Consider the following 51,255-nt stretch of genomic DNA (forward strand, 5'->3'; position numbering starts at 1 on the left):
CGCGATGGCGGCATGTCAGGCAACATCAATGCTGAATGTGCCGGCCTCTTCGCTGGCAAGCCAGCTCCCACAGTTTTTTGTGGTGACGCCGGCATTGCGAGTATCCCCAATCCCTTGTGGGAGCGGGCTTGCTCGCGAAGGCGGCGTGTCAGGCAACATTGATGTTGGATGTGCCGACAGCCATATCCGGATTCTGCGTGCGGCCGGTTTCGTAGTAGGCCTTGAGGTTCTCGGCTATCTGCTTCACCACCTTGTTGAAGGCATTGGCCAACAACCATTCTGCCAACCTGCCACCGCGCAGGCGGTAACTCATTTGCAGGGTGATGCGGGTCGCGTTGCCTTCAGCTTGCAAGGCATAACTGAAACTCGCCCCGCGAAACGGAAAGGGCGAGTCATTGCCGCCCTTGTGCAGCCGCAGCACGAACCCCGTGCCTTCCTGCCACTGCACCACGCTTTCATCCAGATACTGACCGCCCTTGCGCAGCACCCGGCGACTGGCGCCGACGCCTTCCTGTGCGCCGGGATGAAACTGGCAACCGGTCAGGCCCGGCACATAGTGCGGGGCGAGGCTCAGGTCACACAGTTTGGTCCAGGCGGCTTGTGGCGTGAGGTTCAGCAAAACACTGTGGCTGGCTACGGGCATGTCGAAAGTCCTCTTATGAATGGGATTGGGCCGCATCAAGAAACGCCGGGCGTTCACCTGCGCCATGCACCGCTATGTCCGCGCCGCTGACATAGCGGGCCAGCTTCGAGGCCAGGTACAGACAGGCATCGCCAATATCTTCCGGGTTTGCCAGGCGTTGCAGCGGAATGGTCGCCGCCACCCGGGCAATGCCCGCGTCGTCACCATAATGCATGGCCGCCTGCTCGGTGAGAATCAGCCCGGCGGTCACGGCGTTGACCCGCACCTTGGGCGCCCACTCCACCGCCAGCGAGGTGGTCAGGTTCAGCAGGCCGGCCTTGGCCGCGCCATAGGCGGCCGTGCCGGGGGAAGGGCGGGTGGCGCTGACGCTGCAGATGTTGATGATCGCTCCTCCGTCGGCCTGGGCCTGCATCACCTGGTTGGCTTGTTGGCACAGGTTCAGTGGCGCGATCAGGTTCAGGCGGATGATCGCTTCGCTGAAACGCGGCGAGGCCGTTGCGGCGTCGGCATTCGGTGAGCCACCGGCGTTGTTGACCAGCACATCGAGGCGGCCGAAGCGCTCGACGATCTGCGCGATCAGGCCTGCCGATTGCTCGACGTCGCGCAGGTCACAGGCCACGAACAACGCCTCGCGCCCGCCGCAGGCAGGCAAGGTTGGCGGGGCTTCGCGCCCGCAGATCACCACGTCGGCGCCGCACTCGAGGAAGCGCTGGCTGATGCCGCGCCCGACACCTTTGCCGCCGCCGGTGACCAGTACCACTTTGCCGCGAAAGTCCATTGGATCAAGCATGGGGGGCCTCGTTCAGTCGCTCGGGAATTTGACCGATGCTAGGTCTGCCGACCCCGTCGGCCAACGTCCGATGAGACTAGAGATTGTCTGCTGTAGGAGCGAGCTGGCTCGCGATGGGCCTGAGAACACCGCGGGGTGTCAGGCATCCAGCGTCATCGTTGACGACCATCGCGAGCGAGCTCGCTCCTACAGTGCAGGCAGTACAGGCGCGTAGTCCTGTCGGACGATGTTGATTGTCCGGGCCCTCGGAATAATCCGGCGACAACAACAGGCCGGGAGGACACCTTATGGGCGCTTCAGCGCAAGGGCACTTCGTTACGCTGCCGGATGGTTTGCAGCTGCACTACAAAGACACCGGCAACGGCGAGCCGGTGATTTTCATCCATGGCAGCGGGCCGGGCGCCAGCGGTCACAGCAACTTCAAGCAGAACTACCCGGTGTTCGCCGAAGCCGGCTATCGGGTGATCGTCCCGGATTTGCCAGGTTACGGCGCTTCGGACAAACCCGACACCCTCTACACCCTGGACTTCTTCGTTGCCGCACTGAGCGGTCTGCTCGACGCCCTGGATATCCAGCGTTGCGTGCTGGTCGGCAACTCCCTGGGTGGCGCGATCGCAATCAAACTGGCCCTCGACCAACCGCAGCGCGTCAGTCGCCTGGTGCTGATGGCGCCCGGTGGCCTGATGGAAAAGGAACAGTATTACCTGCAGATGGAAGGCATCCAGAAAATGGGCGCGGCCTTCGCCAAGGGTGAGCTGAACGATGCGGCGGGCATGCGTCGCCTGTTGGCCCTGCAACTGTTCGATGAAAGCCTGATCAGTGACGAGACGGTCAACGAGCGGGTGGCTGTGGTGCAGCAGCAACCGGTGTGCGTGCTGTCGACCATGCAGGTGCCGAACATGACCGCGCGCCTGGGCGAGCTGCAGTGCCCGATCCTCGGTTTCTGGGGCATGAACGACAAGTTCTGCCCGTCCTCCGGTGCCCAGACCATGCTGGAAAACTGCTCCGGCATCCGTTTCGTGATGCTCAGCGAATGCGGGCATTGGGTGCAGGTCGAGCATCGTGATCTGTTCAACCGCCAGTGCCTGGCCTTTCTTCAGGAGGCCCGCCGATGAGCGTGCAATTGCGCCGTGAGTTCGGCGAAGAGCTTTATCAGGCGCTGCTCAGCGGCTCCACCCTGGCGCCGCTGACCGAGCGTTGGCCGGCGATCAGCATTGAGGACGCCTATCACATTTCCCTGTACGCCATTGAGCGTCGGGTAGCGGCCGGTGACCAGATCGTCGGCAAGAAGATCGGCGTGACCTCGGCGGCGGTCCAGCAGATGCTCAACGTGCATCAGCCGGATTTCGGTTTCATCACGCGGCAGATGGCGTTCGATGACGACGCGCGGATTTCCCTGGCTGCCAACAAGCTGATCCAGCCCCGCGCCGAGGGCGAGATCGCCTTCAAGCTCAAGCGTGATCTGGTTGGCCCGGGTATCACCGAAGCCGACGTGCTGGACGCCACTGAATACGTGATGCCGTGCTTCGAGATCGTCGACTCGCGGATTCACGACTGGCGCATCCGCATTCAGGACACCGTGGCCGACAACGCCTCCTGCGGCGTGTTTGTGCTGGGCGATAGCAAGGTCGATCCGCGAGAGCTGGACTTGCCCAACCTGCGCATGCGCGTGTTCAAGAATGGCCAGCCCCTGAGTGAAGGGTTGGGCTCGGCGGTGCAGGGCAATCCACTGACCGCCGTGGCCTGGCTGGCCAACACCCTGGGCGCCTTCGGCATTCCGTTCACGGCCGGGGAAATCATCCTGTCGGGCTCACTGGTACCGCTGGAACCGGCCCGTGCCGGCGACCGTTTTGAATTGACCATCGATGGCCTGGGCAGTGCCCGGGTGTCTTTCTGCGCCTGACTTTTGGAGTTTGACCCCATGAGCAAAAAACTCAGAGCGGCCATTATCGGCCCGGGCAATATCGGCACTGACCTGCTGATGAAAATGTGCCGGTCGGAGTGGATCGAGCCGGTATGGATGGTCGGCGTCGACCCGCAATCGGAGGGCCTCAAGCGCGCCCGCGAGATGGGCGTGAAGACCACCGCTGATGGCGTCGACGGGCTGCTGCCCCACGTCCTCGACGATGACATTCGCATTGCCTTCGATGCCACTTCGGCCTACGTGCATGCGGAAAACAGCCGCAAGCTCAACGAGCTCGGAGTGATCATGATCGACCTCACGCCGGCGGCCATTGGCCCGTACTGCGTACCGCCGGTCAACCTCAAGGAACATGCGTCGAGCCTGGCGATGAACGTCAACATGGTCACTTGCGGCGGCCAGGCGACCATCCCGATGGTGGCGGCGGTATCGCGGGTGCAGCCGGTGAGCTACGGCGAAATCGTCGCCACGGTGTCCTCAGGTTCAGTGGGCCCGGGCACGCGGCAGAATATCGACGAATTCACCCGCACCACGGCCGGCGCGGTGGAGAAGATCGGCGGCGCCCGACGCGGCAAGGCGATCATCGTGATCAACCCGGCCGAGCCGCCGCTGATGATGCGCGACACCATCCACTGCCTGACTGATGACGAGCCGAACCAGGATGCAATCCGCACCTCGGTGCTGGAGATGGTCCGCGAAGTGCAGCGCTATGTGCCCGGCTACAAGCTGATCAACGGGCCGGTGTTCGACGGGCGCAAGGTGTCGATCTTCATCGAGGTCGAAGGCCTCGGCGATTTCCTGCCCAAGTCCGCCGGCAACCTCGACATCATGACCGCCGCCGGTTTGCGCACGGCCGAGATGTTCGCCGAAGAAGCCCACAAGGGCACCCTGCAACTGCCCGTCCGTTGAGTGGAGAACTGCCATGAACTTGCAAGGTAAGAGCGTGCGCCTGCACGACATGAGTCTGCGCGACGGCATGCATGCCAAACAGCATCAGATCAGTATCGAACAAATGGTCTCGGTGGCCACCGGCCTCGATGCCGCGGGTGTGCCGCTGATCGAAATCACCCACGGCGACGGCCTGGGCGGTGCGTCGCTGAACTACGGTTTCCCGGCCCACAGCGACGAGGAGTATTTCGCCGCGGTGATCCCGCAGTTGAAACAGGCCAAGGTGTCGGCGTTGCTGCTGCCGGGCATCGGCACCCTCGACCATCTGAGAATGGCCCACGAGCACGGCGTATCGACCATTCGCGTGGCCACTCACTGCACCGAAGCGGACGTGTCCGGCCAGCACATCGGCATGTCGGCGAAAATGGGCCTGGACACCGTCGGCTTCCTGATGATGGCGCACATGGTCAGCCCGGAGAAGCTGCTGGAGCAGGCGCGGTTGATGGAAAGCTACGGCGCCAATTGCATTTATTGCACCGATTCGGCCGGCTACATGCTGCCGGATGAAGTAACGCAAAAAATCGCTGCCCTGCGTGCCGGACTGAACACCGGGACCGAAGTCGGTTTCCACGGCCACCACAACATGGGCATGGCCATCGCCAACTCCCTGGCCGCCATCGAGGCCGGTGCTGCGCGGATCGACGGATCGGTTGCCGGCCTTGGCGCTGGAGCGGGCAATACGCCGCTGGAAGTGTTCGTCGCGGTGCTGGAGCGCATGGGCGTCAACAGTGGTGTGGACCTTTACAAGATCATGGACGTGGCCGAAGACCTGGTGGTGCCGATGATGGACCAGCCGATCCGCCTCGACCGCGATGCACTGACCCTGGGTTACGCCGGCGTCTACAGCTCGTTCCTGCTGTTCGCCAAGCGTGCCGAGCAGAAGTACGGCATCGCTGCTCGTGAGCTGCTGGTGGAGCTGGGGCGACGTGGCACGGTGGGCGGTCAGGAAGACATGATCGAAGACCTGGCGCTGACGCTGTCGCGGGCCAGGGGCGTGTTGCCGACCTGATCCCGGAGAAACAAAAAAACCACCGATGATTCGGTGGTTTTTTTATGGCAGTTGCAAACCGCGCTCAAGGCAGCAGGTTGCGCACCACCGGCGGATAACAGTTGATGGCCGCGCTCGAACAGCTGAAGTAGGCCGTGGTTGGTCGGTAGGCTTCATTCTTGAACAGTTGGCACAGGCTGGTGGAAGTACCCGCACAGAGGATGATGAACAGAGCACAAGTAGATTTGCGCATGATGGGTCTCGACACGGTTTTATTGTTGTAGAGGTACGTTATTGCGATTGGTTAAACCCGTCTTCGTCCGAATGGACTAGCCGATGACTTGAAACCTCCATGGTCCCTTGTGGGAGCGGGCTTGCCCGCGATGAGGCCGGCACAGCCAGCATCCATGTTGCCTGACCCATCGCCATCGCGGGCAAGCCCGCTCCCACAAGGTAATTGGGTGTTTTCGGGATTTGTGCGGTGTCAGTCGCGTTGGGCGAGGGCGCCTATTGCCATGAACAGCGCGGCAATGGCCCGGGCTTCATGGAGTTCGCCGCGGGCCACCAGTTCGGGGATATGGGCCAGGGGCACTCGCAGGCATTCCAGGGGTTCGGGTTCGTCGCCTTGCAGTTGGCAGGGGCTCAGTTGTTCGGCCAGTACCACCTTGTAGCGATGGCACAGGTGTCCCGGTGCCAGTGTCAGTTCGCCCAGTTCGGTGAGGCGTTCGGCGCGCATGCCGACTTCTTCGCTCAGCTCGCGCTGCGCCGCCTGCAAATAGTCTTCATCGGGCTCGGCGCCGCCCTTGGGCAGGCCAAGTATGGTTTTTTCCACACCGACCGCGTATTCGCGCACCAGCAACACATGTTGCGGATCGGGCATCGCCACCAGCATCACCGAGCGATAACCGGTGCCGCGCAGGCGTTCGTAGACCCGCTGCTGGCCGTTGCTGAATTGCAGGTGCAGGGCTTCGATCTGAAAGTGGCCGCTTTGCGCCAGCAGTTCAGTCTTGAGGATGGTTGGGCAGTTGCGCATGGGGCAGTCCCCTGTTTGGGATACAGACACTGTGCGCTGTACAACGCAGGCCGCCATCGTCCGAGCGGACGAGGGCGGCAAGGGCCGCTAGCCGAGGGTCGCCACGCTGCGCAGGATCAGGCGCACCAGCATGGTCTGGCGGGTCACGCCGGTCTTGGAGAAGGTCGAGCGCAAGTGCGCCCGCGAGGTGTTGCGGCTGATGCCCAGTTCTTCCGACGCTTCGTCGAGGGTCAGGCCGTTGGCCAGCAGCATCGCCAGCTGGGTTTCCGCCGGGGTGAAGTCGAACAGCGCGCGAACGATTTCCTGCGGCGCAGTGGACTGTTGCTCCGGGTCGCTGATGAAAATCACCACGGTCGGGCACTGCTTGCCCTCGCTCCAGTCGGTCAATGGCACCGAGCGCACGATGATCCCCAGGTCCGCCTTCCCGGACGGCCGCTGCACACGCAGGGCCTCGACCACCGACGGGTTGCTGCTTTTCTGCGACAGCAGTGACTGCTTGACCAGTCGGCGGAACTCCTGGGTATCCCGGGCCGTACCGACCTGCAGGCCATCGTTGACCAGTTTGATGCCGTCCTTTTCCTGGATCAGCCGGTCGGCGACCTGGTTGGTCTGCAGCACCTTGCCGGACTCGTCGAGGATGATCGTGCCGACCGCCATCTGGTTCACCGCGCCAGCGTACAGGTTGCGCTCGGCCTCGATGCGGTTGAGCTGCATATGGATCTTGATCGAGCGCTCCAGATGCGGAATGAAATGCGTGAGCATGGCCTTTTCTTCATTGCCGAAGGGCTTGTCGTCACGCCCGCGGCTGATGCGGATGCGGCACTGGGCGCCATCGACCGTGTTGATGTCGGCACCGAGGATGTGGAACACGTCCACCGGCTCGAGGAAATTCTTGTAGAACTCGGAGTTCTGCCAGTCGTCGTTGGAGACGAACTCGGCGAGGGTCACGACCTGGCGGTTGGGCAGGTCGACAAACGGGTCGAGGCTGAAAAAGTGTTTGTTATAGGACGCGGTCGCCTCGGTCGAGGTGCCGGTGGTGTTGACCATCAAGCCGTCCACGTGGGCGCTGGGCGGACGCAGGATGAAGGTCACGTATTTGCTGTTCAGGTGCACGTTGAGTTGATTGAGAAAGGTGGCCCAGGGAATGTTTTCCAGCGGACCCTGATAGAGGTTGCCGATCAAATCACTGAACGTATCGAGGCTGAGGCTCTGCTGCATGGGGAAAAACCGTTTTTATTATTAGCGTTGGCGGTGGCCGAGAATAAGCGCCGGAATCGGCTCCTTGCAACGCTCGGGCTCAGGGCCTGACCGGCGGCTGTCGGTCAGGCCCGGGGCGGGCGAAAAGCCGCTTGAGTCAGACCCGTTCGCTGGCGCGCACGACAAACTTCTTGTGTTCGGCAACGTCCGCCGACAGCGCCTGGACATCGGTGTAGAACTGCTCGTACCAGCGGCGCAACTGATAGACCGGACCGTCGCCGTCACACAGCAGCGGATTGTCGACGCGGGTCTTGCTGTGCCAGATGGCCACGTCTTCGTAGAAGGCCGCCTGAGCCTGCGCCACGTATGCCTTGGCCATCGCCTGGTTCTGCTCTTCGCTCAAGCCCGGGATCTTTTTCACCAGCACGCCATAACGCAGGGTGAAGCTGTCGAGGTCGATCGGTACGTGGCAGTTGAGCAGGATCGAGTGGATCGGCTGGCCGTTCATCGCGCCGTTCATCTCGGTGATCTGATAGGCCGGGCCGAAATAGGTGGCTTCGGTGGTCAACACGCTGTCGCCGGACAGGCGCTCACTGCGCGCGCGCATGATCTGGGTGGCCAGGTGGCCTTCGAAAACGTTGATGAACTCTTCGACCGGCGCACCATGCACGGTGCCGAAGTGCGCCATGTCGGCGATGTTGTCGATCAGTTCGCGGCAGTTGGTGCCAATCTGCAATTCGGCGACTTCCCAGGCGGCCCATTCGTCGCTGTAGCAGGCGTCGATGCGCGGAATGCGTTGTTCGGGCAGCGGCGGGTTGCCTTCGGGGTCATTCCAGACGAACAGCAACTGGTTTTCTTCCATGATCGGCCAGCTTTTGATTTTGGCCCGTGGCGGAATGCGCTTGGCATAGGGGATGTCATCGCACACGCCATCGGCGCCCCAGCGCCAGGCGTGGAACGGGCAGCGGATCGAGTTGCCTTCAACGCAACCGGTGCTCAGGTCGGCGCCCATGTGCGGGCAGTAGCCATCGAGGATATGCAGCTCGCCGTCTTCACCCTGGAACGCCACCAGACGCGTGCCGAACACCTCCAGGCGATGGGCCTTGCCGTCGCGGTATTGCGCGGCCAGGCCCAGGCAATGCCAGCCGCGGGCGTAGCGGTCTTCCAGCAGTTTGGCTTCGATGCGGTGCAGGGTACTCATCTTGTTATTCTCCCAAGGGATCACGGGGTTGGCGCATGTAAGGGATTCTGCCGGCCCTGTAAAAGCGGGCATCGTCTGAATGGACGATGGCTGCTTTATGCAGGCCCGCTCTACTGGCGCCATTGGACCCATGGCAGGAGTTGGCGATGAATGATGAACAAGGGCCGGTAGCGGTGATTACCGGTGCCGCCAGTGGTATCGGCCGTGGCCTGGCCGAACACGCGGTGACGCTGGGCATGCGCCTGGTGCTGGCGGATCGGGATGCAGCGCGGCTGCAAGCCCTGTGCGACGAATTGACGGCCGGCGGTGCGCAAGCGATTGCCTGCGTCACCGATGTCGGCGATGTGCAGCAGGTCGAGCGCTTGCGTGACCTTGCTGTCGAGCATTTTGGCGGGGTCGACCTGCTGTTCAACAACGCCGGCGTGATGCAGACCGGCTTCAGCTGGGAGATCACCGAGGCGCAATGGCAGCGCATGCTGAGCGTCAACCTCAATGGCGTGATCAATGGCATTCGCAGCTTTGTGCCGCTGTTGCTCAGTCAGGGCCGTGCCGCCCATGTGATCAACACTGCGTCCCTTGCCGGGCTGGTCAGCAGTCCGTTGATGGCGCCGTACAACGTGACCAAGCAGGCGGTGGTCGCGCTCTCGGAAACCCTGCATTACGAACTCGCCATGCTCGGTGCGCCGGTGTCGGTTTCGGTGCTGTGCCCGGGGCCGGTGGCCAGTGAAATCATGGCGTCGAACCAGGTGGTGGACACCGCCGGTTCCGATTTCAGCCAACTGCTCGACAGCACCATTCGCCAGGGCATGACCCCGGCTGAACTGGCCGCGCAAGTGTTCGCCGCCATCGCGCAAAAACGCTTCTGGATCCTGCCCCACAAGGGCTTCAAGGCGGCCCTTGAGCGCCGGGTACAAAGCATCCTGGGCGAGACCAATCCGCAGTTTCAAATGGCCGACGTAGAGGACGATGCCCATGCCGCTCGATAAGCAGATCGCTGGCGTACTCCAGCAGTTTCGCGACATCCCGGAACCCGATTTCAGCCAGGTCGATGCCGTTCAGTACCGGCAGTTCTCCGACAACCTGCTACCGGCCATCCCCGGCGATCCGATGAGCGAGGTGCGCGACCTGCGGGTGGCCGGCGCGGAGGGTGAGCTGGATGCAAGGCTGTATCGGCCCTCGGAGACGCCCAACCTGCCGTTGCTGGTGTTCTTCCATGGTGGCGGTTTTGTCATGGGCAACCTCGACACCCACGATAACCTGTGCCGTTCGCTGGCCCGCCAGTCCGAGGCCGTGGTGGTGTCGGTGGCCTATCGACTGGCGCCGGAACACAAGTTCCCGGCAGCACCGCTCGATTGTTATGCGGCCACTTGCTGGCTGGTCGAACATGCGCCCGAGCTTGGTTTCGATGGCAGCCGTCTGGCCGTGGCCGGCGACAGTGCCGGGGGCAACCTGGCGCTGGCGGTCAGTCAGTTGGCGGCGCAACGCAAGGGACCGAAGGTCAGCTATCAGTGCCTGTTCTACCCGGTCACCGATGCGGGTTGCGACAGTCAGTCCTTCGAGGAGTTTGCCGATAGTTATTTGCTGTCGGCGAAGGCGATGCGCTGGTTCTGGGCGCAGTACCTGCAAGACCCGGTGCAGGCCGATGACCCACTGGCCTCGCCATTGCTTGCCGAGAACCTGGCGGGCTTGCCGCCGACCACGTTGATCACTGCCGGGTTCGACCCGTTGCGGGACGAGGGCGAGGCGTTGGCCGAGTGCCTGCGCGAGGCTGAAGTAGCGGTGCGAGTGCAGCGTTGCGAAGGCATGATCCACGGTTTCATCAGCATGGCGCCGTTTGTCGAAGCCGCCGCGCAAGTGTTGTCAGACGCCTGCGTCGATCTGCGTGGAGCCCTCAAATGAACAGCCTGACTTTCCATACCGTGCCGCAACTGATCGAGGCCATCGGCGCAGGTCAGATGGTGGTCATCACCGACGACGAACACAACGGCGAAGGCTCCTTGCTGATGGCCGCCGAACAGGCCGACGCCGAGGCTGTCACCTTTATGGCAGTGCAGGCCCGCGGGCTGATTTGCCTGGCCCTGACCGAACAGCGCTGCCGGGCGCTGGGCCTGGATTTGATGGTGCCTAACTCCCGGGCGCAGCACGGCGTGGGGTTTACCCGCTCGATCGAGGCGGCCACCGGGGTGTCCACCGGCATTTCGGCGGCGGACCGGGCGCGCTCGATCCAGGTGGCGGTCGACCCGGCCAGCAGTCCGGCGGACCTGGTGCAACCGGGGCATATCTTCCCGGTGCAGGCCTTGCCCGGTGGCGTGATGCAGCGGGCCGGGCACGTCGAGGCCGCCTGCGACCTGACGCGTCTGGCGGGCCTGCAACCGGCGGCAACCCTGGTGGGGATTCTCAACGAGGACGGCGAACTGGCCCGTGGTGTCGAGTTGCATGAATTCGCCCAACGGCATGGCTTGCGGATCGGCACCATCGCCGACCTGATTCACTACCGCATCCTGCATGAAGGCACGATCGAACGCGGTGGCGAGTACCCGTTGCATACCCGCCACGGCGAGTTCCAGGTGACGACCTATCAGGACACCTACCAGGGCTCGCTGCACCTGGCGCTGGTCAAGGGCCGGATCGACAGCTCCCAGCCAGTGTTGGTGCGGGTGCAAGGCATCGAGACGTTGCGTGATGTGCTGGGGTGTGAAAGCGAGAGCGGGGCGCAACAGTGGACCCTGGAACGTTCGCTGGCGAGCATCGCTGCTGCCGATTGCGGCGTACTGGTGTTGCTGGCACAAAAGGAAACCGCTGACGGCGTGCTCGAACAATTGCGCCAGCGCAGCGGCGGCAAACTGCGTACACCGCAATTTCCGCAGCGGACCCTGGGTATTGGCGCACAGATCCTGCGCGACCAGAACGTGCGAAAAATGCGCCTGATGAGTTCACCGGTGCCGTACAAGGCGGTGTCCGGGTTCGATCTGGAAGTGACCGAGTTTGTGCCGTTTCAACCCGCATCCTGAGTCGAACGCAATACCTGTGGGAGCGGGCTTGCCCGCGAAGACGGTGTGTCAGGCGAAGTAGATGCCGGATGTGCCGGCCTCTTCGCGGGCAAGCCCGCTCCCACAGTAGTTTTTGGGTGACCACAGGTTTTGTGCGGTGTCAGGGTTTAATGCCTTGCAACATCTTTTTCGCCTGATCCTGCACCTCCTCCGGTGCGGTCATGTTGCCGTCGATCACGGTGATCACCGCGTGGCCTTGCCACAGTTGATAGGCATCGGCCTGTTGCTGGGCTTCGGTCGGTGTCGACGGCGGGGCCAGGTTGACGTGGACCACGCCGTCAGCACCGCGCTGTGAGGTGAAGTTCACCCGGTCCCAGTTGCCAATGGGAGCAAAGCTCACGCCCTTGACCTCATCGGGTTTGAGCGGCGGGTAGTTGAGGTTCAGGCCGCTGACGCCCGGCAGGCCGAGCACGTTCAAATCACACTGATGTTTGTTCCTGGCACAGGCCTGTTTGGCTTCTGTACCGGCCAGGCTTGCCTGTTCAATGACCTTCACCGCGAACCGCGCCGTGTCGTCCATGGCGCCAAGGGTCTTGCGGAAGCCGGCCTGCTGGTCGCGGATGATCAGGTCCATGTCGATGCCTGTCGAAACTGCCACCGCCGGAATTCCCTTGAACATCGCGCGCACCGCAGCGTTCAGTGTGCCGGACATCTGCGTCAGCGGGCCGACGTTTTCGCCGAAGTTGCTGCCCGACACCACCAGGTCCGGCGGCGAATCCTTGAGGATCACGTCGAGGCCGACGTTGACCGCATCCACCGGCGTGCCGATGGCAGAGGTCTTGCCGGCAGGCGGGGTGTAGCCTTGCGGCGGGCCGACGCAAAACCGGCCCGGCGCCAGCTCGGTCACCGCCAGGGCCTGGCCCGGCACGACCACGCTGGCGGCGCCGATGCCGCTGCTGTCGTTCAACGGGCCGACCAGGGTGACCTTGTGCCCGGCGGCGGTCAGGGCGCGGTACATCGCATCGATGCCCGGCGCGCGGCAGCCATCGTCGTTGGTCAGCAGGATGTTCAGGGCGTTGGCTTGCATCGACAGGCCAACGCTGGCCATGGCGATGATGCAGGTGAGGAGATTGTTCATGGGCAGTATTCCGTGGGCGGCGCGGATTTCACAAAGCAAAACGCCCCGACCGAATGAATCGGTCGGGGCGTTCAGGTTTTAGCGGGTGCCGAGTTTGCGCAGGTTGCCAGGGGTGAATTCGTCTTCGGTGAAGGCGGTGGCGTTGAGCTTGGCCGGTTTCTGATCGACCAGCATGCGGTCAACCAGGTAGGAGCCGGCGATCAGGTCGTGGTAGATGCCGAGGCGGGCGTGGTAGCGCTGCATCTCGTAGGCGTAGATCGAGGTCTGCATGTTGGTGCGCCACAACTGGCCACGGCTGTCGTAGTTGTCGGCCATGGTCGCGGACCAGGTGTCCTCGTCCAGGTACAGCACGCGCTTGGCGTACACGTGGCGGGCACCTTCCTTGAGGTTGGCCTGCAACACCCAGACTCGATGTTTCTCGTAGCGCATGTACTGTGGATCGATGTGACCGGTGGTGGACAGGATCTGGTCGGCCGTTACGCTCGGGTCGTCGATCTTGTAGTTGTGGTACGGAATGTAGATTTCCTTTTTGCCGACGATGGTCCAGTTGTAGCGGTCCGGCGCTCCGTTGAACAAGCGGTCTTCGTCATACACGCGGAAACCGCCGGCGCCGGTCGGCGAATCGTAGCCCACGGTCGGCGCGCGACGTACCCGGCGTTGCCCCGGACTGTATTGCCAGGCCTGGCGCGGCGAAGCGGTCGGATTGATGAACTCGTGACCGACCACTATCTCGCCTTTCTTGCGCACCGGTTCCAGGGTGGTGAGCAGGAAGTGTGTGAATACACCGTTCGCGGCCTCCGGGGTTTTGTCCGGGCTCGACCAGATCGAGAAAATCTTGTAGTTGACCTCTTCCAGCACCTTTTCCTTGTTGGCGTACACCACCGCCTGTTCGTAATTGGCCTCTTCAGTGCTGGCGCGCCCCTGCAAGGTATGGTTGAACATCAACTCGCTGCCGTTCTTCGGGATCGGGAACGGCGAGGCACCCCAGGCGTTTTTCGTGTCGTTGTTGTCATTGTCGAGTTCGGCAGTGACGGCGTTTTTCTTGATCTGGTCTTCCAGGCGCTGATCGAGGCGGAAGTCGCGGTGGCTCGGGTAGACCGGGATCTTGAAGGTATCCGGGTAGCGCTTGAACAGCGCTTTCTGGCCATCGGTCAGGTTGTCGGCGTACTTGTCCATGTTCTTCGAATCGATCACGAACAGCGGTTTTTCCGCGGCGTACGGGTCCGGGTACGGCGTGCCGGGGCCGGCGTATTTGAGTCCTGGTGGCAGACCGCGCCATTTGCCCGACCAGGCCGGGATGCTGCCATCGGCGTTGCCGGCCTTTTCGGCACCCATCGGGGTCAGGTCCTGGCCCAGGCGGGCGGCTTCTTCGGGGCTGACCTTGGCGTAGGCCAGGCCACTGCCGAGCAAGCCGACGGTCAATGCCGTGCTCAATAATGTTTGGGTGAATCTGGACATGCTGTGCTCCTCCGATTGGGGAATCAGAACCGGTACTTGAAGTTGAGCGCGACGTTGTCGCGGTCGGCCAACGGGCTGTTGTTGGCGTTGCCGAGGTAGGCGTTGTAGCGAGCCTCGACGGTGAAGTTGCCGAGGTAGCGCCACGAGCTGCCGATGCTGGCGCGGTTATCGTTCTGGCCGGCGTTGATCGAGCCGACCATCGAGCTGTCACCGTGGGCGGCGGCGCTGAAGGTGACAGGCACCGACATGTCCCAGCCGCTGAACACGTCGTTGTAGTCAAAGTTCGCCTGCACCGTGTAGCCCCAGGCATCGCGGTCATAGACCAGGCTGTCGGTGCCCGGCAGCGAGAAGCCCGGTGCCAGGGCCACCGGCTGCGACTTGTCGTTGCTGATCACGGTGTTGTAGACCAGCTCACCGGTCAGGGTGGTGTTGTCTGCCCAGGACGTCGGGCCGAGCACGTAGATCATCGACGTCTGCGCTTGCATGGTCTTGCCACGCACAGGGCTTGAGAAGCCGTTGTTGACCATTACCGGCGTACCGTCGCGGTAGCTGACTTCACCGGCCCAGCTGACGTCGCCCAGCACGGTGGCGAAGCTCGCACCGAACAGGTCGATGTTGTCGAAGTAGCGCACCTGGTAGCGTCCCAGGGTCGAGGCGAAGTCCAGCGACGGGGTCTTGTCGTGGTAACGCGAGTAGTAGATGCCGAACTCGGTGTTGTTCAGCGACTCGGCGGCGTAGGTGAAGGCCAGACCGTACTGGCCGCTGTCGCTCGGTTTGTCGTCCTTCAGACGGGTGACAAAACCGGAAGCGTCGTTGAAGCCACCCTCATCGATGAAGTCGGTGGTGGAGAAGTAGCTACCCACGCCGAACAGCTCGGTCTTTTCCCACTTGTATTGGTAGTAGGCCTGGATACCCAGGCTTTCGGTCAGGGCGAACTGGGTGAACAGTTGGCCGACCGGCAGCAGGATTTCCTTGACCTCGACACCCGGGGTGGTCGCCTTGGTCGCGTCCACCGGGCTTTGGGCTGCGGAAATGCCCGGGTAGAACAGGCTCTCGCCCCAGCTCACCACCTGGTTACCCAGGCGCGCGTTGAGGGCGTGGCCGCTCACGTCCCAGGTGCCATAGGCGTAGTAATCGAGCATGCGCAATTCATTGCGATGCTGGTCGATGGTGTCCTGGGAGAAACGGTCGGGCTGGCTGCAATGACCGCCGGCAAAGCAGTTGGAAGTACCGGTGGTGTTGTCGTTGTCATGATCGTAGACGTTGTCGTAGAAGCCTGTCGCCCGGACGAACACGCCGTAATCGTCTTGCCACTTGATGTTGGCTTCGGTGAGAAAGCCGCTGCGGTTGTTGATCAGGCTGCCTTTGTCGAACGCGTTGTCGCCGTCGTTGCCGTTGGCATTGGCCGTCAGTTTGTGATCGCGAGACTCGGTCCGCCAGGCGAGGCTGTAGGTCAGTGTGGTGTCCCAGTCGATGCTCAAGTCTTCGCTTGGCTGAAAGCTCATGGCGTTAACGTGAGCGCTTAGTCCGCCAGCCAGCAACAGCAAGGCCAGCTGTACGCGAGGGTGCTGTGTTGGTGGGGCGATTATTGTTTTTATCATGTCGTCCTCATGGCCCAGGTCAGACCTGCCCGACCTGCATTTCAGGGGGGTGATTGGTGCTGTGGGCGACTATGGAGTCACGACTTGCGCGCAACATCGTCCAAGCGGACTACGCGATTTGCAGGGGGTGGTTGCGCTGTTCGCCTTAGTCCCATCGGACGATGAACACCCGGCGCGTGCGGCGAACAATCCCGAGACCGACTGCACCGGGCGAAGATCCGGCGGTGGCGGTTTCTGCCTGATGGGCGCTGAACAAAGGTGATCGCATGAACGCTGCCGGGATCAAATGGGACGAGTGCTGTGATGTGTTGGTGATTGGCTCGGGGGCCGGGGGCATGACCGCTGCGCTGCGCGCCCACGACCTGGGCCTGAATGCGCTGCTGATCGAAAAGAGCGGCGAGTACGGCGGCACGTCGGCGGTCTCCGGTGGCGGTATCTGGATCCCCAACAACCACCGGATCAATGCGATCGGCGGCAGTGATTCGGCGGCCGAAGCGATCGCCTATATCCGTGCGGTGACCCACGGCGAGATCGACGACGGGCGCATCGAAGCCTATGTCGAGCACGGTCGGGAGATGGTCGAATACCTGGAGCGACAGACCCGCGTGCGCTTCGAGGCGCAGCCGCGCTACGCCGATTACTACCCGGAAGTCGAAGGCGGCAAGCCGGGCTATCGCTCGATGGATCCGCAACCGTTCGACGCCGCTGAACTGGGCGAAGAATTTTTGCGCATGCGTGCGCCGTCCCCCGGCACCCTGATGATGGGGCGCATGGCGATGACCATGAAAGAGGCGCAAGTGCTGCTGTGCCGTGGCCCCGGCTGGCTGCGCCTGACCCTGCGGGTGATGTGGCGCTACTGGCGTGACCGCGAGGGCCGGCGCTTGTCCCGCCGCGACCGCTTTCTGACCCTGGGCAATGCCTTGATCGGGGCCTTGCGCTGTTCGTTGCAGGATCGCGGCAAATCGCTGTGGCTCAACTGTGCACTCGAAGAGCTGTTGCTGGTCGGCGACCGGGTCGGTGGGGCGCGGGTCAATCGCAACGGCCAGTTGCTCAACGTCAAGGCGCGCTACGGCGTGATCATCGCCGCCGGTGGTTTCGAGCGCAATCAGGCGATGCGCGAGCAGTACTTGCCACAGCCGTCCCAGGCCAACTGGAGTGCCACGCCGCCCAACAATACCGGCGATGGCATTCGTGCCGGCCAGGCCATCGGCGCGCGGACCGCGTTGATGGAGCACAGCTGGTGGGCACCGACCACTTACGTCAAGGGCGAAGAAAAGCAGCGTGCGCTGTTCGTTGAGCGAACCTTGCCCGGGTGCGTGATGGTCAACGCGGCGGGGGAGCGTTTCGTCAACGAAGCCGCGCCCTATACCGATATCGTTTATGCGATGTACGCCAACAACCGCGAAGGCGCCGCGAGCGTGCCGTGCTGGATGGTGTTCGACGCCGAATTCCGGCGCAAGTACCCGTGCGGCGCCTTGCTGCCGGGTTATGCCCAGCGCGATTGGCAATTGCCCGAGCACCTGCGCGACTACTTCCACAAGGCGTCGAGCCTGGAAGAGCTGGCGACGAAAATCGGCGTCGACAGTGCCGGGCTGGTGCGCACGGTGCAGCGCTTCAACGGCATGGCCGTGCAGGGCGTCGATGAGGATTTCCACAAGGGTGAGTCACTGTTCGACCGCTATTACGGCGACCCGAACGTGCAACCCAATCCGTGCCTGGCACCGTTGCTCAAGGGGCCGTTCTACGCCGTGCGCATCGACGCCGGCGACATCGGCACCAAGGGGGGCCTGCTGACCGACGTGCACGCCCGCGTGTTGCACGAGGACGGGCAACCGATCAACGGCCTGTACGCCATCGGCAACAGCGCCGCCTCGATGATGGGCCGCACCTATCCGGGTGCCGGTTCGACCATAGGCCCAGCCATGACCTTCGGTTACCTGGCGGCCAATCACATCAAGCGCCAGAGCGAAACCGCTTCAGCGAAAACCTTGTTCGGGAGTGTCGAATGAACAGCCAGCGTTCACAGATAGCCGTAGTGACCGGCGCCAGTCGCGGAGTGGGGCAGGGCATTGCCCTGGCCCTGGGGGCGGCGGGTATGACGGTGTATGTCACCGGTCGTGCCCCGACGCAGGGCGGGTCGAACTTGTACGGGCATGCCTTGAACGGTTCTCTGGAGGACACCGCCGCCGCGATCACCGCCGCCGGTGGCCGCGGTATCGCGGTGGTCTGTGACCACGCCGATGACGCGCAGGTCCGGGCGCTGTTTGCCCGTGTGGAAGATGAATGCGGGCATCTGGATTTGCTGGTGAACAACGCCGCATTCATCCATGACCAGTTGATCGAGCCAGGACCGTTCTGGGCCAAGCCGCTGGAGCTGGCGCGCATTCTCGACGTCGGTCTGCGCTCGGCCTACATCGCCAGCTACTACGCGGCCCCGCTGTTGCTGAAAAGTGCTCAAGGCCTGATTTGCTTCACTTCGTCATTCGGCGCCGGCTGCTACATGCACGGCCCGGCGTATGGCGCGCAAAAGGCCGGAGTCGACAAGCTGGCGGCCGACATGGCGATCGATTTCGAAGGGCAGGGCGTGGCGGCGTTGTCGCTGTGGCTCGGCCCGCAACTGACCGAACGCACGAAGATTGCCGGCGAGCAGCATGGCGAGCAGTACCAGGCGTTTCTGGCCCACGCGGAAACCCCGCAATTCAACGGGCGGGTGATTCATGCCTTGCTCAATGATCCGCAGTTGATGGCGTTATCCGGGCAAACCCTGATCACCGCCGAAATCGCCCTTGGCTACGGCATCAGCGAAGCCGAAGGCCGCCAGCCTCCGTCCCACCGCGCCATGCTCGGCGACCCGCGCCAGCAGCATCCGGCGCGGGTGGTTTGACTCGGCACCAGGTAAAACACATAACCCTGTGGGAGCGGGCTTGCTCGCGAAAGCGGAATGGCAGTCAACAATAATGTTGAGGCTGATGACCCCTTCGCGAGCAAGCCCGCTCCCACAGTTGATCTGTGTCGGGCGGGAAATTTGTCTACACCCCCGAACATTGTAGGAGCGAGCCTGCTCGCGATGGTCTATCAGTTGCATTGATGTCGACTGACACACCATCGCGAGCAGGCTCGCTCCTACAGTGGTTTTGCGTTTAGTCGGCTGGTTGCAGTGCCCACTCGCGCAACACATTCTTGGTCACTTTGCCCGCCGCATTGATCGGCATGCTCTGCAGCACCTGCACCCGGCGTGGAACCTTGTAGTTGGCCATCTGCTCACGGCACCAGGCGAGGAACCGCGCCTGTTCGATTTCCGCGCCCGGTGCGGGCAGCAGGAACGCCATCGCCACCTCTCCCATGCGCTCGTCGGGAATACCGATCACCGCTGCCTGGGCCACGCCCGGGTAGGTCAGCAGGCACTGTTCGATTTCCGCCGGGTACACGTTGAAACCACCGGTGATGAACATGTCCTTGAGTCGGTCGGTGATGCGCAGGTAGCCCTGTTCGTCGAGCATGCCGATGTCGCCGGTGTGCAGCCAGCCGTCGGCGTCGAGTATTTCCTGGCTGGCTTCAGGGTTGTTGAGATAACCCTGCATCAGGTTGTAACCGCGGATCTGCACTTCACCGGGGATGTTGGCCGGCTGACTGCGACCGCTGCTGCCGACACAGCGCACTTGCACCCCCGGCATCGCCCGGCCACTGGTGTTGGCGACCAACTCCGCCGAGTCGCCGGAGCGGCAGATCGTGGCGAAACCGCAGACTTCCGTCAGGCCATACGCAGTGACGATGGTGGCGAACCCGAGTTCGTCGCGCATGCGGTGGATCATCTCCACCGGGATCGCCGCCGCCCCGGTCACCGCCACGCGCAAGGAGCTCAGGTCGAATTCGTTGCGTTGCGGATGGGCCAGCAACGATTGATACAGCGTCGGCGGCCCGGGCAACACGGTGATGCGCTCACGCTGCACGCATTCGAGCACGGCCTGCACGTCGAACACCTGCTGCGGCAGGAGGGTACAGCCGCGCATCAGCGCTGCCAGCCAGCCGGCCTTGTAACCGAAGGAATGGAAGAACGGGTTGACGATCAGGTAGCGATCGCTCTCGCGCAAACCGACGATATCGCTCCAGTCGCGCACGATGCGCAGGTTCTGGCCGTGACTGGTCATCACGCCTTTGGGCTTGCCGGTGGTGCCTGAGGTGAACAGCACGTCGGACAAGGCCTGCGGGCCAACGCTTTGTTCGCGGGTGCGCAAGGCCAGTTGCGGCACGTCGGTCGCCAGGTCCATGAACCGTTCCCACGCCAGGGTGCCCGCATTGGCGCTGCGCAGGCTGACGACATGGCGCAGCTCAGGCAGGTCTTCCGACGCGAGCATGCCGGGGTAGTCCGCGCCGAGGAATTCGCCGATGGCAAACAGCACGCAGGTACCGCTTTCGCGCAGGATGTAGCCGGCCTCGCTGCCCTTCATCCGGGTGTTGAGCGGCACCAGGGCGGCGCCGACACTTTGCAGGGCGCCGGCGGCGACGATCCATTCCCATACGTTGGGCGCCCAGATGGCCACGCGGTCCCCGACCTGTACGTCGAGGGCCAGCAGCGCCCGGGCCGCCTGGCGGCGCAGTTGGTCGAGTTGTCGGTAGCTGATGCTGTGGCCCGCGTCCTCGATGGCCGGGCGGTCGCCGTAGGCCTGGGCAGCGTTGGCGAACAGTTGAGCGATGGTCAGTGCGGTGGCGACAGGCGGCATGGGGCCTCCCCGGTTAGAAGACAAGTACGGAAAAGGGAGTAGGCCGGGCAGGGCGCCCGGCCGGATTGCGAATTACTGGGCGGGCGGGGCGAAACGGCGACCGGCGGAGAAGCCACCGTCCACGGCAATCATCTGGCCGCTGACGAAGGAAGCTTCGTCGGACGCCAGGAACAGCGCGACGTTGGCCACTTCTTCCGGTTGCCCGGAGCGGCTGAGCATGTGCTGCGAGGCGAAAAACGCGTGGAACGCGTCATTGTCACGGACCATGCTGGTCATCGGCGTTTCGATCAGGCCCGGGCACAGGCCGTTGACGCGGATGTTGGCGTAGCCGTAGTCGATGGCCATCGAGCGGGTCAGCTGGTTGATGCCGCCCTTGGACACGTTGTAGGCCACGTTACCGTCGCAGCCTTGCAGGCCGAAGATCGAACCGACGTTGATGATCGAGCCGCCGCGTTGCGACACCATCGACTCCAGCGCGTACTTGCTGGTGAGCATGCTGCCCGTCAGGTTGATGTCCATCACCCGTTGCCAGTTGGCGGTGGTGGTCTGGGTCACGCTGCCCTGGTCGGCGACGCCGGCGGCGTTGACCAGTACATCGATGCGCCCGAAGCGGCTGATGACTTCTTGCATGACCTGCTGCACCTGCGCTTCGTCGCGCACGTCGAGGTTCATGAACAGGCCGGGAAAGTCTGCCGGTGCGCTGCCGATGTCCAGCCCGACCACTTGCGCGCCTTCGGCCGCGAAACGGCGCACGCAGGCCAGGCCGATCCCCGAAGCGCCGCCGGTGACCACCGCGACCTTATTCTGCAAACGAGCCATAACTGCACCTCTTTATTGTTGTGGGCTAATGCTGTGGCCGAGTCTAACCGCAGACCGGGCCAAGATGATCGTCCGTTGAGACTATGGCGACAGAGCGCCTGAAATGGGGAATTCCGTTTACTGTAGGAGCGAGCTTGCTCGCGAAAAACGCCCTGACAACGCGGGCATTCAGATACCCCGCGTTATCGTTGACGACCATCGCGAGCAAGCTCGCTCCTACAGGAGGGGCGGGGCTCAATCCGGGAATTTCAGGCGTACCTTCGCCCCGGTCGGGCGGCTCTGGCAAGCCAGGGTCCAGCCTTCGGACAGCTCCTTGGGCGTCAGCACATCGTTGCGCGCCAGCTGGACTTCACCTTCCTTGACCACGCACATGCACGCCCCGCAAAAACCTTCTTCACAGGACGACGGCACGTCCAGGCCCGCCGCCTTGCAGCTTTGCAGCAGGGTATCGCCGGGTTGGCAGGCAATTTCGTGTTGCTGGCCGTCGAGTTCGACGATCAGCGCTTTGCACTGCGACCCCATCGCTGCCTCGCGAGCCACGGCTTCTTCGGCCAGCAGGTCATCCGGGTCCGGTGGTGAAACGAAGCGTTCGACATGGATGCGGTCGGCGGCCTCGCCCAATGCCAGCAGGGTGCGCTCCACGGTGTCCATGAACGGCCCAGGTCCGCAGATGAAGTAGTCGCCGCCGGCCGATCCGCGCAGCAGATGACGGACCTGATGGTCGGTCAGAAAACCCTGCACCGAATCGAGGACGTGCACCACGTGCAGTTGATCAGGATGCGCCTTGATCAACCGGCACAGCTCGTCCTTGAAAATCACCGACGCTTCATCGCGGTTGGCGTAGATCAACTTGATCGGTCGCCGGCTGCTGTGCAGCACCGATTTGAGAATGGAAAACACCGGGGTGATGCCCGAACCGCCACCGAACAGGACCAGGGGCTTTTCGGTGTCCGCCTGCGGGTCCAGGCAGAACAGCCCGGCCGGTGGCAGTACTTCCAGCCAGTCGCCGACCTGCACTTCGTTCATCCAGTTCGACACCCGGCCGCCGTCGACCCGTTTCACCGTGACCTTGGGCAACGCATCCGCGAGGGGCGAGCTGGCCATGGAATAGCAGCGGGTCAACAGTTTGCCGGCCAAGGGCACGCGAAAACTCAGGAACTGGCCCGGTTTGTAGCGAAAGCGCTCACGCAGGGTTGGCGGTACGTCCAGCACCAGCGAGCGCGCGTCGGCGGTCTCGTCGATCACCGCGCACACTTGCAATGAGACGCTTCCCGTCGTTGATTCGGCCGGTTTCAGGTTCTGTTGTTGCGTGCCCATGTTCACCTCGACCTCAGAGCCCGCTGATCAATTGCGCGTTGTCGACGCGGATCTCGGCACCGTTGACGAAACGCGACTCGTCGGTGGCGAGGAACAGCACCACGTTGGCAATGTCCCGTGGCGCGGCCATGCGGTTCATCGGGTCCTGGTCCAGCGCTTCCTGCGGGATCGCCTGACCACCGGCCAGGGCCTGGGTCATCGGCGTGTTCACGCCGTCCGGGTGCACGCTGTTGCAACGGATGCGGTAGCCCTGTTGCTTGCAGTGCAGGGCAATGGAACGGGTCATCGCCGCCACTGCGCCCTTGGACGCCGAGTAGGCGCAGAACATCGGCATCGCGCCCAAGGCCGCGACCGACGACATGTTGATGATCGAGCCGCCACCGGTTTCCTTCATGGCCTGGATCGCGTATTTGCAGCCGAGGAAGTAGCCGTCGCCGTTGATCTTCTGCACCTTCTGCCACAGTTCCAGCGTGGTGTCCTCGATGCTGCCCAAGGCCAGGATCGCGGCGTTGTTGACCAGTACGTCGAGACGGCCGAAGTGCTCGACAGTGGTCTTGACCACGTGTTGCCAGTCGCTTTCGCTGGCGATGTCGTGGCGGATGAACAGCGCATTGGCGCCGATTTCCGCGGCGACCTGGCGACCGGCTTCTTCGTTGAGGTCGGTCAGTACCACTTTGGCGCCTTCGCGGGCCAGCAGCAGGGCGTCTTCGCGACCGATGCCGCTGGCGGCGCCGGTGATGATGCAGACTTTGCCTTCTACACGTTGCATTGTTGTTCTCCTGATCGTGCGGTTTGAAGTGCGAATTGGTCGGCCACATGGGCGGCAGCCCGGCGACCGGAATAGATGCAATCGGCCAGGGACAGGCCGGAGACATACAGGTTGGAGGCGACACCGATCGCGTTGCGGCCCGCGCTGTACAGGCCCTGGATCGGCTGACCGGCGTGGTCCAGCACCCGCCCGCTGGCCTCGCAGACCTTCAGCCCGCCCAGGGTGATGACCGGGCAGGGGAACAGGCGGCTGGTGAAGGACAGGTCGAGGGCGTACCACGGACCCTGGTCGAGGTTGGCGAGCATCGCCGCGGACTTGCCGAACTCGTCCGCCAGCTCGCCCCGCGCCGCGCGGCTATAACGTTCGACGCTCTGGCGCAGCAGCTCCGGCGGCAGGTTGCAGCGTTTGGCCAGCCCGGCCAGGCTGTTACTGCGTTTGGCGTTGAACAGCAGGTTGAGCAACACCGGCAGGCGCTGGAAATTCCACACCTTGCCCGGGCCGACCTGACGGAGTGCTTCTCGAACCAGCGCCCGATTGAGAATCAGAATGGCCCGGCCGTCCTGTTCCTCGACCATGGCGTGGCCAAGGGTCGCGCCGTAAATTTCTTCATTGGCGTAGCGCTGTCCACGGGCATTGACGATCAGCCCACGGGCCCAGGCCAGTGGCGGGTTGATGAAACGCCAGGCGCTGACCTTGTCCATCCGCGCCACGCTGCCACCGGCGCTCTGACCCAGGGCGATGCCGCTGCCATTGCACCCGGTCGCACCCAGCGGCAAACCGGCCAGGTATTGCGGCGCGTGTTGGCGCACCAGATCGCGATTGAAGATAAAACCACCGCTGCTCAGCAGCACCGCCTGATCGGCGCGAATCAATTGGCGAATGGCGCTGGCCTGTTCGATGCGACGCTGGCGGGCGCGCAAGCGGTCGGCCAACGTCGGAGCGTACATATGAATGGCCGCGGCCCAGCGTGACAGGCGCGCATGTTGCCGGGCCGCGCGGCTGCCGGAGGGCAACTGCCAGGCTTCGACACCGATGACCTTGTCGTCGCGGTCGAGCACCAGCCGCCGCACTTCGCACTGGCTGCGCAGACGGGCGCCGTCACGCAAGGCGCTGGCCTTGAGCGGGGCGAACAGGCTGGCCCCGGACATGCCCGGACCTTTGGTGCGGTGACCACGGGGCGCCGGCTTGGCGCTGGCGGCGTAGGCCGGCACGGCTTCGTTGCCAGAGTAATAGAGGTAGTACTGGTCACTCGGGTAAGAGGTTTTATGCGGCGGCACGCTGGCCTCGAAAGCTGCGCCCTGACGCTCCAGCCAGGCCAGTTGCTCGCGGCTGCCTTCGCAGAAGTCCTTCAGGGTTTCACCACTGACGGCCTCGCCCACTTCCTGACGCAGGTAGTTGAACATGGCTTCGCTGGTGTCTTCATAGCCGGCCTGGCGCTGATACGGCGTGCCACCTCCGGCATAGACAACGCCGCCGCTGAGTGCGGTGGCACCGCCGCCTTCGAAACGGTCCAGGGCCAGCACCGAGAGGCCTCGACTGGCCGCCTCGATGGCGGCACAGGCGCCGGCACCGCCGAAACCGACCACCAGCAAGTCGCAGCGGTCATCCCATGGCAACTGGTCGGCGCTGTTCACTCGCAACGCCGTCAACCCGTTCATGCCGTCCATGCCCAGGCCTCAGCCGGCGACAGCGAAGGAGGGGGTTGGCTTGGCAGTGGTGGTGTAGCTGCCGTCGAGGTAGACCAGCGGGGTGATGGTGTCGCTGGTGTGGATCTGCAGGATGCGCCCGATGAATACGGTGTGGGTGCCGTAGCTGAAGTGGCCGTCCTGACGGCAGAGGATCGCCGACTGCGCGTCACCCAGGTAGGGAATGCCGCCGGGGCTGGTCAGCCAGTTGCCACGGTCGAAACGTGCTTCGCCCTTGATTGCGCCGCTGCACAGGTGTGCGAGGTCTTGTTGCTCGACGCCGAGGATGTTGACGCAGAAGTCCGCGCCGGTCGCCAGTGCGGCGTGGGGCGAGGCGGTCTTGTTGACGCAGATGAGCAGCGACGGTGGCTCGGTGCTCAGTGAGTCGACCGCGGTGGCGGCCATGGCGAAGCGTTCGGAGCCGTTGCTGGTGCTGATAATGGTGACGGACTTGGCCAGGCGGCGCATGGCCTGGAGCATGTCGGCTTTGAGGTTGGCGTCGTTCATCGCACTGGGCCTTTTTGTTGGGGATTGAGTGCGATGGATTCTTGCTCTGGCTCTGGTCTTGAACATCGTCCGAGGGGACTAGGCCTTGGCGGCTTCTGGGCCGACCAGGCTGTTGTTGTGTTGTGTATATCCGTTTTTTGGGTGATGGCGGCTGGCGGTTTCGCCCTTACGGCGACTCACTTTTTTTGACAAACGCCTCAAAAAAAGTAAGCAAAAAAAACGCTCGCCCCGAACGTACGGCCCCTCGCCAGGGCTCGGGGTTCCTTCGCTCCGGTGTCCATCCGGGGACATTGCCCTCCGGTCGGCTGCGCGCGACCTACATGCAATGAGTTCGACTGCGTCGAACGGCGCTGCGCGCCATTCCCCGGATGAACACCTCCACTCAGCCTGCCGAGGGGGCGGGTGGATCAAGATCAAGAGCGGCAGGCGAGCTAACGCTCGGCCTGTTGAGTGGTGAGGAGCGTGGGTGTACGCCGTCCTGTCTTTGCTCTGCCTTTGCTCTGTTTTTGCTCTTCTGTGGGAGCGGGCTTGCCCGCGATGGACGTTAACGATGACGCGGGCTGTCTGAATCCCCGCGGTGTCCCGGCGTTTTTCGCGAGCAGGCTCGCTCCCACAGTGATCTTCAGTGACCGCAAGTCTCGAGTAAAAACCGGAGACCCAATGTGGGAGCGAGCCTGCTCGCGAAGACGATCTGTCATCCAACACCCCCCCTTTCAGATGCCCCCCGATACCTGTTCCGCAAACCATATGGTCCGTTTGAGGGATGCCCGCCCGTTCATGCATTGCTTGAATGCCAGTGTAGGGGCGCTACACCCGCCCCGTTGCACGCGCGCCCCGGCGGATGGGGTGAACAAAGGAGAACAATAAAAATGCTCAACCAAGACCTGATTCGCCAGCGTCTGAGCCAACGTGCCCGCGAGCTGGTGCCGATCCTGCGTGAGCGCGCCCTGAATGCCGCGCAAGCCGGCCAGTTGCCTGAAGAAACCCTGAAGGACTTCCAGGACGCCGGGTTCTTTCGCATCCTGCAGCCGTCCCGTTGGGAAGGCTACGAACTGGAGCCCAAGGACTTCTTCGACGTACAGATGACCCTTGCCGAAGGCTGCATGTCGTCGGCCTGGGTGCTGGGAGTGGTGGCGATCCACAACTGGCAGTTGGCGCTGTTCGACGACCGCGCGGCGCAGGATGTCTGGGGTAGCGATTCCAGCGTGCTGATCTCGTCTTCCTACATGCCGGTGGGCAAGGTCGAGCGGGTTGAAGGTGGCTTCAAGTTGAGCGGGCGCTGGGGCTTTTCTTCCGGCAGCAAGCATTGCGACTGGGTGTTCCTCGGTGCGCTGGTGCCGCCGGCAGAGGCGGGCGGGGCGCCGGATTACCGGACGTTCCTGGTGCCGCGCAGCGACTACCAGATTCTCGACAACTGGAACGTCATGGGCCTGGAGGCCACAGGGTCCCACGACATCCTGGTGGAAAACGCCTTCGTTCCCGAGTACCGCACCCATCGCGCATTCGACGGTTTCATGCAGAACAGTCCGGGCAACGCGGTGAACACCGCGCCGTTGTTCCGCCTGCCATTCGGGCAGATTTTCGTGCGTGCGGTTTCGTCGTCCGCGATCGGTGCCCTGCAAGGTGCGGTGGATCAGTTTGTCGAGCACAACCGCGCCCGGGTCGGGGTCAACGACGGTCGCAAAATGGTTCAGGACCCGGCCGCGCAATCGGCGCTGGCCAACGCCATGGTCTGCGTCGACGAATGCAAGACCGTGCTGCATCGCAACTTCGCCCTGATGCTGGAGCGTGCGCAGAAGGGTGAGCCGTTGAGCATGCCCGAGCGGGTGAAGATGCGTTACGACTCGGCGCTGGTGGCCGACAAGTGCGCCAAGGCCGTTGGCGACCTGATGTTCAACAGCGGTGCTTCGACGATCTTCCGCAGCCACCCGATCAACCGCGCCTTCCGCGACATTCACACAGGTCGCGCCCACGTTGCCAACAGTCCGGCCAAGTATGCGTGGAACCTCGGCGGCGTGAGCATGGGGCAGGACAGCAACGACTTTTTCCTCTGATGGTTTCTGCTGAATCAGCTAGTCCGTTTGCGTGATTCGAGCGCCCTGCCAATACCCGAGCATGGGCGCAAGGCACAGGTTTCTGGCGCCGACTGCGCATCCAAATAAGCACAAGGATCAACCATGAAATTTTCCCTGATTTACGAAGCCCAGACGGTGGACTCTAGCCGCGAAGGCGACCGCAAGATTTTCCAGGACACCGTTGAGCAGGCGGTGCTGGCCGACAAGCTTGGCTTCGACACGTTCTGGTGCGTGGAGCACACCGCGCTGAGCAACTACTCGCACATGTCCGCGCCGGAAACCATGCTGGCCTTCGTGGCTGGTAAAACCGAGCGTATCGGCATCGGCCACGGCGTGGTCTGCCTGCCGCCGGCGATGAACCATCCGGTGAAAGTCGCCGAGCGCATCGCCACCCTCGACCTGCTGTCCAAGGGCCGTGTGCACTTTGGCGTGGGCAAGGGCGGCACCCAGCAGGAAGCCGGTACCTTCGGCTACGACCTGGCGACCCTGCAGCCGCAGATCGACGAGATGATGTACCTGATCCCGAAAATGTTCGTGCAGGACGAGATCGAGCACAACGGCGACTTCGTGCAGATCCCCAAGCGCCCGATCCATCCAAAGCCGTATCAGGATCCGCACCCGCCGATGTACCTGGCGTGCACCAACACCGAATCGCTGAAAAATGCCGGCGGTCGCGGCATGGGCGCGCTGGTGCTGGGCTTCGGTGGCCCGGAAGAAATCGCCAAGAAGGTCGAGGTGTATCACACGGCCTACGACAACCGCGATGAGAAGAAGCAAGTGGGCTTCCGTCCCAACCGTCACATCGCCGCCCTGTGCCCGGCCATCGTGCTGGAGGACAACGAACAAGCGCGCCGCATCGGCATCCGTGGCCAGCGCTACTTCATGGAGTCCCTGGGTTACTGGTACGGCGGTGGCGAGCGCCCGGACCCGGAGAAGTGGAAGGACGACACCTTCGTCGATGGCAACGGCCAGAGCGTGATCAAGTCGCGCTTCGCCTCGGAAGAAGTCAGCGTCGACTTCTCCGACCCGACCATGGCGATGATGAACCCCAACCACGCCTACGGCACCGTCGAGGATTGCATCGGCTACGTGCAACGCCTGATCGATGCCGGCGCCGACGAAATCCTGTTCATCTGCCAGATGGGCACCGTGCCGCAGTGGGCGCAGCTGGAGACCCTGAAGAACATTGGCGAGAAAGTGATTCCGCACTTCCGCAAGGCGTGAAAGTTGACGCTAAACGCGTGAATACCGCATACCCCTTGTAGGAGCGAGCCTGCTCGCGGTAAACCGGAGAACGCCGCGGGGTGCCAGGCTTACAGCGTTATCGTTGGCGACCATCGCGAGCAGACTCGCTCCTACAGTTGAACGCATTTCAGGTCTGGCATGGATGTCAGGCCACCTTTCCAACGGGTCCCCAAGGCCCGTTTTTTTATGCCCCGCATACCCCTTGTAGGAGCGAGCCTGCTCGCGATAAACCGGAGAACGCCGCGGGGTGCCAGGCTTGCAGCGTTATCGTTGGCGACCATCGCGAGCAGGCTCGCTCCTACAGTTGAACGCATTTCAGGTCTGGCATGGATGTCAGGCCACCTTTCCAACGGGTCCCCAAGGCCCGTTTTTTTATGCCCCGCATACCCCTTGTAGGAGCGAGCCTGCTCGCGATAAACCGGAGAACGCCGCGGGGTGTCAGGCTTTCAGCGTTATCGTTGACGACCATCGCGAGCAGGCTCGCTCCTACAGGTTATTGCGCACCGATTTGGTCTTTAAATCGAGTCTGTTTAACGGCTGTCAGTGTTACTTGATGAAAGCTACAACGCCTTGCGTCGTTGCCTACAGGTACGCCAGAATCCGCCGGCTTGTGCGCTTTCGACCCCCTCGGTAACTTGATCCGCGTCACTGCCCATCAGTGATCGGGTTTAGTCGCCCGTGGTCAATCGAAGCGCATCTGCATCCAGACAGTCAGGTCATTTCATACCTGCACTTTATGGTAGCTGTGCGCAGGGCGCCTTTGGGCGCGCCGGTTTCGATTCTCCCCGGTCGACTAACCTGCGTACAGCTGCCACCTCTCGTTTAGTCGCAAGTCGGTGACGGCTCCACATTATTGGAGAGTCGTAAATGTTCAAGGTAACGCCAAACCCGCCGGACACTCCCCTGGCATCCCCGCACGAACCCGATTCCAAAAAACTCAACGAGGCCGCCGAGCGAGCCCTCGCTTACCACTTCCCCTCGACAGCCGACATCAAATCCACTCCTCGAACAATCAGCACGCTGTTTAGTGTCGACCCTGAGGCCACAACCGAAACCCTGGTGGTCTATCTGGTCGAGACCCTGGCCTCGGTGGATGTGATGGTGCATCAACTGGTGGATCATCTGGAGGGCGGTGACCGCAATGCCCTGCTGGGTATCTCCAACAGCGTCATGCTGGCAGAGATCACAGCGAACCGCGTGCTCGATCAAATCGAACCGCCTGCATAAAAGCGCAACACCACTGACCTCTGTGGGAGCGGGCTTGCTCGCGAAGAGGTCGGCACATTCAACAGGCAGGTATGTTGCCTGACCCACCGCCTTCGCGAGCAAGCCTGCTCCCACAGGTTCTGCGGCAAGGTCCCGTCACCAGAGTAGACGGATCAAACGCAACTGTTGGAATTCGGAATAACCCATAATCAAGATCAAAAAAATCAGAGATAGCGACTATTCCTACAGGGACTTCTGCGCCTTGACTGAGTGGTCTATGAGCCGTTTATTCTGCCGTCCTCAACAAGGAAATCGACGCCCATCAACGTTGTTGGCGCGTGTCGTTATCGAGGAGGATGGTGTAAGTGAATGCGCCTTATTCCTCGGCTGGACCGCGAACGTCAAGGCATAGGTTTCAATCAAAAGACCTTCGAACCAAAACCAAATTATTGCAACTATCTTCATTATGAAACCGCTGCTTATCATTTTCCCGATCGCACTCTTAGCTTTTTTCTACATCGGCTTTTACGAAAAGATGGAAGACGCATACCCGGAAAAAGTATTTTTCATCAAGAAAAGTCCGACAGTTCAGATGAAGTTTGAAAACATTTTTGCGTACGAATCAGATGACAAAAAATTGAGTGAGCTAAGTGATACGGAGCGGCAGTTGGTCATCCAGTACTGCAAGTACCGGCTAGGTATAAAAACGACGTTGAAAAACCAAAACGAACTTGAAAAATGTAAAAGAAGGTAGGTTTCATATCTTTCTCAAACGGGCCTTTCTGGCCCGTTTTTTTGCCCGTAACACCACCCCTGTAGGAGCGAGCTTGCTCGCGATGGTCGTCAACGATGACGCGGGCTGTCTGATGCCCCGTGGTGTCTGGTCGTCCTTCGCGAGCAGGCTCGCTCCCACAAGTTATTTTTGATGCCCCCAGCCATCAAATCCGCTAGTCCCATTGGACGATGTTGCCCCTCGCCGAACCCGTTTGAATAGGCCCTACATAAAGTCTCCCCCGGCAGTCGCCGAAGGGCGGCACCGCCTGAGAAAAACGAGGAGTGCATCCATGGATATCCGCGGTCTGGGTTACGTCACCCTGTTATCCAGCGACCTGGCGCAATGGCGCCACTACGCAAGCCAGGTGCTGGGCATGATGGTCATCGGCAGCGATGACGACGAGCACCTGTACCTGAAAATGGACGAGCGCCACTACCGCATCCTGGTGCAAAAAAGTGTCGGGAACGGCTTCGGTGCCTGCGGCTGGGAAGTGGCCGGCAAAGCGGCGCTGGAACAGGCGGTCAGCGAACTACAGCAAGCCGACGTGCAAGTGACCCGTGGTACCGCGGCCGAGGCCGGGTTGCGCAAGGTCCAGGAGTTGGTGCACTTCTGCGACCCGGACGGCAATCGCCACGAAATCTTCTGGGGCCCGTTGCAGGACTTCGCCCGATTCATCTCGCCGGTGGGCGTCAAAGGTTTTGTCACCAACGACCTCGGCATGGGCCATGTGGTACTGCCAGCGTCGGCCTTCGAACGCTGCCGCGATTTCTATGAGCAGGTGATGGGTTTTGGCCTGTCGGACCTGATGAAAGTCCGCTTCACCCCGGACCCGGCCGAGCCGCAAAAACGCATTCACTTCCTGCACTGCAACAACGGCCGCCACCACTCGCTGGCGATTTTCGAGTGCCCGATGCCCCACGGTTGCGTGCACATGATGGTCGAGGTCAATGCGCTGGACGAAGTCGGCCGCGCCCTGGACCGCGTCCACGCCAATGGCGTGAAGCTGTCGGCCACCCTCGGGCAGCACACCAACGACCAGATGATTTCTTTCTACATCAAGACCCCGTCCGGGTTTGACCTGGAGTACGGCTGCGACGGCCTGGTGGTCGACTGGGATCGCCACACGCCGTTCGAAAGCACCGTGGTCAGCCACTGGGGCCACGACTTCAGTGTCGGTCGCCAATGAGGAACAAGACGATGGACAAGCAAATGACCACTGCCGAGATCGTCGGCCAACTGCGTGACGGCATGACCATCGGCATCGGTGGCTGGGGCCCGCGGCGCAAGCCGATGGCGCTGGTGCGCGAGATTCTGCGCTCGGACCTCAAGGACCTGACCGTGGTCGCCTACGGCGGTGCCGATGTCGGCATGCTCTGCGCCGCCGGCAAGATCAGGAAACTGGTGTTCGCCTTTGTCTCCCTGGATTTCATTCCGCTCGAGCCGTACTTCCGCAAGGCGCGCCAGGAAGCGGCGCTGGAAGTGATGGAGATCGACGAAGGCATGCTGTTGCTCGGCCTGCGGGCGGCGGCGATGAATGTGCCATTTATTCCGACCGCCGTGGGCCTGGGCACCGATGTGCTGCGCCACAACCGCCAGATCAAGTTGATCGCCTCGCCCTATGCCGATGGCAAGGATTGGGTCGCCATGCCGGCGCTCAAGCTCGACGCGGCGCTGGTACATGTCGACCGTGCCGACAAACGCGGCGTGTGCCAGATCAGCGGCCCCGATCACTACATGGACGACCTGTTCGTGCGCGCCGCGACCCACAGCTACGTGACCTGCGATGAGCTGGTCGACAGCGATTACTTCCATCAGGACAGCGCCCACGCCCATCAAGTGTTCTGGGAACGCAACCTGACCACCGCCGTGGCCCACGTGCCGGGCGGGGCGCACCCGTCATCCTGCGCGCCGCTGTACGGTTTCGACGTCGCGCACTTCAAGACCTACAACGCCACGGTCCAGGCAGCCGACGGCTGGGAAGGTTACGTGCGCGACTACGTCGACTGCACCCACGAACAGTACCTGGACAAGGTCGGCGGCCTGGCTGCCATCCGTGAACTGCCGTTGCCGATTTTCTAAGGGAACCTTCCGATGAGCACTACTACTTACAGCCTCGCCGAACTGATGATCTGCGCGGCCTCTGAAGCCTGGCGCGAAGACGGCGAAGTGTTGGCCACCGGCATCGGTGTGATCCCGCGACTGGCCGCCTCGCTGGCCATGTTGACCAGCAACCCGCAACTGCTGATGACCGACTCAGAAGCCTATATGGTCGCCGAGCCGGTGCCGCTTGGCGCACGCAACGGCTACGAGCCCAAGCGCGACAGCTGGATGGGCTTCTCGCGGATTTTCGACAACGTCTGGGGTGGCAAGCGCCATGCGCTGGTCGGTCCGACCCAGATCGACCGTTACGGTCAAGCCAACATTTCCTGCATCGGCGACTACGCCAAACCCAAGGCGCAGATGCTCGGTGTGCGGGGCTTCCCCGGCAACTCGATCAGCCACGCCAACTCGTTTTGCGTGCCGAGCCACAACCGGCGCGTGTTCGTCGAAGGCGAGGTCGATATGGTCGCCTCGGTCGGCTACAACCCGGCCCGCCTGGCGCGTGGCTGGTCGCTGGACGACATCGACATCCGCCTGATCATCACCGACCTCTGCGTCCTGGATTTCCAGGGCCCGCAGCGGCAGATGCGCATCCGTTCGCTGCACCCCGGCGTGACGGCGGCGCAGGTCCAGGACAACACCGGCTTCGAGCTGCACGTGCCGGATGACTGCCCGACCACCGCGGCCCCGACGGCCGAGCAATTGCAGCTGATCCAGCGTCTGGACCCGCACAACCTGCGCGCCCTGCAACTCAAAGACAACCCGCCAGGCCAACGCTGAGCAACGCGTTGCGGAGACAAGTGATGGCTGAAGATAACGATAACAACCAGGCCGACGTGGTGCTGTACGAGGTGCAAGGCGCGGTGGCCCTGGTCACCATGAACCGCCCCGAGTACCACAACGCGCAGAACTCGCAGATGACTTATGCGCTGGACGCGGCGTTTCGCCGGGCCTGCGATGACGACGAAGTGAAAGTCATCGTGCTGCGTGGCGCCGGCAAGCATTTCTCCGCCGGGCATGACATCGGCACCCCGGGGCGCGACGTCGACAAGAGCTTCGACCGCGCCAGCCTCTGGTACGACCATGTGAACAAACCGGGCGGCGAGTTTCTCTATGCCCGCGAGCAGGAAGTCTATCTGGGCATGTGCCGGCGCTGGCGCGAGATGCCCAAGCCGACCATCGCCATGGTCCAGGGCGCATGCATTGCCGGTGGGCTGATGCTGGCCTGGGTCTGCGACCTGATCGTCGCCAGCGAGGATGCCTACTTCGCCGATCCGGTGGTGCGCATGGGCATTCCCGGGGTCGAGTATTTCGCCCACGTGCATGAATTGAACCCGCGCATCGCCAAGGAATTCCTCTTCCTCGGCGAGCGCATGCCAGCGCCGCGTGCCTATCAGATGGGCATGCTCAATCGGGTGGTTGCTCGTGACGAGCTGGAACAACAGACCCTCGACATCGCCGGGCGCATCGCGCAGATGCCGCGCCTGGGCCTGCAATTGAGCAAGCAGGCGGTGAACAACGCCGAAGACTTGATGGGCAAGCGCGCGACCATGGACATGGTGTTCGGCTTGCATCACTTCGCCCACGCCCACAACGAACTGGTGTCTGGTGACCGTCTCGGTGGCTACGACGCCAAGGCCATGGCCAGTTCGCAACGCAAAGCGGGCGGGGCGTGAGCATGGCGATCTCGTTGAATACCCGATTGACCGAACTGCTCGGTTGCCGTTATCCGATCATCCAGACCGCCATGGGGTGGGTCGCCGACCCGAAACTGGTGGCGGCCACGGGCAATGCCGGTGGCTTCGGTTTTCTCGCCGGGGCGACCATCGAACCGCGGCAGATGGAAGCGGCGATTATCGAGACCCGGCGCCTGACCGATCAGCCGTTCGGCGTGAATTTCCACATGTACCAGGCCAACGCCGGCGAGATCGTCGAGCTGGTGTTGCGCCACAAGGTCCGCGCGGTGAGCTACAGCCGTTCGCCGGGCAAGCAAATGATCAGCCGCCTGAAGGACGCCGGCGTGGTGTGCATTCCCACGGTGGGTGCGCTCAAGCATGCACAGAAAGCCGTGGAAATGGGTGCCGATGCGGTGACCGTGCAGGGCGGCGAGGGTGGTGGACACACCGGTTCCGTGCCGACCTTGATGCTGCTCGATCAGGTGGTCAACGCCGTGTCGGTGCCCGTGGTGGCGGCTGGCGGTTTCAAGGACGGCAAGGGCCTGGTCTCGGCCCTGGCCTATGGTGCCGAGGGCATCGCCATGGGCACGCGTTTTTTGATGTGCGCCGACAGCCCGGTGCCGCAGGAAACACTGGCGCGTTATCTCGCGGTCAAGGACCCGGCGGCGATCATCATCAGCCGTGCCATCGACGGCATGCCGCAACGGATGATCCGCAACGAGTTGCTCAACCAGCTGGAAAACAGCGGTGGCCTCAAGCGCCTGTTGCTGGCGCTGCGCAGTGGCCTGGCCTACCGCCGCCACACTGGCATGAGCCTGACTCAGTTGCTCGGCAGTGCCTTGAAGATGCGCGGCGCCGGAGAGTTGACCGCCGCGCAAAGCATCATGGCCGCCAACGCGCCAATGGTGATCCAGAAAGCCATGGTCGACGGGCAACCGGCCGCCGGAGTACTGCCCGCCGGGCAGATCGCCGCATCCATCGACAGCTTGCCCAGCTGCGCCCAATTGATTGAACAGATCGTCCGCGACGCCGAAGTGCGTCTGGGCGAGCTGTGCCGCCGTGTGTCGTGAAGGAAAAAAGGCATGAAACCATTTAGCGTCAGCATCGATAACGGCATTGCCGAACTGGTCTTCAACCGGCCACCGGTCAACGCCTTCAATTGCCAGGGCTGGGCCGATATCGCCAGCGAGATCGAGGGCCTGGGCCGCCACAGCGACGTGCGGGTGATCCTGATCCGTGCCGAAGGGCGCGGCTTCTGTGCCGGGGTCGATATCAAGGAACTGGCCGCCGACGGCAACCTGATCGTCGCGGTGAACAAGGGCAACTACGACAGCTTCAAGGCGATCCACCGCAACCCGAAACCGGTGATCGTCGCCGTGCACGGCTTCGTGCTGGGCGGCGGCATCGGCATCTGCGGCGCGGCCGACATCATTGTCGCGTCCGAGTGCGCCACCTTCGGCGTGCCGGAAGTGGATCGCGGGGCCATGGGCGGCGGCGCGCATTTGCAGCGGCTGTTCCCGGTGCAGAAGGTCCGCCACATGTATTTCACCGGCGAAGCCATCGACGCCGCCGAGGCTTACCGCCTGGGCGCGGTCGAGCGCGTGGTCAAGCGCGAAGACCTGCGTGAAGCCGCATTGCAGATCGCCCGCACCATCGCAGCCAAGAGCCCCGGCATGATCAGCCTGGCCAAGGAAGCGCTGACGGGCATCGAAGACGGCAATCTGGAAGACAAATACCGCTGGGAGCAGGGCTTCACCCTCGAAGCCTACCGCTCACTGGACTCTCAGGAAGCACGCGACTCGTTCGTCGAGAAACGCGATGCCCGATTCAACGGCTGAAGGCATATTCATGGACCTGACCTATACCCCGGCCCAGCAGGCCTTTCGCGTCGAGGCGCGAACCTGGCTGGCGGCCAATGTACCGAGTGAACCGCTGCAATCGTTCGACACCGAACAGGGCTTTGCCCAACACCGTGCCTGGGAAGCAAAACTCAACGAAGGCCGATGGGGCATGGTCACCTGGCCGACCGAACTCGGCGGGCGCGGCTGCGACCTGATCGAGTGGCTGATTTTCGAAGAGGAATACTACCGTTCCGGGGCGCCGGCACGGGTCAACCAGAATGGCATCTTCCTGCTCGGCCCGACCCTGATGGAGTACGGCAGCGAAGAACAGAAGGCACGCTTTCTGCCGCGCATGGCCACCGGTGAAGACATCTGGGCCCAGGCCTGGTCCGAGCCGGGTGCCGGCTCCGACATGGCGGCGATCCGCTCCAAGGCGGAACGGGTTGGCGACCACTACGTGATCAACGGCCAGAAAACCTGGTCGACCCGTGCGGTGTGGGCCGATTGGGCGTTCGGTATTTTCCGTACCGACCCGCAGTCCCAGCGCCATAACGGACTGACCTTCATCCTGCTGCCGCTGAATACGCCAGGCATCACCGTGCGCCCGATTGCGCAGCTCAACGGCCTGCCGGGCTTCGCCGAGATCTTCTTCGACGACGTCAAGGTGCCGGTGGAAAACGCCCTCGGCGGCGAAGGCATGGGCTGGCACGTGGCGATGTCCACCGCCGGTTTCGAGCGCGGTTTGCTGCTGCGCTCACCGGCGCGCTTCCAGGAAACCGCCAGGTGTCTGGTGCAGTTGTACCAGGCCAACCGCGAGCAGGCCGACCGCGACCCGGCCATCGGTGAGGCGGTGATGCGCGCCTGGCTCGATGCCGAGGCCTACACCCTGGGCACCTACATGACCGCCTCGCAATTGGTGCAGGGCGGCAAGATCGGCCCGGAATCGTCGACCAACAAGATCTTCTGGTCCGAACTCGACCAGCGCATGCACGACACCGCCATGAGCATTCTCGGATTGCGCGGCGAGCTGCTGCCCGATGCCCCGGCCGCCGGTGACGTCGGTCATTGGCTGGAAGGTTTCCTGTTTGCCCAGGCCGGGCCGATCTACGCCGGCACCAACGAGATCCAGCGCAACATCATTGCCGAACGCATGCTCGGCATGCCGCGTGCCTGAGGAATAGACCATGGACTTTAGTTTCAGCCGCGACCAACTGCTGTTTCAGGACAACGTCCGCAGCTTCCTGATCAATGAAGTCACCCCCGAACGCATCCGCGAACTGTGGCAGAGCGACAGCGGGCGCAGTGAGCGCCTGTGGGCCCAGCTGGTAGAACTGGGCCTGACCGCGTTGACCGTACCCGAGGCACAGGATGGCATGGGCATGAATGAGCTGGATTTCGTGCTGATTGCCCAGGAATGCGGTTACGCCGGTCTGCCTGAGCCGTTGGTGGAGACCATGCTGGTCGGGGTGCCGCTGCTCGCTGCCCTCGATGAGCAACAGGCAACGCTCAAGCAATACTGGTTGTCGCGGGTCGCCGAGGGCAATGCGCGGCTGGCGGTCAGCGAGCCCGGTAACCCGCTGGTCAGTGACGCCCACGTTGCCGATCTGCTGTTGTTGGCCAACGGCGACGAAGTGCATGCGCTGGAGCGCGATGCCGTGCGCCTGACCCGCAATGAGTCGGTCGACCCGAGCCGGCAGTTGTTCCAGGTCGAGTGGACGCCAACGCCCGCCACCTGTGTCGCCAGCGGCGAGCAAGGCCGGCGCTTGTGGGCGGCCGCTTTCAACCGTGGCGCCCTCGCCAGTGCCGCGCAATTGCTGGGGCTGGCCAAGCGCATGGTCGACCTGGCGGTGGACTACACCTTCGAGCGCAAACAGTTCGGCAAACCGGTCGGCTCGTTCCAGGCCGTCAAGCATTTGATGGCCAACGTCGCGGTGCAGATCGAGTTCGCCAAAGGCCCGCTGTATCGCGCCGCTTATGCGCTTGCCGAGCGGCAAGCGGGGCAGGACGTGCTGGTGTCCCATGCCAAGCTGGCCACGGCGGAAGCGGCCATACTCGCCGCGAAGAACAGCATCCAGGCCCATGGCGCCATGGGTTACACCTGGGAAGTCGACTTGCAGCTGTTCATGAAACGCGCCTGGGCGCTGGACAAGGTCTGGGGCGATCGCGGGCTGCACAAGGGGCGGATTCGCGGGGCGTTGTTCGATGGCCAACCCGCACTGGGTGCTGGCAGTACTTTCTAGCGGCGTTTGTTGAATGGAACTGTGGGAGCGGGCCTGCTCGCGAAGAGGCCGGCACATTCGAAGTGGATGTTGCCTGCCATGGCGCATTCGCGAGCAGGCTCGTTCCCACAGGTCATCGGCGCCCGATTTCAATTTTTTCACCGAGGTAGACCATGCCTGAAGCCTACATAGTCGACGCCCTGCGCACGCCCACCGGGCGGCGCAAGGGTGGTCTGAGCCAGATCCACGCCGCCGACCTGGGCGCCCACGTATTGCGCGCGCTGGTCGAGCGCAATGACATTCCCGACGAGGATTACGACGACGTGATCTTCGGCTGTGTCGACACCATCGGCCCGCTGGCCGGTGACATTGCCCGCACCAGTTGGCTGGCGGCCGGCCTGTCGCAATCGGTGCCGGGTACCACCATCGATCGCCAGTGCGGTTCGTCCCAGCAAGCGGTGCACTTCGCCGCCCAGGCGGTGATGAGCGGCACTCAGGATGTGGTGGTGGCCGGTGGCGTGCAGACCATGACCCAGATCCCGATTTCCTCGGCCATGATCGCTGCCGAGCCCCTGGGTTTCAGCGATCCTTTCAGCGGATCCGAGGGCTGGGTGCGACGCTACGGCGCGCAACCACCGACCCAGTTTCGTTCGGCGCAGATGATCGCGGAAAAATGGGACCTGTCCCGGGCGCAACTTGAGGCCTATTCGCTGGAGTCCCATCGACGTGCCTTGCAGGCCATCGAACAAGGCCGCTTCAACCGCGAGATCGTGCCACTGGCCGGTGTGTTGCATGACGAAACCCCGCGCCAGACCAGCCTGGAAAAAATGGCCGAGCTGGAATTCCTGTTCGGCTGTGACCGGGTGACCGCCGCGGTATCCAGTCAGACCTGCGACGCGGCGAGCGCCATGCTGATCGTCTCGGAGGCGGCGCTCAAGCGCTACGGCCTGACGCCTCGGGCGCGCATCCATCACTTGAGCGTGCGCGCCGAAGATCCGGTCTGGATGCTCACCGCGCCGATCCCGGCCACGGCTTACGCACTCAAGCGCGCCGGCATGAAGCTCGAAGACATCGACCGCGTCGAGATCAACGAGGCCTTCGCTTCGGTGGCCATGGCCTGGTTGAAAGAAACCGGCTATCCGCACGAACAGACCAACGTCAATGGCGGCGCGATTGCCCTCGGCCATCCGCTGGGCGCCACCGGCACCCGATTGATGTGCAGCCTGCTGCATGAGCTGGAGCGCAGCGGCGGTCGCTTCGGCCTGCAGACCATGTGCGAAGGCGGCGGCCAGGCCAACGTGACGATTATCGAACGTTTGTAACCCGGAACACACACCGATCCTGTAGGAGCGAGCCTGCTCGCGATGGTCGTCAACGAATACGCGGGGTATCTGGATAACCGCATCGTTCTTGAGTCCATCGCGAGCAAGCTCGCTCCTACAGGGGGGGATTGTGCGACTCGTGATGAATTTGAAGGATGTAGAACATGAAAATCTGTGAAAACCGCGTCGTCATCATCACCGGTGCCGGCGGTGGTCTGGGCCGGGCGTACGCACTGGCCTTCGCCGCTGAAGGCGCGAAAGTGGTGGTCAACGACATCAATCGCGAGGCGGCGCTCGCCGTGGTTGGCGAAATCCTCGGGCAGGGCGGCAGTGCCGTGGCCAACAGCGACGACATCACCCGCTATGACTCGGCGGGGCTGATCGTGCGCCAGGCCATCGAAACCTTTGGTGACCTGAACGTGGTGGTCAACAATGCCGGCATCTGCCGCGACCGCATGTTCGCCAGCCTCAGTGAAGCCGATTGGGACGCCGTGGTGGCCGTGCACCTGAAGGGCCACTTCTGCATTTCCAGCCACGCCGTGAAGTACTGGCGTGAGCAGGCCAAGGGTGGCGCCAAGGTCGATGCGCGGATCATCAACACCAGTTCCGGCGCCGGTTTGCAGGGCTCAATTGGCCAGTCCAACTACGCGGCGGCCAAGGGCGGTATTGCTTCGCTGACGCTGGTGCAGGCGGCTGAACTGCGTCGCTACGGGATCACCGCCAACGCCCTGGCGCCGGCCGCGCGGACCGGGATGACCGAGCAAGTGTTCGCCGACACCATGAAAAAACCGGAAGAGGGCTTCGATTACTTCGCCCCGGAAAACGTTGCGCCGCTGGTGGTGTGGCTCGGCTCCGAGGCTTCCGCCGGGGTGACCGGGCAGATGTTCGAAGTCGAGGGCGGCAAGTTGTCGATCGCCGATGGCTGGCGCCGTGGTCCGCAACTGGATCGCCAGGGCCGATGGGCGGTTGGCGAGATGGGCGAAGCCGTCGCACAACTGGTGGCTCAGGCCGTTCCGGCGGCGAAAGTGTACGGCAGCTGAAAAAGACCGGTCTCGGGAGGGGCGTGCATGGCTATAATCGGCCCCTGATACCGATCACCTGTGTAGGAGCGAGCTCGCTCGCGATGAACTCCGGCGCTACGCGTTTATTCAGACAGAACGCGTTATCGTTCACGTCCATCGCGAGCAAGCTCGCTCCTGCAAATGACCCATGTTCACTCCAGATGAGACCTGCCATGACCATTTCCCTGTACGACGCCTCCGTGCCTGTTTTTCAGCAAATGCTCAACGCCCTGAGCGATGTATTGAAAAAGGCCGAGGCTCACGCCACCGAAAAAAACATCGACCCTAACGCGTTCCTGCAAGCGCGCCTGTTCCCGGATATGTTCCCGCTGGTGCGTCAGGTGCAGATCGCCGTTGATTTCAGCAAGGGTGTAACCGGTCGCCTGGCCGAAGTCGAATTGCCGAAGTACGACGACAGCGAAACCACCTTCGCCGAACTGCAAGCGTTGATCGCCAAGGCCCTGGCTTTCATCGGCAGCATCAAGCCGGAGCAGATCAATGGCAAGGAAGGCATCGAGATCGTCACCCGCCCGGGTACGCCTAAAGAAAAACGCTTCAGCGGCCAGTCCTACCTGCTGACCTACGGCCTGCCGCAGTTCTTCTTCCACGTCACCACCACTTACGCACTGCTGCGCCATAACGGCGTGGAAGTGGGCAAGCGCGACTACATGGGCGCGTTCTAAACCGTCCAGATACAAAAAAGCCCGCCAAGGTTCGCGCCTTGGCGGGCTTTTTCATACATGACTCATGCAGTGCAGACCTTTGTAGGAGCGAGCTTGCTCGCGATGAACCCAAGAGCAACGCGTTAATCCAGAAAGAACGCGTTATCGTTAACGTCCATCGCGAGCGAGCTCGCTCCTACAGTAGGGGGCGTGTCAGGCCAGGCGCTCGGCTTTTTGCTCTTCACCCAGGCACGCCGCTGCGGTGAACAGCACATCGGTAGACGAATTCAGTGCGGTCTCCGCCGAATCCTGCAACACACCAATGATGAAACCCACCGCCACCACCTGCATGGCGATTTCGCTTGGAATGCCGAACAGGCTGCACGCCAGCGGAATCAGCAACAGCGACNTAGGGGGCGTGTCAGGCCAGGCGCTCGGCTTTTTGCTCTTCACCCAGGCACGCCGCTGCGGTGAACAGCACATCGGTAGACGAATTCAGTGCGGTCTCCGCCGAATCCTGCAACACACCAATGATGAAACCCACCGCCACCACCTGCATGGCGATTTCGCTTGGAATGCCGAACAGGCTGCACGCCAGCGGAATCAGCAACAGCGACCCACCGGCCACCCCCGAAGCACCGCAGGCGCAGATCGCGGCAACGACGCTCAGCAGGATCGCGGTCGGGATGTCCACGGCGATGCCCAGGGTATGCACGGCTGCCAGGGTCAGCACGGTAATGGTGATTGCCGCACCGGCCATGTTGATGGTCGCGCCCAGCGGGATCGACACCGAATAGGTGTCTTCATGCAGGCCCAGTCGCTTGCTCAATTCCAGGTTGACCGGAATGTTCGCCGCCGAACTGCGGGTGAAGAACGCGGTGATGCCGCTCTCGCGCAGGCAGGTCAGGACCAGCGGGTACGGATTGCGGCGCAGTTTCCAGAAGACAATGATCGGGTTCATCACCAGCGCCACGAACAGCATGCAGCCCAGCAGCACGGCCAGCAGGTGCGCGTAGCCGATCAGCGCGCCGAAACCGGAGATGGCGAGCGTCGAGGCCACCAGGCCGAAGATGCCCAGCGGGGCGAAGCTGATCACCAGGCGCACGATCACGGTCACGCCGTTGGACAGGTCGCCCAGCACTTCACGGGTGGTGTCGCCGGCGTGGCGGATGGCAATGCCCATGCCGATGGCCCACGCCAGAATGCCAATGAAGTTGGCGTTCATCAGCGCGCTGACCGGATTTTCCACCACGCTCAGCAACAGGCTTTGCAGCACTTCGCCAATTCCGCCCGGCGCCGTCACTGCAACATCCTGGGTCGACAGCACCAGGCTCGACGGGAACATCATGCTGGCAACCACCGCGACCACGGCGGCGGCGAAAGTACCCAGCAGATACAGGAACAGAATCGGCCGGATGTGGGTTTCCTGCCCGTGCTTATGGTTGGCAATCGATGCCATGACCAGCACAAACACCAGGATCGGTGCGACCGCTTTCAGTGCAGAGACAAACACTTTGCCGATGAATGCGGTGGACTTGGCCACGTCAGGGGCAAACAGGGCCAGGGCAATACCGGCGACCAGTCCGATCAGGATCTGCGTGACCAGGCTCAAGCGTTTAAGGCGTTGCAATAGGGAAGGGGATGAAGCGGTCATAAAACGGCATCTCTGATTTTTTAGGTGCAGGGTTTCGCAGGAGTGCAGCCACAAACAGGGCAGGCCGCAGGCAGGAAACCTAAGGGGAAACAAGGGGGTGTACGTTTTCAAGGGCGCGGACTTTATCACGGGCAGGCACGATCTTTCAGACCTGTGACGAACTGCCACCCTGGCATTCAACGAGATAGGCAGGTTCGTGCAACCGCGCGTGGAAACAGTCTGTTAAGATTCGCCATCCTCATTTTCATGTCTGCCAGTGGGCCTTCGGGTCATCGCTGGTGTCGTCGTTTTTTCTGGAGTTCTGCATGCTGTTGCCCATTCTTCTGTTGTCTGCCGCCGGTTTCACGGTGCTGACCACGGAATTCATCATCGTTGGCCTGTTACCGGCCATCGCCCGCGACCTGGACGTGAGCATCCCGCAAGCGGGGTTGCTGGTGACGCTGTTCGCCTTCACCGTGGCCGCGTTCGGGCCATTCCTGACGGCGTACTTCGCCCGCTTCGAGCGTCGCAAGCTGTTCATTTCGGTGCTGATCCTGTTTGGCCTGGCCAACACCCTGGCGGCGCTGGCGCCGAACATCTGGGTGATGGCGTTTGCCCGGTTGATCCCGGCGCTGGGGCTGCCGGTGTTCTGGGCGCTGGCCAGCGAAACGGCGGTGGACATCGTCGGACCGGATTACGCCGGTCGCGCCATCGCCAAGATCGGCTTCGGCATCGTTTGCGCCACGGTGTTCGGCATTCCGGTGGGCACGCTGATTTCCGATGCGTTCGGCTGGCGCAGTGCCTTTGCCATTCTGGCGGTCATCGCCTTTGCCAAGGCGTTGCTGCTGTTTATCTACCTGCCCAAGACCCATCTGCACCAGCATCAGGTGAGCCTGCTGTCGCAGTTCAAGATCCTGCGCAGCCCGCTGATGCTTGGTCACGTGCTGCTGTCGGTGGTGGTGTTCAGCGGTATGTTCACCGCCTACACCTACCTGGCCGACATCCTTGAACGCCTGGCCGGTTTCAACGGCACGGTGGTTGGCTGGTGCCTGATGGGCTTTGGTGCGGTCGGGCTGATCGGCAATTCCCTGGGCGGTCGGGCGGTGGATCGTCATCCGCTGATGGCGTCGATGATGTTCTGTGCGTTCATGATTGCCGGCCTGGTGGCGCTGGTGCCGAACATTCATTCGCCGCTCGGCCTGGCGGCGGCGATGGGCATCTGGGGCGTGACCCAGGCGGCGTTGTTCCTGGTCAGCCATGTGCGTCTGATGAAAGCCGCGCCTGAGGCGCCGGCGTTTGCCGCGTCGCTGAACATCGCCGGGGCCAACCTCGGGATCGGCCTGGGTGCGATGATCGGCGGCCGGGTGATCGACAGCGTCGGCCTGCAAGGCCTGGGCTTCGCCGCGGCGGCTTTCATCCTCGCCTCGATCCTGCTGGCCATTGCGCTGATGACCTTCAAGCCCCGTGAAGTCTGCGCCTGAACGTTTAAAACGCGGTAAACAGCTCGCGTCGGGCACCTTCGGTAATGGCGACAATGCCGGGGTGCCTGACCTTGCGTTCCACTGAGATGGCATAGAACGACTCGCTCACGGCGTCGGTCTGGCCGATCACTTCCACGCCATATTGGCGTTGCACTTCATCGGCAATCACGCTCGGGCCGATGAAGATCCCGCTACCGGATTGGCCGAAGGCCTGCATCAGGGCGCTGTCGTCAAACTCTCCGACAATCTGCGGCTGGATCTGCTGCTCGGCGAACCAGCGCTGCAAACGGCTGCGCACCACGGTTTCCGGGCCGGGAATCAGCAGCGGCGCACCGTGCAGGTTGCGCGGAAAGTCCCGGCCGTAACGTGCCGCCAGCTCAGGGGTGGCGAAGAAGCTGATCCCGCACTCGCCGAGTTTCTGGCTGTAGCCCTTGATGTCCAGGTGCGACGGCATCGGGCTGTCGGAAATCACCAGGTCCAGGCGCTGGATCGCCAGGTCGGCCAACAAGCGTTCGAGTTTGTCTTCGCGGCAGGTGATGCGCAGCGGTTCGCTCAGCTCCATGGTTGGCGCGATCAGGCGGTAGACGATGGATTTGGGCACCACGTCGGCCACGCCGACGCGAAACAGAATCTGCTGCTCATTGGGTTGTGCGCGCAGCATCAGTTCCAGTTCGCCACCCAGCTGAAACATTTGCTCGGCGTAGGGCAGGGCCTGGCGTCCGGCCTCGGTCAGTTCAAGCTGCCGCCCGACGCGGCGGAACAACTCGATGCCAAAGGTCTGTTCCAGCAGTGAAATCTGCCCGCTGATGGTTTGTGGCGTGAGGTTCAGTTGCTCGCAGGCGCGCACGATGCTGCCGGTCTTGGCCACCACCCAGAAGTAATGCAATTGCCGATAGTTGAGCATGATGATCTACAGTTCGTAAAAATCGAAGTATAACCGCTGAAAATACGAATTTTCCTGAAGTATTCATTTCCCTAGAATGCATCGCTATCAACGGGCCATCGATCAGGTCCCGTTTGTTCTATCGAGGAATGCATCATGAAGCTGAAAACCACGGCACTGTTGATCACGTCTTTACTGGTACTGGCCGGTTGCGACCAGGCCGAGAAAAGCTCGCAGCAGTTGATGGGCAAGGCCGCCGAAAGCGCCAAACAGGCGATTGACGATACCCACAAGGCCGCCGAGCAGGCGCTCAGCGATGCCACCGGCGGGTTGAGTGGCAAAAAAGAATCATCGGAAAAAGAGTCGGAAAAATCCGAGTCTTCCTCCCAGGAAATCTAAACCGTATTACAACGAGTCAGGACTGACCCATGGACTACCTCTTACAACTTGCCGCCAGCCCCACCGCCTGGGTCGCCCTGGCCACCCTGATCGTGATGGAAATCGTGCTCGGCATCGATAACCTGATCTTTATCTCGATCCTGACCAACAAGCTGCCCTTGCACAATCGTCAGAGGGCGCGGCGCATCGGTATCGGCATGGCGTTGATCCTGCGCCTGGGCTTGCTGAGCACCATCGCGTTCATCGTGCAGTTGACCGCGCCGGTGATCGAGATTCTCGGCCACGCGTTCTCCTGGAAAGACATGATCCTGATCGCCGGTGGCCTGTTCCTGTTGTGGAAGGCGACCACCGAGATCCATCACAGCATGGACCCGGCCCCGGAAGATCCGAAGTCGGCGACCTCGACGGTAACCCTGGGCTTCGCTGCGGCGATCGGTCAGATCCTGATGCTGGACATGGTGTTCTCCATCGACAGCATCATTACCGCTGTCGGCATGACCGAGCATTTGCCGATCATGGTCATCGCGGTGGTGGTGTCGGTATTGGTGATGTTGTTGGCGGCTGATCCGCTGGCCAAGTTCATCAACGACAACCCGACGGTGGTGATGCTGGCCCTGGGCTTCCTGATCATGATCGGCATGACGCTGATCGCCGAAGGCTTCGGCGCCCACGTACCGAAAGGCTACGTCTATGCGGCCATGGCCTTCTCGGCTTCGATCGAGGTGTTGAACATGATGTCCCGCCGGGCCAGGGCGAAGCGGCTGGCGACTGAAGCCTGACCGTCGCTCAATGAAACGGCCGCCTGAACTCCCGGGAGTGCAGGCGGCCGTTTTTGTTGGTATCGGCTGAATGTCGTGTCAGTGAGCGTTGGCGTGCTGGTTCGATGCCTCGTCGGTTTTTGGCGCAGGGGCTGGCTGAACAGGGTGATGGTGGCGGCGAGTGATGCGCAGCACCCCCCACAGCATGGCGGCGGCGACCGCCAGCCAACTGCCAATCAACATCGCAATGATCATTGCCAGGCTCATCTGTGCCTCCTCTTTGCCCTGCTGCGGGCAACCACGCTTCGCTTTCGTCTCTTCAGAAAACAGTCTAGTCGTTGCTGCATTTCAGACTATTGACCGAAAGTCGGCAGTCACCAACCAGTTCGCTCTATCGAATGCATGGGACTACCGTTTAAAGCTATACCGTAGCGGCGCGGCGACCTATGATCGACGACCGAGCCGGGAATGGGATTGCCTGGCGTCTGAACCTGAAAAAGAGAGCGATGATGGTGCGGGTATTTTCTCGGATTTTGTCGGCCATGCTGATGGCCGGTTGCGTGGCAGGTCTGGCGGGCTGTGCCGGGAGCGTTGCACCCGAGATCAAGCGATTGCCGGAGCGAGTCGAGCTCAGCGGCCGGTTCTATCGCGGCGATGCGTATCAAAGCGGGCCACAGGTGTTGGCCAGCATGCTGTCCCAGCAGGGCATCGTGATTACCCCTGGCTTGCTCGAAAAACCCTTGCATTTGCCCGGGGGCGAAGCCCAGTTGCAACAGAACATGCAGAACCTGGCGCGCGAGTACGGGATGGTCGTGTATCCCCTCGACAGCAATCTCTCAGCCTTGTTGTCGCAAGTCGCCGCCGGCTATCCGGTGATGGTGCGCTTTACTGAAGGCTCGGCCATGTGGGCCGAACCGCGTTACGCCATTCTGGCCGGCTACAACCGCCAGAAGCAGACGGTCCTGTTGCGGGCCGGGATGGATCGCCGCGAAATGATGAGCTTCAGCGCCTTCGAGTCGGCGTTCAAGGACGCCGGTGGTTGGGCCGTGCTGATCCAGAATCCGACGCAGATCCCGGCTCAGGTCGATCAGCAGCGCTGGCTCAAGGCCGCCAACGACCTGGCTCAGGCCGGTCAGGAACAGGCCGCCACCAAGGCGAAAAAAGCCTTGGCTGCGCACTAGGTCCGCTTGTCACCCGACGGGCACCTTCACCCGTCGCCAGCCTCTAATCCTTATGGGCCCGGTACATGACCGGGCCGAGATCAGGAGGCGCCCATGGCTCATTCCACAACGCCCGTCGGTCCGCACTCGTCCGAACATTCGTCTGGCGCCGAGCTGGGTTTCGACCCCGACTCTCCGGACCTTGCCGATCCCCAGGTCGACCCCATCGGGCCCGCCAAGGCACCGCGGGACGTGAAGCCGGGTGACAACCCCAAGGCTCCGGCCAAGCCCTACGATCCACTGGCTAATCTCAAACCTTAGGTCCAATGGAGGTGCGTATGTCCACTGATTCCGGTTTCGGCGACAAACGTCCGGAAACTGTCCCTGTAACCCCCGAACAAGGCACCGATCCGGTCATGGATCCGGGCAACCCGTTGAGCGATCCTCTGGTGCGACCAACGACGCACAAAGGCTGGAAAGATCCGAGCGCTGGTGACGGCATTCCGGATGACGACCTGATGCCGTTGCCCAACGATTGAATGCCAGGCGAAAAAAAGCCCCGGATGTTCGGGGCTTTTCGTGCGTTGCCGCGTTGTTACTTCGAGGCTTCAACCACGCCGCTTTGGCGTTGCTTCAGGTTTTTATCCGATTTGTATTGCATGGCAACCGGCGGCACGGTGGTGCCCTTGCCGGTTTCAACCCAGTTGCGGATGCGCGTGGCATCGGCAAAGTGGGTGTACTTGCCGTAGGCGTCGAGGATCACCAGGGTAACGGGGCGGTTGCCCATGTGCGTCACCAGCACCAGGCAGTGGCCTGCTTCGTTGGTGAAGCCGGTCTTGGTCAACTCGATGTTCCAGTTCGGCTTGCCGATCAAGTGGTCGGTGTTGCGAAAGCCCAGGCTGTAGTTGGGTTTACGGAAGGATACGGTTTTTTCCTTGGTCGTACTCAATTCGGTCAGCAACGGGTACTTGTGTGCCGCGACCAGCAGTTTGCTCAGGTCGCGGGCGGTGGATACGTTGCGTGGCGAGAGACCGGTTGGCTCGACGAAGTGCGTGTTGGTCATGCCCAGTGCCTTGGCCTTGGCATTCATCGCGGCAATGAACGCCGCGTAGCCACCCGGGTAGTGGTGCGCGAGGCTGGCGGCGGCGCGGTTTTCCGAGGACATCAAGGCGATCAGCAGCATTTCCCGGCGTGGCATTTCGCTGTTGAGCTTGACCCTGGAGAACACGCCTTTCATTTCCGGCGTGTCGCTGATGTTGATATTGATGTATTCGTCCATGTTCTGGCGGGCTTCAACCACCACCAGGCCCGTCATCAGCTTGCTGACCGAAGCGATGGGGACGACCACGTCAGGGTTGCTGGCGTAGATGACTTTATTGGTCTGCAGATCCATGAGCAAGGCGCTGCCGGAAGCGATCTTGAGATGTGCGGTATCGCGCGGTGCAGCCGTGGTATCGCCAGCGCTGGCAACAGGCGTGATGAAAGTCCCTGTAACTGCAAAAAATAGGCTCAGGATGGAAAGACGGATTTTCACGCTGGCAGACTCGTAATGTGTTGATAAGCCGTTTTGTAACGGGCTATTTCGTAAAAAGCGCGACATTCTGGAGTATGGCTGAATAACTGTCGATGGTTGTTCAAGTAACAGGTGAAAGTCCCGGGAAACATGAAAAATATGTCATTTTCCGGCGGATGGTCGAGGCTTTTTCGAAGGCAAAAAAACCCCGCCAGTGGCGGGGTTCCTTGACTCGCTGCAAGCGTGCGCGTCGAAACTTAGCTGTGCAGGGTTTCAGCGGCGTACAGGGTGTTTTCCAGCAGGCAGGCACGGGTCATCGGGCCAACGCCACCGGGTACCGGGGTGATCCAGCCGGCGCGGGGCAGGGCGGTTTCATAGATGACGTCGCCGACCAGCTTGCCGTCATCCTGACGGTTGATGCCGACATCGATCACGATCGCGCCTTCCTTGATCCATTCACCCTTGACCAGGCCCGGCTTGCCAGCGGCGACGACAACCAGGTCCGCGCGGCCGACATGTCCGGCCAGGTCCTTGGTAAAGCGGTGGGTGACCGTTACGGTGCAACCGGCCAGCAGCAATTCCATCGCCATCGGGCGGCCAACGATATTGGACGCGCCGACGACCACTGCATTCATCCCGTACAGATCGACACCGGTACTTTCCAGCAGGGTCATGATGCCCTTGGGGGTGCATGGGCGCAGCAGCGGAATACGCTGGGCCAGGCGACCGACGTTATAAGGATGGAAACCGTCGACATCCTTATCCGGACGAATGCGCTCCAGCAGGCGGGAGGCGTCCAGGTGTTCGGGAAGCGGCAGTTGAAGCAGAACGCCGTCGATTGCAGGATCGTCGTTCAGGCGATCGATCAGTTCGGTCAGCGCTTCTTGAGTGGTTTGCGAAGGCAGGTCGTAGGCTTGGGATAGAAAGCCGACCTCTTCACAGTCTTTACGCTTGTGCGAGACATAAACCTGAGAGGCAGGATCGCTGCCGACCAGGATCACCGCAAGGCCGGGCGTGCGCAGGCCTTGCTGGCGACGCTCGGTGACACGTTGGGCGATCTGCTGGCGCAGGCTGGCGGCGATCGATTTGCCGTCGATTAGTTGTGCAGTCATTGCGCGTGATTAACCATCGAGAGGGGAAAAAAAGAGAACGCATTCTCGCATGTCATGCGGTGAGGGCAAAGGCGCTTGGTCTGCAAATTCCCCTAACTCCTTTAATTAAATGAATTTTTTTTAAAAAGGATTTGACGACCATCGGGGGGCTCTATACTATTCGTCGCACTTGTCGGGCACAGCCTAGCACTGGTTAAGAAGGTTGAGCGGGATTACGATCCTGCAAGACTGGAAAGCACTTAGTTTGTAGTCCTCCAAGGGTACAGCTAACAAGGCGCCCGTAGCTCAGCTGGATAGAGCATCCGCCTTCTAAGCGGATGGTCGCAGGTTCGAGTCCTGCCGGGTGCGCCATTAGGCAGCTTTGGCACAAGTAGCGCAATATGGTGGGCGTAGCTCAGTTGGTAGAGC

50 protein-coding genes, 1 tRNA gene and 1 pseudogene are annotated in these 51,255 nt (G+C 62.3%); 31 read left to right on the forward strand and 21 right to left on the reverse strand.

The features are described from left to right. Positions 1-148: 148 nt before the first annotated feature. Both ACLD1X_RS26480 and ACLD1X_RS26485 read right to left on the reverse strand, forming a co-directional pair. Positions 149-643 carry an SRPBCC family protein gene (locus ACLD1X_RS26480; protein WP_429372829.1) on the reverse strand — a complete coding sequence of 165 codons (495 nt, stop codon included), beginning with the start codon at positions 641-643 and terminating at the stop codon, positions 149-151. Between the two features lie 13 nt (positions 644-656). Next, the gene (locus ACLD1X_RS26485) at positions 657-1,433 is read right to left on the reverse strand and encodes an SDR family oxidoreductase (RefSeq protein ID WP_429372831.1); all 777 of its coding nucleotides are present in this window, start codon (positions 1,431-1,433) and stop codon (positions 657-659) included. Positions 1,434-1,720: 287 nt separating this feature from the next. On the opposite strand from ACLD1X_RS26485, the gene ACLD1X_RS26490 reads away from it, so the two are divergent. From ACLD1X_RS26490 to dmpG, 4 genes are read left to right on the forward strand one after another with little or no spacing between them, the layout of a single operon-like run. Next, positions 1,721-2,548, forward strand: a complete 828-nt coding sequence (locus tag ACLD1X_RS26490) for an alpha/beta fold hydrolase (RefSeq protein WP_429372833.1) — start codon at positions 1,721-1,723, stop codon at positions 2,546-2,548. Further along, the gene (locus ACLD1X_RS26495) at positions 2,545-3,336 is read left to right on the forward strand and encodes a fumarylacetoacetate hydrolase family protein (RefSeq protein ID WP_429372835.1); all 792 of its coding nucleotides are present in this window, start codon (positions 2,545-2,547) and stop codon (positions 3,334-3,336) included. Before ACLD1X_RS26490 ends, ACLD1X_RS26495 begins: the two co-directional genes overlap by 4 nt. 18 nt (positions 3,337-3,354) lie before the next feature. Then, the gene (locus ACLD1X_RS26500; RefSeq protein ID WP_413428514.1) at positions 3,355-4,263 is read left to right on the forward strand and encodes an acetaldehyde dehydrogenase (acetylating); all 909 of its coding nucleotides are present in this window, start codon (positions 3,355-3,357) and stop codon (positions 4,261-4,263) included. A 13-nt stretch (positions 4,264-4,276) separates the two neighbouring features. Then, positions 4,277-5,311: a 4-hydroxy-2-oxovalerate aldolase gene (dmpG, locus tag ACLD1X_RS26505; protein WP_429372838.1), complete on the forward strand. Its 1,035-nt coding sequence runs from the start codon at positions 4,277-4,279 to the stop codon at positions 5,309-5,311. A 64-nt stretch (positions 5,312-5,375) separates the two neighbouring features. Here dmpG and ACLD1X_RS26510 read toward each other — a convergent pair whose 3' ends face one another. The 4 genes from ACLD1X_RS26510 to ACLD1X_RS26525 form a co-directional block, all read right to left on the reverse strand. Beyond that, on the reverse strand, positions 5,376-5,543 hold the full coding sequence (locus ACLD1X_RS26510) for a hypothetical protein (protein WP_429372840.1): 168 nt from the start codon (positions 5,541-5,543) through the stop codon (positions 5,376-5,378). 231 nt (positions 5,544-5,774) lie between these two features. Then, positions 5,775-6,323: an ADP compounds hydrolase NudE gene (gene nudE / locus ACLD1X_RS26515; protein WP_429372842.1), complete on the reverse strand. Its 549-nt coding sequence runs from the start codon at positions 6,321-6,323 to the stop codon at positions 5,775-5,777. An 87-nt stretch (positions 6,324-6,410) separates the two neighbouring features. Next, positions 6,411-7,541: a helix-turn-helix transcriptional regulator gene (locus ACLD1X_RS26520; RefSeq protein ID WP_007986294.1), complete on the reverse strand. Its 1,131-nt coding sequence runs from the start codon at positions 7,539-7,541 to the stop codon at positions 6,411-6,413. Between the two features lie 136 nt (positions 7,542-7,677). Further along, a complete protein-coding gene (locus tag ACLD1X_RS26525; protein WP_429372844.1) occupies positions 7,678-8,721 on the reverse strand; it encodes a Rieske 2Fe-2S domain-containing protein in 1,044 nt (347 codons plus the stop codon). Positions 8,722-8,867: 146 nt separating this feature from the next. Between ACLD1X_RS26525 and ACLD1X_RS26530 the strand changes: the two genes are divergently transcribed. From ACLD1X_RS26530 to ACLD1X_RS26540, 3 genes are read left to right on the forward strand one after another with little or no spacing between them, the layout of a single operon-like run. Next, a complete protein-coding gene (locus ACLD1X_RS26530) occupies positions 8,868-9,707 on the forward strand; it encodes an SDR family NAD(P)-dependent oxidoreductase (protein WP_429372846.1) in 840 nt (279 codons plus the stop codon). Then, entirely contained in the window at positions 9,694-10,620 is a 927-nt protein-coding gene (locus tag ACLD1X_RS26535; protein ID WP_429372848.1) for an alpha/beta hydrolase, read from the forward strand. The genes ACLD1X_RS26530 and ACLD1X_RS26535 overlap by 14 nt, the downstream gene beginning before the upstream one ends. Then, positions 10,617-11,732 carry a 3,4-dihydroxy-2-butanone-4-phosphate synthase gene (locus ACLD1X_RS26540; protein ID WP_429372850.1) on the forward strand — a complete coding sequence of 372 codons (1,116 nt, stop codon included), beginning with the start codon at positions 10,617-10,619 and terminating at the stop codon, positions 11,730-11,732. Before ACLD1X_RS26535 ends, ACLD1X_RS26540 begins: the two co-directional genes overlap by 4 nt. A gap of 139 nt (positions 11,733-11,871) precedes the next feature. On the opposite strand, the gene surE is transcribed toward ACLD1X_RS26540, so the two are convergent. The 3 genes from surE to ACLD1X_RS26555 form a co-directional block, all read right to left on the reverse strand. Further along, complete coding sequence (gene surE / locus ACLD1X_RS26545) at positions 11,872-12,849, reverse strand: 5'/3'-nucleotidase SurE (protein WP_429372852.1); 978 nt, start codon at positions 12,847-12,849, stop codon at positions 11,872-11,874. A 78-nt stretch (positions 12,850-12,927) separates the two neighbouring features. Further along, positions 12,928-14,307 carry a DUF1329 domain-containing protein gene (locus ACLD1X_RS26550; protein ID WP_413428782.1) on the reverse strand — a complete coding sequence of 460 codons (1,380 nt, stop codon included), beginning with the start codon at positions 14,305-14,307 and terminating at the stop codon, positions 12,928-12,930. Positions 14,308-14,330: 23 nt separating this feature from the next. Continuing rightward, complete coding sequence (locus tag ACLD1X_RS26555; protein WP_429372854.1) at positions 14,331-15,908, reverse strand: DUF1302 domain-containing protein; 1,578 nt, start codon at positions 15,906-15,908, stop codon at positions 14,331-14,333. A 266-nt stretch (positions 15,909-16,174) separates the two neighbouring features. Here ACLD1X_RS26555 and ACLD1X_RS26560 point away from each other — a divergent pair, with 266 nt between their 5' ends. After that, positions 16,175-17,917, forward strand: coding sequence for an FAD-binding protein (locus ACLD1X_RS26560; RefSeq protein ID WP_429372856.1), 1,743 nt, complete (start codon positions 16,175-16,177; stop codon positions 17,915-17,917). Further along, entirely contained in the window at positions 17,914-18,792 is an 879-nt protein-coding gene (locus ACLD1X_RS26565) for an SDR family NAD(P)-dependent oxidoreductase (protein ID WP_429372858.1), read from the forward strand. Before ACLD1X_RS26560 ends, ACLD1X_RS26565 begins: the two co-directional genes overlap by 4 nt. A 256-nt stretch (positions 18,793-19,048) precedes the next feature. Here the strand turns inward: ACLD1X_RS26565 and ACLD1X_RS26570 are convergent, their stop codons facing one another. From ACLD1X_RS26570 to ACLD1X_RS26595, 6 genes are all read right to left on the reverse strand, one after another. Then, positions 19,049-20,629, reverse strand: a complete 1,581-nt coding sequence (locus ACLD1X_RS26570; protein WP_429372860.1) for a FadD3 family acyl-CoA ligase — start codon at positions 20,627-20,629, stop codon at positions 19,049-19,051. 72 nt (positions 20,630-20,701) lie between these two features. Further along, positions 20,702-21,448, reverse strand: a complete 747-nt coding sequence (locus ACLD1X_RS26575; protein WP_429372862.1) for an SDR family NAD(P)-dependent oxidoreductase — start codon at positions 21,446-21,448, stop codon at positions 20,702-20,704. Between the two features lie 234 nt (positions 21,449-21,682). After that, positions 21,683-22,765, reverse strand: coding sequence for a 2Fe-2S iron-sulfur cluster-binding protein (locus ACLD1X_RS26580; protein ID WP_429372864.1), 1,083 nt, complete (start codon positions 22,763-22,765; stop codon positions 21,683-21,685). A gap of 13 nt (positions 22,766-22,778) precedes the next feature. Further along, entirely contained in the window at positions 22,779-23,534 is a 756-nt protein-coding gene (locus tag ACLD1X_RS26585) for a glucose 1-dehydrogenase (RefSeq protein WP_110963911.1), read from the reverse strand. Further along, the gene (locus ACLD1X_RS26590; RefSeq protein WP_429372866.1) at positions 23,522-25,201 is read right to left on the reverse strand and encodes an FAD-binding protein; all 1,680 of its coding nucleotides are present in this window, start codon (positions 25,199-25,201) and stop codon (positions 23,522-23,524) included. Before ACLD1X_RS26590 ends, ACLD1X_RS26585 begins: the two co-directional genes overlap by 13 nt. A 9-nt stretch (positions 25,202-25,210) precedes the next feature. Beyond that, positions 25,211-25,726 (reverse strand): flavin reductase family protein, encoded by a 516-nt coding sequence (locus ACLD1X_RS26595; RefSeq protein ID WP_429372868.1) that lies wholly within the window; start codon positions 25,724-25,726, stop codon positions 25,211-25,213. 869 nt (positions 25,727-26,595) lie between these two features. On the opposite strand from ACLD1X_RS26595, the gene ACLD1X_RS26600 reads away from it, so the two are divergent. The 15 genes from ACLD1X_RS26600 (at position 26,596) to ACLD1X_RS26670 (ending at position 41,929) form a co-directional block, all read left to right on the forward strand. Continuing rightward, positions 26,596-27,780 carry a flavin-dependent monooxygenase gene (locus tag ACLD1X_RS26600; protein WP_429372870.1) on the forward strand — a complete coding sequence of 395 codons (1,185 nt, stop codon included), beginning with the start codon at positions 26,596-26,598 and terminating at the stop codon, positions 27,778-27,780. Positions 27,781-27,903: 123 nt separating this feature from the next. Next, positions 27,904-29,025, forward strand: a complete 1,122-nt coding sequence (locus ACLD1X_RS26605) for an LLM class flavin-dependent oxidoreductase (RefSeq protein ID WP_429372872.1) — start codon at positions 27,904-27,906, stop codon at positions 29,023-29,025. Between the two features lie 888 nt (positions 29,026-29,913). After that, on the forward strand, positions 29,914-30,273 hold the full coding sequence (locus ACLD1X_RS26610) for a DUF6124 family protein (RefSeq protein WP_429372874.1): 360 nt from the start codon (positions 29,914-29,916) through the stop codon (positions 30,271-30,273). A gap of 348 nt (positions 30,274-30,621) precedes the next feature. Then, positions 30,622-30,855: a hypothetical protein gene (locus ACLD1X_RS26615; RefSeq protein ID WP_429372876.1), complete on the forward strand. Its 234-nt coding sequence runs from the start codon at positions 30,622-30,624 to the stop codon at positions 30,853-30,855. A 461-nt stretch (positions 30,856-31,316) separates the two neighbouring features. Continuing rightward, positions 31,317-32,213, forward strand: a complete 897-nt coding sequence (locus ACLD1X_RS26620) for a VOC family protein (protein ID WP_429372878.1) — start codon at positions 31,317-31,319, stop codon at positions 32,211-32,213. An 11-nt stretch (positions 32,214-32,224) separates the two neighbouring features. Beyond that, complete coding sequence (locus ACLD1X_RS26625; RefSeq protein ID WP_429372880.1) at positions 32,225-33,106, forward strand: CoA transferase subunit A; 882 nt, start codon at positions 32,225-32,227, stop codon at positions 33,104-33,106. Positions 33,107-33,118: 12 nt separating this feature from the next. After that, the gene (locus ACLD1X_RS26630; RefSeq protein ID WP_429372882.1) at positions 33,119-33,907 is read left to right on the forward strand and encodes a CoA-transferase subunit beta; all 789 of its coding nucleotides are present in this window, start codon (positions 33,119-33,121) and stop codon (positions 33,905-33,907) included. Between the two features lie 23 nt (positions 33,908-33,930). Continuing rightward, positions 33,931-34,803 carry an enoyl-CoA hydratase gene (locus ACLD1X_RS26635; RefSeq protein ID WP_429372884.1) on the forward strand — a complete coding sequence of 291 codons (873 nt, stop codon included), beginning with the start codon at positions 33,931-33,933 and terminating at the stop codon, positions 34,801-34,803. Positions 34,804-34,805: 2 nt separating this feature from the next. Beyond that, a complete protein-coding gene (locus ACLD1X_RS26640; protein WP_429372886.1) occupies positions 34,806-35,873 on the forward strand; it encodes an NAD(P)H-dependent flavin oxidoreductase in 1,068 nt (355 codons plus the stop codon). Positions 35,874-35,885: 12 nt separating this feature from the next. Then, a complete protein-coding gene (locus tag ACLD1X_RS26645; protein WP_429372888.1) occupies positions 35,886-36,641 on the forward strand; it encodes an enoyl-CoA hydratase family protein in 756 nt (251 codons plus the stop codon). 10 nt (positions 36,642-36,651) lie between these two features. Continuing rightward, complete coding sequence (locus ACLD1X_RS26650) at positions 36,652-37,818, forward strand: acyl-CoA dehydrogenase (RefSeq protein ID WP_429372917.1); 1,167 nt, start codon at positions 36,652-36,654, stop codon at positions 37,816-37,818. Between the two features lie 10 nt (positions 37,819-37,828). Next, positions 37,829-38,884, forward strand: coding sequence for an acyl-CoA dehydrogenase family protein (locus ACLD1X_RS26655; RefSeq protein ID WP_429372890.1), 1,056 nt, complete (start codon positions 37,829-37,831; stop codon positions 38,882-38,884). A 152-nt stretch (positions 38,885-39,036) separates the two neighbouring features. Beyond that, positions 39,037-40,185 carry an acetyl-CoA C-acetyltransferase gene (locus ACLD1X_RS26660; RefSeq protein ID WP_429372892.1) on the forward strand — a complete coding sequence of 383 codons (1,149 nt, stop codon included), beginning with the start codon at positions 39,037-39,039 and terminating at the stop codon, positions 40,183-40,185. A 164-nt stretch (positions 40,186-40,349) separates the two neighbouring features. Beyond that, complete coding sequence (locus tag ACLD1X_RS26665; RefSeq protein WP_429372894.1) at positions 40,350-41,225, forward strand: SDR family oxidoreductase; 876 nt, start codon at positions 40,350-40,352, stop codon at positions 41,223-41,225. A gap of 194 nt (positions 41,226-41,419) precedes the next feature. Next, positions 41,420-41,929: a DUF1993 domain-containing protein gene (locus ACLD1X_RS26670; protein ID WP_154861387.1), complete on the forward strand. Its 510-nt coding sequence runs from the start codon at positions 41,420-41,422 to the stop codon at positions 41,927-41,929. A gap of 192 nt (positions 41,930-42,121) precedes the next feature. Here the strand turns inward: ACLD1X_RS26670 and ACLD1X_RS26675 are convergent. Next, positions 42,122-42,316: pseudogene (locus ACLD1X_RS26675) on the reverse strand (serine/threonine transporter SstT); the annotation flags it as partial. A gap of 13 nt (positions 42,317-42,329) precedes the next feature. Continuing rightward, positions 42,330-43,562 (reverse strand): serine/threonine transporter SstT, encoded by a 1,233-nt coding sequence (gene sstT, locus ACLD1X_RS26680; RefSeq protein WP_429372896.1) that lies wholly within the window; start codon positions 43,560-43,562, stop codon positions 42,330-42,332. A 305-nt stretch (positions 43,563-43,867) separates the two neighbouring features. Between sstT and ACLD1X_RS26685 the strand changes: the two genes are divergently transcribed. Continuing rightward, the gene (locus ACLD1X_RS26685) at positions 43,868-45,022 is read left to right on the forward strand and encodes an MFS transporter (protein WP_429372898.1); all 1,155 of its coding nucleotides are present in this window, start codon (positions 43,868-43,870) and stop codon (positions 45,020-45,022) included. Positions 45,023-45,026: 4 nt separating this feature from the next. Here the strand turns inward: ACLD1X_RS26685 and nhaR are convergent, their stop codons facing one another. After that, the gene (nhaR, locus tag ACLD1X_RS26690; RefSeq protein ID WP_429372900.1) at positions 45,027-45,926 is read right to left on the reverse strand and encodes a transcriptional activator NhaR; all 900 of its coding nucleotides are present in this window, start codon (positions 45,924-45,926) and stop codon (positions 45,027-45,029) included. 135 nt (positions 45,927-46,061) lie between these two features. On the opposite strand from nhaR, the gene ACLD1X_RS26695 reads away from it, so the two are divergent. Together ACLD1X_RS26695 and ACLD1X_RS26700 are read left to right on the forward strand one after the other, a co-directional pair. Next, the gene (locus tag ACLD1X_RS26695) at positions 46,062-46,304 is read left to right on the forward strand and encodes a hypothetical protein (protein ID WP_429372902.1); all 243 of its coding nucleotides are present in this window, start codon (positions 46,062-46,064) and stop codon (positions 46,302-46,304) included. Between the two features lie 29 nt (positions 46,305-46,333). Further along, positions 46,334-47,083, forward strand: a complete 750-nt coding sequence (locus tag ACLD1X_RS26700; RefSeq protein ID WP_429372904.1) for a TerC family protein — start codon at positions 46,334-46,336, stop codon at positions 47,081-47,083. A 78-nt stretch (positions 47,084-47,161) separates the two neighbouring features. On the opposite strand, the gene ACLD1X_RS26705 is transcribed toward ACLD1X_RS26700, so the two are convergent. After that, positions 47,162-47,329: a hypothetical protein gene (locus ACLD1X_RS26705; RefSeq protein ID WP_429372906.1), complete on the reverse strand. Its 168-nt coding sequence runs from the start codon at positions 47,327-47,329 to the stop codon at positions 47,162-47,164. A 179-nt stretch (positions 47,330-47,508) separates the two neighbouring features. On the opposite strand from ACLD1X_RS26705, the gene ACLD1X_RS26710 reads away from it, so the two are divergent. The 3 genes from ACLD1X_RS26710 (at position 47,509) to ACLD1X_RS26720 (ending at position 48,761) form a co-directional block, all read left to right on the forward strand. After that, positions 47,509-48,243, forward strand: coding sequence for a peptidase C39 family protein (locus ACLD1X_RS26710; RefSeq protein WP_429372908.1), 735 nt, complete (start codon positions 47,509-47,511; stop codon positions 48,241-48,243). A gap of 93 nt (positions 48,244-48,336) precedes the next feature. After that, entirely contained in the window at positions 48,337-48,543 is a 207-nt protein-coding gene (locus ACLD1X_RS26715) for a DUF6021 family protein (protein ID WP_429372910.1), read from the forward strand. 17 nt (positions 48,544-48,560) lie between these two features. Continuing rightward, complete coding sequence (locus ACLD1X_RS26720; protein ID WP_429372912.1) at positions 48,561-48,761, forward strand: hypothetical protein; 201 nt, start codon at positions 48,561-48,563, stop codon at positions 48,759-48,761. Positions 48,762-48,817: 56 nt separating this feature from the next. On the opposite strand, the gene pbpG is transcribed toward ACLD1X_RS26720, so the two are convergent. Together pbpG and folD are read right to left on the reverse strand one after the other, a co-directional pair. Further along, positions 48,818-49,756, reverse strand: coding sequence for a D-alanyl-D-alanine endopeptidase (pbpG, locus tag ACLD1X_RS26725; protein WP_429372914.1), 939 nt, complete (start codon positions 49,754-49,756; stop codon positions 48,818-48,820). Between the two features lie 236 nt (positions 49,757-49,992). Next, positions 49,993-50,847: a bifunctional methylenetetrahydrofolate dehydrogenase/methenyltetrahydrofolate cyclohydrolase FolD gene (folD, locus tag ACLD1X_RS26730; protein ID WP_429372915.1), complete on the reverse strand. Its 855-nt coding sequence runs from the start codon at positions 50,845-50,847 to the stop codon at positions 49,993-49,995. Between the two features lie 274 nt (positions 50,848-51,121). Between folD and ACLD1X_RS26735 the strand changes: the two genes are divergently transcribed. Next, positions 51,122-51,198 (forward strand) — tRNA-Arg (locus ACLD1X_RS26735). The last annotated feature ends 57 nt before the right edge of the window (positions 51,199-51,255 follow it).

The organism is Pseudomonas sp. 18173, assembly GCF_050432945.1.
Classification (GTDB): domain Bacteria; phylum Pseudomonadota; class Gammaproteobacteria; order Pseudomonadales; family Pseudomonadaceae; genus Aquipseudomonas.

Excerpts from the sequence above, each read along its gene's own strand:
- ACLD1X_RS26480 (WP_429372829.1), bottom strand. The coding sequence starts at position 643 with ATGCCCGTAGCCAGCCACAGTGTTTTGCTGAACCTCACGCCACAAGCC.
- ACLD1X_RS26485 (WP_429372831.1), bottom strand. The coding sequence starts at position 1,433 with ATGCTTGATCCAATGGACTTTCGCGGCAAAGTGGTACTGGTCACCGGC.
- ACLD1X_RS26490 (WP_429372833.1), top strand. The coding sequence starts at position 1,721 with ATGGGCGCTTCAGCGCAAGGGCACTTCGTTACGCTGCCGGATGGTTTG.
- ACLD1X_RS26495 (WP_429372835.1), top strand. The coding sequence starts at position 2,545 with ATGAGCGTGCAATTGCGCCGTGAGTTCGGCGAAGAGCTTTATCAGGCG.
- ACLD1X_RS26500 (WP_413428514.1), top strand. The coding sequence starts at position 3,355 with ATGAGCAAAAAACTCAGAGCGGCCATTATCGGCCCGGGCAATATCGGC.
- dmpG (WP_429372838.1), top strand. The coding sequence starts at position 4,277 with ATGAACTTGCAAGGTAAGAGCGTGCGCCTGCACGACATGAGTCTGCGC.
- ACLD1X_RS26510 (WP_429372840.1), bottom strand. The coding sequence starts at position 5,543 with ATGCGCAAATCTACTTGTGCTCTGTTCATCATCCTCTGTGCGGGTACT.
- nudE (WP_429372842.1), bottom strand. The coding sequence starts at position 6,323 with ATGCGCAACTGCCCAACCATCCTCAAGACTGAACTGCTGGCGCAAAGC.
- ACLD1X_RS26520 (WP_007986294.1), bottom strand. The coding sequence starts at position 7,541 with ATGCAGCAGAGCCTCAGCCTCGATACGTTCAGTGATTTGATCGGCAAC.
- ACLD1X_RS26525 (WP_429372844.1), bottom strand. The coding sequence starts at position 8,721 with ATGAGTACCCTGCACCGCATCGAAGCCAAACTGCTGGAAGACCGCTAC.
- ACLD1X_RS26530 (WP_429372846.1), top strand. The coding sequence starts at position 8,868 with ATGAATGATGAACAAGGGCCGGTAGCGGTGATTACCGGTGCCGCCAGT.
- ACLD1X_RS26535 (WP_429372848.1), top strand. The coding sequence starts at position 9,694 with ATGCCGCTCGATAAGCAGATCGCTGGCGTACTCCAGCAGTTTCGCGAC.
- ACLD1X_RS26540 (WP_429372850.1), top strand. The coding sequence starts at position 10,617 with ATGAACAGCCTGACTTTCCATACCGTGCCGCAACTGATCGAGGCCATC.
- surE (WP_429372852.1), bottom strand. The coding sequence starts at position 12,849 with ATGAACAATCTCCTCACCTGCATCATCGCCATGGCCAGCGTTGGCCTG.
- ACLD1X_RS26550 (WP_413428782.1), bottom strand. The coding sequence starts at position 14,307 with ATGTCCAGATTCACCCAAACATTATTGAGCACGGCATTGACCGTCGGC.
- ACLD1X_RS26555 (WP_429372854.1), bottom strand. The coding sequence starts at position 15,908 with ATGATAAAAACAATAATCGCCCCACCAACACAGCACCCTCGCGTACAG.
- ACLD1X_RS26560 (WP_429372856.1), top strand. The coding sequence starts at position 16,175 with ATGAACGCTGCCGGGATCAAATGGGACGAGTGCTGTGATGTGTTGGTG.
- ACLD1X_RS26565 (WP_429372858.1), top strand. The coding sequence starts at position 17,914 with ATGAACAGCCAGCGTTCACAGATAGCCGTAGTGACCGGCGCCAGTCGC.
- ACLD1X_RS26570 (WP_429372860.1), bottom strand. The coding sequence starts at position 20,629 with ATGCCGCCTGTCGCCACCGCACTGACCATCGCTCAACTGTTCGCCAAC.
- ACLD1X_RS26575 (WP_429372862.1), bottom strand. The coding sequence starts at position 21,448 with ATGGCTCGTTTGCAGAATAAGGTCGCGGTGGTCACCGGCGGCGCTTCG.
- ACLD1X_RS26580 (WP_429372864.1), bottom strand. The coding sequence starts at position 22,765 with ATGGGCACGCAACAACAGAACCTGAAACCGGCCGAATCAACGACGGGA.
- ACLD1X_RS26585 (WP_110963911.1), bottom strand. The coding sequence starts at position 23,534 with ATGCAACGTGTAGAAGGCAAAGTCTGCATCATCACCGGCGCCGCCAGC.
- ACLD1X_RS26590 (WP_429372866.1), bottom strand. The coding sequence starts at position 25,201 with ATGGACGGCATGAACGGGTTGACGGCGTTGCGAGTGAACAGCGCCGAC.
- ACLD1X_RS26595 (WP_429372868.1), bottom strand. The coding sequence starts at position 25,726 with ATGAACGACGCCAACCTCAAAGCCGACATGCTCCAGGCCATGCGCCGC.
- ACLD1X_RS26600 (WP_429372870.1), top strand. The coding sequence starts at position 26,596 with ATGCTCAACCAAGACCTGATTCGCCAGCGTCTGAGCCAACGTGCCCGC.
- ACLD1X_RS26605 (WP_429372872.1), top strand. The coding sequence starts at position 27,904 with ATGAAATTTTCCCTGATTTACGAAGCCCAGACGGTGGACTCTAGCCGC.
- ACLD1X_RS26610 (WP_429372874.1), top strand. The coding sequence starts at position 29,914 with ATGTTCAAGGTAACGCCAAACCCGCCGGACACTCCCCTGGCATCCCCG.
- ACLD1X_RS26615 (WP_429372876.1), top strand. The coding sequence starts at position 30,622 with ATGCGCCTTATTCCTCGGCTGGACCGCGAACGTCAAGGCATAGGTTTC.
- ACLD1X_RS26620 (WP_429372878.1), top strand. The coding sequence starts at position 31,317 with ATGGATATCCGCGGTCTGGGTTACGTCACCCTGTTATCCAGCGACCTG.
- ACLD1X_RS26625 (WP_429372880.1), top strand. The coding sequence starts at position 32,225 with ATGGACAAGCAAATGACCACTGCCGAGATCGTCGGCCAACTGCGTGAC.
- ACLD1X_RS26630 (WP_429372882.1), top strand. The coding sequence starts at position 33,119 with ATGAGCACTACTACTTACAGCCTCGCCGAACTGATGATCTGCGCGGCC.
- ACLD1X_RS26635 (WP_429372884.1), top strand. The coding sequence starts at position 33,931 with ATGGCTGAAGATAACGATAACAACCAGGCCGACGTGGTGCTGTACGAG.
- ACLD1X_RS26640 (WP_429372886.1), top strand. The coding sequence starts at position 34,806 with ATGGCGATCTCGTTGAATACCCGATTGACCGAACTGCTCGGTTGCCGT.
- ACLD1X_RS26645 (WP_429372888.1), top strand. The coding sequence starts at position 35,886 with ATGAAACCATTTAGCGTCAGCATCGATAACGGCATTGCCGAACTGGTC.
- ACLD1X_RS26650 (WP_429372917.1), top strand. The coding sequence starts at position 36,652 with ATGGACCTGACCTATACCCCGGCCCAGCAGGCCTTTCGCGTCGAGGCG.
- ACLD1X_RS26655 (WP_429372890.1), top strand. The coding sequence starts at position 37,829 with ATGGACTTTAGTTTCAGCCGCGACCAACTGCTGTTTCAGGACAACGTC.
- ACLD1X_RS26660 (WP_429372892.1), top strand. The coding sequence starts at position 39,037 with ATGCCTGAAGCCTACATAGTCGACGCCCTGCGCACGCCCACCGGGCGG.
- ACLD1X_RS26665 (WP_429372894.1), top strand. The coding sequence starts at position 40,350 with ATGAAAATCTGTGAAAACCGCGTCGTCATCATCACCGGTGCCGGCGGT.
- ACLD1X_RS26670 (WP_154861387.1), top strand. The coding sequence starts at position 41,420 with ATGACCATTTCCCTGTACGACGCCTCCGTGCCTGTTTTTCAGCAAATG.
- sstT (WP_429372896.1), bottom strand. The coding sequence starts at position 43,562 with ATGACCGCTTCATCCCCTTCCCTATTGCAACGCCTTAAACGCTTGAGC.
- ACLD1X_RS26685 (WP_429372898.1), top strand. The coding sequence starts at position 43,868 with ATGCTGTTGCCCATTCTTCTGTTGTCTGCCGCCGGTTTCACGGTGCTG.
- nhaR (WP_429372900.1), bottom strand. The coding sequence starts at position 45,926 with ATGCTCAACTATCGGCAATTGCATTACTTCTGGGTGGTGGCCAAGACC.
- ACLD1X_RS26695 (WP_429372902.1), top strand. The coding sequence starts at position 46,062 with ATGAAGCTGAAAACCACGGCACTGTTGATCACGTCTTTACTGGTACTG.
- ACLD1X_RS26700 (WP_429372904.1), top strand. The coding sequence starts at position 46,334 with ATGGACTACCTCTTACAACTTGCCGCCAGCCCCACCGCCTGGGTCGCC.
- ACLD1X_RS26705 (WP_429372906.1), bottom strand. The coding sequence starts at position 47,329 with ATGAGCCTGGCAATGATCATTGCGATGTTGATTGGCAGTTGGCTGGCG.
- ACLD1X_RS26710 (WP_429372908.1), top strand. The coding sequence starts at position 47,509 with ATGATCGACGACCGAGCCGGGAATGGGATTGCCTGGCGTCTGAACCTG.
- ACLD1X_RS26715 (WP_429372910.1), top strand. The coding sequence starts at position 48,337 with ATGGCTCATTCCACAACGCCCGTCGGTCCGCACTCGTCCGAACATTCG.
- ACLD1X_RS26720 (WP_429372912.1), top strand. The coding sequence starts at position 48,561 with ATGTCCACTGATTCCGGTTTCGGCGACAAACGTCCGGAAACTGTCCCT.
- folD (WP_429372915.1), bottom strand. The coding sequence starts at position 50,847 with ATGACTGCACAACTAATCGACGGCAAATCGATCGCCGCCAGCCTGCGC.